Source organism: Ferrimonas aestuarii (assembly GCF_005116665.1).
GTDB lineage: Bacteria > Pseudomonadota > Gammaproteobacteria > Enterobacterales > Shewanellaceae > Ferrimonas > Ferrimonas aestuarii.
On record NZ_SWCJ01000010.1, the window covers coordinates 57,672 to 115,342 of the forward strand.

Sequence of the window (57,671 nt, forward strand, 5' to 3'; positions counted from 1 at the left end):
GACAGGAGGATGACGTTTTTGCCAATCAGCTCTTGGGCACTGGCTACCGGCGTGCACCGGTAAGGCGCTGTCGGTCTGTGTCGATGAAGTAGGGCGTAATACCATTGGCTGAATTATCAAACGTCTCCCTGACGCACGTCAGGGCCCAGTGGCTTTTGTTGTTTAGCTTTAGGTTGCTGGATACCGGCCTTCGCCGGTAAGGCGCTGTTGAGCAGTGTTGATGAAGTAGGGCGTAATATCATTGGCTGAATCATCAAACGTCACCCTGACGCAAGTCAGGGCCTAGCGGCTTTCCAGTGCTCTGAAACCTAAGGTTCAGACAACAAAAAGCCCAGCATAATGCTGGGCTTTGAAGCGCTTATATAAGCGACTAATTAGCTTTTGATGCCTTCGTGGTCAGCGGTCACTGCCACTTCTTCCTCTAAGGCTTCTTCTTCGCTCTTGGTGTGGCCATCTTCAGCGCCGTGCATCCAATCAACCAGCTTGTCAGCCATGAAATACAGGATGATGCCCGACAGAACTGCAGTGATGAAGATACCGGAGAAGATGCCCATGGCGTTAGCCAGCTGCTCTTCGGCGTCGCCACCGTGGCCGATAAGGGAACCGATTACGCCGCCAACTTTATTCGCAATAGCAACGAACAGGAACCACGCACCCATCATCAATGAGGCGATACGCAGCGGAGCAAGCTTGGTTACCATCGACAGACCGATAGGAGATAAGCACAGTTCACCCATGGTGTGGAAGAAGTATGCACCTACCAACCACAGCATGGAGGATTTGTTAGTTGGGTCACCATCCATCTCGATAACGGCACCCATCATGAACAGGAAGCCGATCGCTAGAAGTACCAGACCCATCGCGAACTTCACAGGAGAGTTCGGCTCACGATCACCTAGGCGAACCCAGATGGAAGCGATAACAGGAGCAAAGATAACAATGAACATGGCGTTCAAAGACTGGAACCAAGTGGTAGGTACTTCCCAGTCGCCGATCATGCGGTCGGTGAAGTCATTGGTGAACAGGTTCATCAAACCACCAGCTTGCTCGAAGCCCGCCCAGAACACGATGGTGAACAGACCCATGACCATGATCACTTTGATGCGATCGCGTTCAACTTGAGTCAGGGGCTCTTTACGAACTTCCGTTTGCTGCTGCTTTTCAAGCTTAGCTGCAGGAACGGTACCGATGTCGCCCAGTAGTTTCTGTGCAAACAGGAACTGGATGATCAGAGACATCACCATACCGATACCGGCACAGATAAAGCCAGCCTGGAAGTTGCCATCGTAAGCTTCAACAACAGAACCTACGATGATGCCGGATAGGAATGCACCAACGTTAATACCCATGTAGAAGATGGTAAAGGCACCATCACGGCGATGATCGCCTTCTTCATACAGGTCACCTACCATGGTAGAGATGTTTGGCTTAAATAGACCGTTACCTAGGATAAGGGTACCCAGACCAAGGTAGAACATCTCGGTTTCCATGCCTGGCACCCAAGCGTGTGGGGTGCCCAGCATGAACTGACCGGCAGCCATTAGGAAACCACCAAGATAGATCGCTTTGCGCTGTCCTAAATAGTTATCGGCTAGCCAGCCACCGATGAGAGGTGTCAGGTAAACAAGACCGGTAAAGGTACCGTAGAGGGAAAGGGCGTCGGCTTGGGTCCAACCCAGACCGTGGCCGCCTTGATTGCTGACTTGGTCAACAAGATAAAGTACCAAGATGGCACGCATAGCGTAGTAGCTAAAGCGTTCCCAAAGCTCGGTGGTAAACAGCAGGAACAGTCCTTTAGGATGTCCCAGCATAGTACCTGCTTGCGGTTTTGCTGCGCTCATTTGAGTTATAACCTTCTTTGCGTTTTTTACAATTATGTGTCGAAGCAATGGGCGAAACTGCTTCAACTCCCCACCAATATAATGGTTTTTCAGAGGCGGAGGGATGCACTTGTATACCTTTTTCAGCGGGTGAAAGTCAATGGCAGCGGGCGATCTAGGAGGGGGAGGTGTTACTAATTCGTACTATTCAAACGCCTAGCCACATATTTCCAATAAAATGAACAAAATGATTCAAATATAAGGATTAAGGCACATTTATCTCTGTAGATTGCTACTGAGGCCAGTGTGAAAACGTTGCTGTAAAAAAGAATTAGATTGCTTACTCTAGGCCCGTGGATTCCTATTGGCGAAAGTGTCACAATGGTGGCAATCGCTATGGATGGCGTGCACAAGAAAAATAGTAGGGACGTTAATCATGCTTGAGTGGTTTCTTTTCAAGGTAAATGCTCGTTCAGAGTACCGCATCACAGCCTTATGCCGACAATTGGATCTTCGTACGTTCCTTCCTGTCGTAACCAAGGCCCAATCGGCCTCAGCGCCTACGCTTTTGTTTCCTGGCTATCTGTTTATTCGAGTTGACCCGTATTCGCCTCGTTGGCGTCAAGTTCAGCACCTTGACGGCGTGCAGGCTTTGGTCAGGACAGCGGGAGAGATCCGGCCGGTCGAGTTGTCGCTTATTTTGTCGTTAAAGCGTCGATTAAAGCCAAAAGCGACGAAAGTGCTTCAAATACCTGAGCCCGGCCAATCGATTCAGTTGAATTATTTTGGATTTGAACAAATAGATGCCATTTTTGAGGAACCCTGTGCCAACGAACGATGTCGGATATTAATCAACATCTTGGGCGGTGAACGCAGTTTAACTGTGCCAATTCAAGCTGTTGTTTAAAACGATTAGCATGATAATCGCTCATGAGTTGCAATAATCAGAGATAACTGCGGCATAAGAGTTTGCGAGGCGTACTAAAACACAAGTACAATGGCCCACTTGATTGTGGGGCCTCGTTGATTGTTATTTAAGCGTTTTGGCGAGCTTGCGGTAGATGCTGCTTTTGCACTCAACGACCTTTATTGTGACAGTTTTTTTACTGTCCTCGTGCATGATGCACGTCAGATCACTAAAAAGTTGAAACATCGATAATGAAACACAACCTGACCAGTTACCTTTCTCGATTATGGGCCTTTGTTGTATTAGCGGTAGCAATTCCGGCTGCGGCTGTGAATGTTACTCCGCAGATGATGGAGCAGTTTCAGAACCTTCCTCCGTCGCAGCAACAGGCATTAGCGCAGCAATATGGCATTGACCCTTCAATGCTGCAGCAGATGCAGACTCAATCAACTGGTCAGATACAGCAGCCAAACCAACCGTTGGTTAATCCTGTTTGGAATCAGCAAAATGAGCAGTTTGAAGCTGAAAAAGCTGAGGACGAGCTGACCGAAGAACTTAAGCCTTTCGGCTATGAGTTATTTGAAGGGGTGCCCACCACATTTGCTCCTGTCACCGATGTTCCTGTGCCACAAGATTATCGGCTGGGTCCTGGGGACACCTTGGTTGTTCAACTTTTTGGCAAAGATAACCGTGATTATCGCCTACAAGTGGATCGCCAAGGCGTCATTCAATTTCCTGAACTAGGCCCAATTAACCTGTCCGGACTGAGCTTTGAAGACGCCAAGGCGTTACTGGTTGAACGGGTTAGCCGCCAGATGATTGGCCAGAGTGTTTACGTCAGCATGGGCGAACTTCGCTCTATCCGCATCTTTGTTGCTGGTGATGCCAATAATCCGGGGTCTTATACCGTGAGCAGCCTTTCCAGTGCCTCTCAGGCGCTGTTTGTGGCCGGCGGCATCAAAGAGATCGGCTCCCTGCGTAACATCCAGGTCAAGCGAGCAGGCAAATTGGTTGGTCATTTCGATGTTTATGATCTTCTGATGCGCGGAGATGCCTCAGGAGACGTGCCGCTGCAATCTGGCGATGTGGTGTTTATCCCACCTGTGGGGGCCACTGTGGCCGTTGAGGGGGATGTGCGCCGCCCGGCAATCTATGAGCTGGTCGGGAATGAGACCATGAGCGACTTGGTGTCGATGGCTGGTGGTTTAAAACCTGGTGCTTATCCAAAAGCGTCTGTGGTTGAGCGTTTCAATTCAGCGTATCGAAAGCAAGCAGTCAATGTTGATCTAACCTCCCAGTCTGGTCTGAAAGCTCAAGCCAAAGATGGTGACCGTTTGTTGGTTCGCTCTACTAATGAACGTTTTGATGAGACCATTACTATTATGGGCGCGGTATCCCGCCCTGGTGTTTATCAGTGGCAGCAAGGGCAACGAGTTAGTGACCTACTGCCGTCGCTGCGCTCAGATCTTCGCTCTCAGGCTTTTGTTGATTACGCCCTAATCATTCGTGAAGTTAATTTCCGCGGAGATATCGAAGTTCTCGGCTTTAATCTCGCCGAAGCGATAGGACAGCCAAATTCTAAAGAGAACTTGACCTTACAAGGCGATGACGTTCTGATGGTGTTCAACCAGCGCGATGATGTAGTTGATCGCCGTGAGTTGGCCAAGTTTTTCAACAAGGTTCAAGAGGATCAGGAACTGCTGAATAAGTCGAAACAGCAGGAACTACCTTTGCTATCGCAGCAGCAATACCTACTTCAGAATCAAAGCAATAATGCCGTAGCGCGCACTGAGATCGCTGGTGTTGCTTTAAATGAGGAAGAGGTCCAAAAAGATCAAGAAGAGATCGAAGAACTGCGCTCCAAGTTGCTGCTGACGCTGTTTGATAATCCCGCTTTGATTAAGCTTTCTCCTCAACTTACCCGTGAGGAGCTACTGTTAGGGGTTATTGCAAAACTAGAAAACCAAGCCGACTACTCCAACAGTAGCCAAGTCGTTGGCGTCGTTGGAGAGGTGTACTTCCCTGGTGTGTATCCATTGGTGAAGAATGGCCATATTGATGATTTGATTGCCATGGCTGGTGGCCTCAAAGAGAGTGCCTTCTTGCTGCAAGCTGAGTTGACACGCTCCAGCAGCAACGCCTATGCACAAGGAGGTACTGAGCACATTCAAGTTGCACTGGAAGCGCTTCTTAAGGGACACAATGAATCCAACTATGCGCTGCAAAGCAAAGACCGGCTCAATATCTTCTCTCAGCCTGATTGGCAGGAAAATCCAACCATCGAGCTAAAAGGTGAAGTACGCTTCCCTGGAGTTTACTCAATTCAAAAGGGTGAAACTTTGTATGAAGTGTTGGCTCGAGCCGGAGGTTTCACCGATTATGCTTACCCATTTGGTGCGGTTTTCACCAGAGAGTCTATGCGTAAGCAGGAGCAGTTAGAGATGCGCCGCGTTACCGAACGCCTGCGCAAGGAGCTAGCTAACCGTCTTTTGTCCGAATCGGGCAATTTTGCCTCAGTCTCAGATACTCAGGTTATGCTGGCTGAGCTTGAAAAAGTAGAAGCGGTTGGTCGTTTGGTTATCGATGCCAAAAGTATCGAACAGAACAACAAGAAAGCCGATATCGTTGTTGAAAACGGCGATCTTCTTTATATCCCGCCCAAGCGTGAGATTGTTGCGGTAATGGGTGAGGTGCAGCACCCAACGTCTCATCGCTTTGATGCCAGTATGTCATTGGATGACTATTTAAGAATGTCTGGTGGCCAGACTGAACGTGCCGATAGTGGCCGAATGTACATTGTGCGAGCAGACGGTTCGGTGGTTCTGCCAGAGCGCTCCTACTGGTTCGACTCTGAGCAGCAACTCAAGCCTGGAGACACCATTATTGTGCCGCTTGAGACGAACTACAAAGATGGTCTGACGTTGTGGTCTCAGGTAACGTCAATTATTTACAACACTGCTGTAGCACTTTCAGCGCTGAATATTTTGTGATTTAACGGAGATATTTTGATTACGGCTAAATCACGGTTTCAAGATGCCTTTCCTGAGGTGAAGGGCATTAAAGGAGCCAAACTCAGCTTTAAGTTACAACTCGAGATGACGTGGTAAAGGCTCGATGACTATTGAATTAAAGAGCTCTGTAGATGAGCAGGATATCGATTACTCTCCGAGCGTGAACAAACACGTTTGGAGAAGCAGTAATGCGATTGATTCGAGCAAAAAGGCGTTGAAGCAGTCGGTTGTTTATCTTTACTGCCCAGATTCTCGAGAAGATGAACTGCGCTCCATCGTTGCTGATTACCCATTTAAATTGGTGATAAATCAATACGACATTGACGAGCCTATCGGAAAGGTCATTTGTCATTTTGACAGTTTTAATCTGAATGATAAGCAGAAGGCGTTTCTAGTTCACATGACGGAGGTTGGCGCATGGGTAGAGCCATTCGTCAGTTATTTAGATCGCCGATTTGGCTATACCGAAGTGTCCTTGCTGAAAAGTAACTACTTTTTGCATCAAAAAGCGTTTTCCATACTCTCCAATAAACGTACTCGTAGAGCAAAGCGTGTCATTGACTTATGTGCGGCGATTACGTTGCTGGTGTTGACCTTTCCCATCTGTCTGATAACCATTTTTGCCATCAAGTTAGAGAGTCGCGGTCCGATCATCTACAAACAAAAGCGTGTCGGTGAGTACAACAACGAATTTGATGTGATCAAGTTTCGCTCAATGACCACGGATGCTGAGGCCAATGGGGCCAAATGGGCCACTCAAAATGATTCTAGAGTCACTCGAGTGGGTCGATTTATCCGTAAAACGCGAATTGATGAAATACCTCAAGTAATCAACATCTTGAAAGGGGAGATGTCGATCGTAGGTCCTCGCCCAGAGCGAGAAGTGTTCATTAACAAACTTGAACAAGAGATCCCATATTACCGTTTTCGCCATGCTGTAAAGCCTGGTGTGACTGGGCTAGCTCAGGTTAGCTACCCTTACGGAGCCTCAATAGAGGATGCGATCTGGAAGCACAAGTTTGATATTTATTACATCAAACATCACAGCACTCTATTGGATTTAAAAATTCTACTAAAAACCGTCAAAGTTGTGCTTTTTGGGATGGGGCGATAGCGTACAGATTGTTATGAATCAACATTTTACATTGAATATCAACGAATTGATTAAGTTACTCTGGCAACGAAAATTGCTGATTATTGTAGTGACAGGCATTTTTGCCATCGGTTCGGTCGTGTTTGCTCTAAGTCTGCCTAATATCTACAAAGCTGAGGTGTTGTTGTCTCCACAAACGGCAGACAATGATATGCGTAATATTGGCGCCGAACTGGGAGGCTTGGCGGCTCTTGCTGGAATCTCCGCAACTGGGGGGAACTCTGAAGAGGTAAATCTTGCGCTTCAAACCATCACCTCCCGTATCTTTGTCGATCACTTCATTACCAAGCATGAACTGTTAGTGCCGTTGATGGCCCTCGAAGGCTGGTCGGATAAAACCGGCGATTTGACTTACAACGATCAGATTTATGATGTTGCCTCCGGCCAATGGACACGGGAGGTTGAAGCTCCTAAAGCTCCTGAGCCTTCTGCTTGGGAGGCCTATAAGGTGTTTATTGAACAGATTGAATATGAGCGCCTTAAAGACAGCGGCTTTGTTCGTGTTAGCTTGACCTCATTATCGCCAGTATTGGCGCAAGAGTGGGTAACCTGGATGGTAACTGACCTGAATAACTGGGTTAAGACTCGCGATATTGAAGAGATCAATAAAAACATCTTGTACCTGACGGCTCAGATGAAAAAGACCGAGCTGTCTTCGATGCAGCAGATTTTCAATAACCTGATCGAAGAACAGGTAAAACGCTTAATGCTGGCAGAAGCTCAAGATGAGTACGTGTTCAAAGTTATCGACCCAGCGGTAGTGCCTGAAGAGAAGGTTTCACCAAAGCGTGCTGTCATCTGCATTTTGGGGACGTTCTTGGGCGGCATTGTTTCCGTCTTGCTGGTGTTATTTTTGGCATACCGAAAAGCATAATCCGTGTTTTATTACCTTCTCGTTGGATTGGTTACAGGTGGTTTTGCCCTCGCAGCAATGCAGCTGAGAGAGTATCGCTACTTGTTTATGTTTCCGTTGTTTGTCCTAACGGCCTATTTTGTTGGCTTTCGAGACATTAGCATCGGCACCGATACCCTCAGATACAGCGAGATCTATTTCGATATCCAACCGTTATCGAACGCGTTAGCAATAGGTAACTTTGGGTTTGAAGCACAGCGTATTGAGGCCGGTTTCGTATTACTGGCCTCAGTTTTTAGAGAATTCGATGCTGGGTTTCAGCATTTCCTGTTTTTTCTAAACTTCCTTACTGTAAGTGTGATTTTTTATTCTTACCAGCGGATTGATAAGAATATTGCACCTATCTTAGTGTTTCTCTATACCTGTACGTTCACCTACTTCACATTGCAGTACAACATCGTTAGACAAGGGGTTGCGGTGGCGTTTTGCACCCTTGCATTCTGCTATTTGTTGCAAAATAGGCGATGGCCATTTTTGGTGTTAACCCTATTAGGTGCTTCATTCCATTCGATATCCATATTGTTTTTGGTCGTATGGCCAGTTCGAAAGTTTCGCTGGCACCCCGGATATGCGCTGGTATTTATCCCGCTGTCTATTGGTGTTGCCAGTGTCGACTTTTTGCAAGAGTTGACCTCTCTGTTGTCTCCATACAGCGTTACAGTGTATCGAGTAGCGAACTACATGTTGACGCAGGCGGGGGAGATCAACTTATTGAGTCTCTCGGTGGTGTTGGATTTTTTGCTGATTGTCTACTGCATTGTGGACTCGAAATTTCTAACCAAACAGTCTGATTACTTTAACCCGGTGCTGACGGCTTTTGTCATCGGTTTCTTAGGCATGTTAGCTCTGCATGAGCTTAAGTTGTTGTCACTTCGGTATTACTACTTGTTTTGCCCATTTGAAGTGATCACTTTTTATATGGCTTTGCATCGATTCACAGGGCGATATCTGGTTAAAGAGGTGATTGTTGTTAGCCTCGGCTTTTTATGGCTATTGAAAAACGTCTACGTGACCGCACAATTTATTACAAGCTATTAGTATGAAAAAAGTTACTGTCTATTTAATCACCCAGAATCGAAAGCAACTGCTGGTTCGCGCAATAGAATCTGTACTGCAGCAGGATTACGACAATCTCGAGTTGATTGTGGTCGATGATTGTTCGACAGACGGAACTGCGGACGTGCTTGCTGATTATGAGAATGAGCCTAGATTACGTTATTTTATTAATGAGCGTATTCAAGGCGCTTGTTATTCCCGTAATCGCGCAATTAAACACGCCTCGGGGGAGTTGATCACCGGTTTAGATGATGATGACTACTTTGAACCCAATCGCGTTAGTGAGTTGGTTGAAGCTTACAGCGATGACTACGCATTTGTTTGTAGCTGCTGTAATGAGCTGTCGCAGGATGGCACTAAGATCTATCGTCCAAATGGCTTTCCTGAGGGGGAATTTGGCCTAGATGCGCTGCTCCATAACAATTTAGTGGGGAATCAAGTATTAACTAGCAAGGCGAAATTTGAATCGGTGGGTGGTTTTGACGTTGAAATGCCTGCGTTTCAAGATTTCGATACTTGGGTTCGCCTGTTGGCGAAGTACCCTAAGGCAGCCAAAATTTCATCACCAAGCTATGTGCTTCAGACGGATCATGGTAGCCAGAGAATATCGAGCAGCTCCAACCGTAAACTGGACGGTTTGACGCGCTTTATTGCTAAGCATAAACGTCATATGACTTCCGCGCATTTGAAGTCTATGAAAATACTGAAGTTTAAGGTGTCTGGCTCCAAATATGGCTTGGGAGACTTGATAAGTTCGATTAGCGTGCATAACTACCGTTCTGCTCTGAGTTTATACCTTGCTCAGAACTGCAGCGGTTTAAAGCAAAAGCTAGATGGTAGAAAAGCAAATTGAACACCATGTCTAAGCCTTTAGTTGAAGTGTTGATAGCGACCTATGAAGAGAGAATCTCATGTGTGAAATCGGTTGTCGCTCAACAACACGCTAATTTACGTTATCGTGTTGTTCATCAGACGCCCTCGGGAAACCAGTACGCAGAAGAGGTCAGTCAGCTCATCACCGGACGAGATGATATTAACTACCATCGATTGCAGAGTCGCGGAGTTACCAAAAGTCGCAACTGGGCGCTGAAGCATGCTGAAGGAGACATCATTGTGTTTATGGACGATGATGTGTTGCTGGAGAAAAACTTCTATGAGGTGATCGTTAAGGCTTTTCAAGCGATGCCTCAAGCCGACCTATTGACGTTTAGCATTAAAGAAACTGGAACGGATGCCTTACTTAAACCTTATCCAGCATCTAGTATTCGTCACCATAAAGGAAGCATATTGAAGGTTGGTACTATTGAGGTGGCTGGACGCTTAAGTCGTCTGCGAGAAACTGCTCAAGCGTTTCCTGAGTACCTGGGGGCCGGTACCTCACTATCTGCTTGTGATGAACCGGTTTATCTGTCGAGGCTAATGAAAGCAGGCTTGAGACTATTTTCATACCCACAAGTGATTGCATGCCACCCAAGGCTTTCATCAGGTAAAGTGTTTGAAAATGAATCACAATTTGTCTGCCGAGGCGTAGCATTTCGTGAGATTTTTGGCATGTGGTTGGCTCCCTTCGCAATCGTATATTTTTATTTGAAAAATAGGTCAAAGTTTTCTTGGGCTGAAGGCAGCCCATTGAGTGCTTTTTTTAAAGGCTATTTTTTGTACTCAACGTTAAAGAAGTAGATGATGAAGCAAGAACTGGTCTCTATTATTACGCCCAGCTACAACAGCTTGGATACTATTGAGCGAACCATAGAGTCTGTCATTGCGCAGACTTACACCAATTGGGAGATGATAATCGTTGACGACTGCTCCATCGATGACTCCAGAGAGCTAATTCAATCATGGTGTGAAAGAGATCGCCGGATCCAGTTGGTTGCAAGAGGGTGGAACGCAGGTCCTGCGGTGACTCGAAATCGAGGCATCAGTGTTGCGAAAGGACGTTACATTGCCTTTCTTGATGCCGATGATACTTGGTTCCCACACAAGTTAGAGACTCAGATCGCGTTCATGCAACAAAATGGTGTCGCATTTAGCTTTAGCAGCTATCAAAGAACCAATGAAGCCGGGGATAAACTGGGAGTTATCGCTGCGCCAGAGAGCATCACTTATGATCAACTGTTGGATTGTTGCAAAATTGGGTGTTTGACCGCGTGTTACGATCGCGAACAGTTGGGTACCGTTTACATGCCTAATATTGCAAAGCGCCAAGATTTCGGATTGTGGCTGCGACTGTTGTCTTTGACACCAAAGGCCTATGGCATTCAGGAAACCCTTGCGGACTACCGCGTGGCTAGAAATAGCGTATCTTCAAATAAACTAGTGGCGGCAAAATACCAGTGGCGCGTCTACCGCGAAGTGGAGAAGCTGAGCCTGATGAAGTCGTTAAAGCATTTCACTTGTTACGCCGTCGCTGGCGTGGCCAATCGAATTTAATTTCCGGTAACACTTTATTTAAGCTTTTCAAATGGATTTGGATAGGATTGAACTCCGTGTCGTTACGGCGCTCTTAATTTGTTTAGAGGACAATTTGAGCTGCCTCACTTCTTAAACGCTTTGGTGCCCCAGGCCGTATGGATTCTGGGGTGGTTTCGAGGCTACAATAGCGATTTTATCGCACATAGTATCACTAACAGGCTGGTACCTTTTCGAGCCAGCATGAGTGAATTTTAGGGTATAGAGATGCAACAAATTAAAAATAGAACTCGAGGCTTCACCTTGATGGAGCTTCTCATCGTGATGGTAATCTTGGGCCTGTTGATGTCTTTGGTTGCCCCGCAAATGTTCTCAAAAGTGAGCTCAACTAAGAAAAAGACAGCCGCTGCTCAGATGCAGATGCTGCAGACCTCTATCGATACCTACCTGCTGGACATCGGCGATTACCCAGCAAATTTAGGTGAATTGCGTCAATCTAGCCAAGATGGTTGGGATGGTCCATATCTTCCTAAGGACGTTCCTATGGATCCATGGGGTAACCCTTACGTTTACCAAGTCCCAGGAAATGACGGTAAGCCTTATCTTTTGATGTCCTATGGTAAAGACGGTCAAGTTGGCGGCTCTGATGAGAACGAGGACATTGTCGCCGAATGAGTGATTTAGTAACGATCTTGAGGCATTTTGATGTCACGTCTAGTGATCTCGAAAAGGCCAAGTTGTATCAAGCCAAGTACGGTGGTCATCTTGAACAGTTGCTGGTTAACATGGGGGCTCTGCCCGAAGACCAATTGATCAATGTTTACCATCAATTGTTCGACTATCCGTTTTTTAATGGCGTAACCGGTAATGCGTCGGCGGAATTGGCTGACAAGTTCGACTTGAATCTTGAATTCCTACAACAGCGAAAATGGTACCCGGTTTCGTTTGAGGAACAGCGAGTTCAGTTTGCTACGGCTACCCCTCTGGATCGTGAAGTTCGGCAATACCTCACTCTTATTGAGCTGCCATTTGATATCTTGCTTGCTGAAGAGAGCGATCTGCAAGGATTGTCTCAGCAAAGCGCTGATATGGGGGACGCCATTGATGATGTCGTGCTGTCAGACCTTGAAGAGGACAAACTTCGAGAGTTGGCCACCGAAGCCCCTACGGTAAACCTACTAAATGGTTTAATCGCTCGTGCGCTGAAGCAAGGCGCATCAGACATGCATATCGAACCACAAAACGGCCGCTATCGAGTTCGCTATCGAGTTGATGGCGTGCTGCATGAAGTGGAGCAACTGCCTCGACGTCTGCAACTGGCGGTGCTTTCACGGTTGAAAATTCTGTCCGGAATGGACATCGCTGAGCGTCGTCGACCTCAGGATGGCAAGATCGAGATGAAGATCGCCAATATCGAGTTGGACATTCGTGTTTCAGCTTTGCCCCTGAATGATGGCGAGAGTATGGTGATGCGATTCCTGCGAAAGGATTCGGTGACCTACGATATGGATGTGCTGGGTTTATCTGCAGATACCTTCAGCTCCATTAAAGAGGATCTTCAGCATACCGCTGGGGTAATTTTGCTCACTGGTCCAACGGGTTCAGGTAAAACCACTACCCTTTATACCTTCTTGAATGAACTCAATGGCGATGACGTTAAGATCATTACTCTGGAAGATCCGGTGGAATATCAACTTGATGGTGTTAATCAGGTTCAGGTTCAAAGCGACATCGGCTTCGATTTTTCTGCAGGTCTTCGTTCCATCGTTCGTCAGGATCCCGATGTGATCATGGTGGGTGAGATTCGAGATCAGGAGACCGCTCGCATTGCCATGCAGTCTGCACTGACGGGTCACCTTGTTTTCAGTACCGTGCACACCAATGATGCGCCATCGGCTTACACTCGTCTTATCGACTTAGGGGCGGAAGAGTATCTGCTTAACGCGGCCATCGTCTCCATTATTGCCCAGCGTTTGGCTCGTAAAATCTGTCCTCATTGCTCAGTCCCTCATCCTGACGCGCAAGAGTTGATTGAAAAGTACAAGTTGGTTGAACTTGCCCAGCGAATGGGTGTGGAGACGATTGATTTACGTCAATCAAAAGGGTGTGACCACTGTAATCACAACGGCTATCGGGGCCGGATGGCACTGATTGAATACCTTCGTTGTGATGACACTATTCGAGCGATCCCGAAAGACGCCCACTTCATCGGCAAGGCGCGTGAACACAATCGTCAGCAGGGGCGTAGAACCTTGATGGAAGATGGTTTGTACCGCGCTATGTTGGGGCAAACTACCATCGATGAAGCAATTCGAGTATCTGGATAATGGCGCTATTTTCCTATCGCGGTTATGACCTAAGTGGCAATGAAGTCAAAGGCGAGATTGATGCCAAAGACAAAGCGCTGGCGTCAACATTGCTGTTAGAACAGCAGATCACCGCCGTTGAGATCAAGCCGGTTGCCGGCGAAGGAATCTCCTTTGGTAGTAAGAAAGTCAATATCGAAGACATTGAGTTTCTTACTTCCGAGTTGGCCATGTTGTTGGCTAATGGGGTGCGTATTGACCGTGGCTTGGGCATTCTTGCCAAGAAAAAGGGGCATCCGAAACTTACTGCCCTTACTCAATCTTTGCTCGAGAGTGTGAAGCGAGGAGAACCTCTGGCCGATGCGCTGGGGCAGTTTCCCGAGCACTTTGATGAGCTCTATCTCAACCTGGTTCGTGTCGGCGAGGCCAGTGGCACATTGCCTACGGTGTTTGACCAGTTGGCAGCGGATCTTAAGTTTCGCAGACAGTTGAATCAAAAGGTAAAGGGAGCGCTCACTTACCCTATGGTGATTCTGTTTGTTTGCGTTGCCTCAGTGATGTTTATCTTTAACTTTGTGGTTCCGCAACTTAGTGGCATGTTTGATGGTAACGCGGAGTTGCCTTCCTACACGGTTGCGCTGCTGAGCACCAGTGAGTGGATGCAGCAGTACCAAGGGTTCCTATTTGCTGGTTTGGCTGCCATCGCCATTGCCATCAAAATGAGTGGTCAAAATAAGCCCCAGTGGCGTCTTAAACTTGAACAACGGATCGCTAATCTACCGGGGCTGCGCGCGTTGGTCGTGCTCACCGAGCGCATCCGCTTTAATACGGCGGCGCAGATGATGCTGCGAGCCGGGATATCCATCGATCAAGCCATTGGTCTGGCGGCTGGTAACGTCAAAAATCGCGAAATTCGTCAGGTGTTGCTGTCGGCCAATGACGCCATCAAAAAAGGTCATCCACTTACAGAAAGTCTCAGCAAGAGTGTGTTGTATCCTGACCTTTATGTATCGCTTCTTGAAGTTGGCGCAGAAAGTGGCGATCTTGAGCCGGTATTTAAGGAGATCGCCAGTCGTTCTCGAGAAGAGTTTGATACCGCCACCACTCGATTTACGGCGTTGTTGGAACCGCTGCTGATCCTCTTTATGAGTGTGATTGTTGGTGGTGTAGTGATCGTAATGATGCTGAGCATCATGTCGGTGAACGACGTTGGTTTCTAGAGCTCGCTCTCACCACCCACTTGGCTTCACCTTAGTTGAGATGCTGGTGGTGATGGTTCTGATGGGAATCATGATGTCGCTGGTTGGGCCTCTGGCAAATAACGTGGTTGCCAAAGCACAAGCGCAAACGGAGCGTTTGCAACTGGAGTCATTGATCAAACGCTCTAGTTTTCGGGCGTTTGCCTCTGGGCGTGGCGGAGTCATTGACTTTTTTGACAATCAGGTTGTTGGCGAGTTCGTTCCGAAGAAACAGGAGGTGGTGACGTTCGAGACACTTCACTTCCCAAACCAAAGGGTGACATTTTCGAAATCGGGGTTTCCTCAATCCCAACAACTTATTGTTGAGTTGCCAAATCGCACCATTAGATTAAATCTGCTTAACATCATCGATGGTGAAGGTCAGGTGATTGATGCGAAAGGCTAGTTCTCGAGGGTTTACGCTTATCGAAGTGCTGTTGGCGTCGGTGATTTTGTTCACTGTTCTGTCCGTTATGACCGTGGTGTATCGACAGGCGACCCTTTCAAGTTTAAAAGCCGAATCGACGGTTCAAGCCAGCAGCCAACTTATGTTTATCGTCGATAACATCGCTGAGCGTTTACATACGCAAACTTCGGCTTCAAGTACCCAAGGTCAAGGCAGCTTCCTTGGGGTGCAATACCAATGGAGCGCAGAGCCCGCAATGCGGCGCCAACCGACTAAGCGTTTGGACCCAGTAACGGGTATTGAGATCACACCGCAGCGTTGGTTTACGTTGTGGCGGGTCGATTTAACGGTCAAGGTGCAGCAGCAAACACGTAAATATCAGTATCAGGAGTTGACATGGACTCCAAACTAAAGGGGTTTACCCTAGTTGAAATGCTGATCACTCTGGTGATCTTAACCTCAGTGCTGTTGTTGGCAACTCAAGGCTATGCCAGTTTCTCCAGTCGTTGGGATGGCCAACTAGGACGCTTTCAGAAAGTTGCCAATGATGCGCGTTCGCTGTTGCTAGTGAAGCAGTCTCTCAATGGTATTCGAGCTTACGTTACCGTTGATAATGCCAATAAGCCGCGGCTCTATTTTGAAGGCAACATCAATGGTTTTGTGGCTGTGACCAACTCTGGAGCTTTCCGGCCGGGGGCGCCAGCTGTGATTCGATTGCAATTGGTGGCTGAGGGTAATTCAGGCTATCGCCTTGAATATCAAGAGTGGCCTATGGTCGATAACTACCTGCTTAAGGTAGACCAACAGGTACCGTTTTCCGAACCGATTGTGCTAATGACCGACTTAGTTAATCCAAGGTTTGACTATTTCGGGGTTGAGTCTCTGTCTCGTTATAATGGCATCTCGACGCCAAAGCCCCAATGGTTTGAGGGTTACAGCAGCGTAAGGCGCCAATTGATGCCACAAAAAATCCGTTTGTCTTTGTCGGAGTCAGAGATGGTGCTGTTGAAGATCACGGAAGATAGGAACTTGTTGTCAAAATACAATGGGGAGTTCCGCGGTGCATAAAGGCCAGCAACAAGGTATTGCCCTGATTCAGGTGCTATTGATCAGCATGGTGGTTAGTTTGCTGGCTCTCTATTTTGTTGGTTCGAGCCGTGATCAGGTGACCATGGCCTCATTGCTTCAACAGAGGGCTAAGGCCCAGTTAGAGGTTCACAGCGCTAGAAATCGCATGCTATTTTCGTTGATGACCCATCAGACTTTTGAGACATCGTCTTCTAGCGATGCAGTGGTTAATCATTGGCGATTCGATGGTAAACCGTTTGAGTTTGGTGGCGTAGAGTACCGCTTACAAGACCAGTCTGGATTGGTTGGGGCAAGATTCCCCAATAAAGAGTATTTGAACCCCTTAATCGAGTCTCAGCTTGGAGGCGTGAATGCTGAGCGGATGCGGCAGTCGTTAATTGACTGGCAAAATCCTAAGGTTGAATCACAGCTTAATGCAGTAAACCAAGGGCTCAATGGGGCAGAAGTGCGAAAGGGTGGTATGTTATCCTTGAACGAGCTGAGGTTTATCCCTAACTGGGGGCCAAAATCAGCAGGGGTGATGACTCCGTATCTGACGCTGTATTTTGCCAACTTTTTTAGTATAAGTAGCGCGCCGGATGCGGTGATTCGAGCGCTGTTTCCCGATGTTGCAGATAGTTTAATTTCGTTGAAAAACGAACGTAGGCTGACTCGACAAACATTCAGCCAAGCAACCGGTGAATATCCGGATGCCAGTTTTGTATTTTACCCAGGACCATACATCGAAGTATCCGTGACCGCCTCGTCTGGCGAGTCAATTGTGACTGAGTCTTGGGTAATAAAATCTCAAGCGACAGAGAAAGAACCTTATTTGGTACTAGAAAATCGATAATGAACCAAGCTGATAAATCAAATGCGTTGGCCACTAGGGTTTTTGCGCTTTTACAACGGAAAGTCTCCTTTGAGCTGTCTAAGCGGCTCTGTTTAGAAGACTCAACATGGCAAGCCGAACAGAGTATTGGTTTAGCATCAGTCATTGGCCGTGAACACTATTTTGAGAGAAGCCAGGACTTTCCCATCGCGAATCGAGGGGACTTGGTGAAGTCACTGCGCCTGATGCCTTCTCAGTCTCCTATCTCGGATACGGAGTACTTTTTTATTGAGCGTCGCTCGGAAAGCAGCCATAGGGTGACTTTCTATAGTTTCCGAAATAGAGACCTATTGGATCGCCGCTGGTTGATACCAGAAAGCCTGTTGATCAAGTTAGCCATGAAGAAGTTGCAATTGTCTGCAATCGATGTGGTTAGACCCGATGGAAAACGGCTGTTCGCTTTATCTGATGCCTCTGGTCAATACACTAGTCTAAGTAGCGACAACACCCCGACTATCGAAAAATACGCCGCGGCACAAGGGGTCGCGTTAGGTGAGGTGGCCAATGAACAAGCGTATTCTGACTTGGTATTCAAATGTTGGTTTGATGCGCTAATTGGTGGGTATCCAGGACTCTTTGGACAACAAAAGCGTCGTGAACTGCCCGCAGCTCAAGCGCTGATGGTGGCTACCGGTTTGTTGGCTGGTTATTTGGCTTTGAGCTCTGGAGTCATTTCAGCGCAACACTGGTTGGCCCAATCAAATTTGGATGGAATTAAAGGTGAGACCGTATCGGCCTTAGCTTTGCAAAGAGAGTGGCGAAAGCAGCAAGGCAGTTATCAAGCATTATCTGGTTCAATAAGCCAAGTGACTGATACTTCTGTTGTTTGGGAGATTATTGCTGCCATGATGGCAAAAGACGACGATCTGGAGCTTAGCCGCATTGAGCTGAATCAGGGGCAATACGTTATTCGTGGTACGGCAACGAAAGCCTCAGACATCTTGTCTGAGATTAATGAGTTTCCCGGCACCACAGCGGTTGCATTTACTCGCCCTGTGCGTAAAGAGCGCCGTGGTTTTGATGACTTTGAGATCGAGTTTGAGATGGGAGGGCAGGGCTGATGAGCCTACTTGAGAATAAACCCCTTCTTTACACCTTGATTGGCAGCCTGGCATTTTGTCGATTCGTGGCGGTTCCCGTATTCGAATGGCAGCAACAACAGCTTAATGACATCTCATCACTGCAGAGTCGCCTTCAGAAGTCAGCCGTATTGGCGGAAAATGCGACCTCTTATGAAACCTCTGTTACTGAGCTCAAGGCTGCTAATGAACAGATGGCCTCGTCGTTTGTTGCTGCTGGAGAAGCACTGCCTTCACAGTTGTCGGTTCAGAAACAATTAGAGTCCATCGCCAAACGCAACGGCGTCGACCTTCGCAGTATTAACTGGCTTCCAGTAAGAAGCGAAAATGGGGTCAATCTATTGACCGCGAAGCTGGTTATCCGGGGTAAAAGTAGTGATGTGATCGGCATGCACTTGGACTTAAGCCGTTTCTCGAAAGTCAGTGAAATCGTCAAATTTGAGCTTCAGATGCGCAGTTGGTCCGGTGGCTCTGGCACCAAAATGAATGCTGAAATTGATATGGTTATTTATCAGCTTCAGGAGGCCGCATAATGGCATCATTTGCACTTAATCGCAGTAGCCAATGGTTGGGAGAGCACCGTTGGTGGCTGTTGCCTCTGTGCGGTATCTCACTGCTTGTGGCGTTGATTGACTTGGGGCAGCGGGTAATCGTTTCTGGTGAGCCGGTTGAGTCAGAGCTCAGTGATGTTGCCCCTAAAGCCGTGGTATGGGCACCACTAGACGAACAAACTCAGGCAAAACGGTGGCAACCATTTAAAGCTCAGCAACAGGCGCTTGAAGGCTCGGACTCTACAACTGAAAATGCTGAAGATAAGCTGATGTCCAAAGAGGAGCAATTGAGTCAACAGGGAAATTTGAATCAACTATGGGTTGATGATAAGACCTATCGTTTGATGGGAGTGTTTACTCAGGACAGCAGTGCGTTTGCTGTTTTGCTTGAGCGTGATGAGCGAAATAACACCACCAAGCGCCGGCAAGTATCGAAGGGGCAATCCTTAGAAGAGTATTTAATTTCCGGAATTGGAAAACAGTCGGTAGAGATTCAAGCCGGTGAACGTTCAATCCAGTTGCAGATTTTTGCACAACAATAACAATGCGAAATTTAAACATGAAACACACAGTTATCACCATCACTCTGGCTGCCGCATTGTCAGGTTGCGCTGGCTCAGGTTTTGAAAGAACAAGCGACTTGGGGTACCCAACTTCCAATGATCCATCTTATCAGTTGGAAAAGTCCTACCTTCATGAGCCGGACGAGCAGCGTAATCAAGCTAAAGAGTCTGCAGCACAGGCGGAGCAAGCTCAAAGTAAAGCTGACGAACGAAGCCAAGGTGCCCAACAACTCCCAAGTTTGAAGCGTTCGCAGACGAAAATTAGCAACCGCAGCGCCATCAATCTGCGCCTAGATAGCAATGACCAGTTGAAAGTGGCAGCAGAACAGATGCCGGTATCTCAATTTGTGCACTACGCGCTAGGAGAGCTACTGGGGCTTAACTATGTGTTTGGCCCTGGTGTTGAAAAGTCTGGTAAGACGGTTACCTTAAACCTGCAGCAGCCGATCAGCTCTCAGCGTTTGTTTGAGTTGACTCAAGAGTTGTTGACCCAAAATCAATTCAGCATTAAGCAAGATGGTGAACTGCTGCTTATCCATCAAGCTGAGGCCAACGGGCGTGCAAGTGTGCAGTTTGCTATCGGCAATGAATTTAACCAAGTGCCTAATGTTACTGGTCAGATTATGCAAGCGGTGCCGACCAAATTCGGCATTACTCTGTCCATTGAAACCACTTTGCGCTCACTCGCCAGTGCCAAAATCACCATGGATCGTGACCAGAGCATCATTTTTGTCCAGGGTAAGCGGGAAGAGGTGATTCAGGCGATGGAGCTCATCGCCATGTTGGATAAGCCTGCAAACCGAGGCAAGCACATCGGACTCATCGAGCTGAAGTTTGCCAAGTCGGCTGATTTTATTAAAGAGTTGGTGCCGCTGATGCAGAACGAAGGCATCAGTACCTCGTCAACCAGCTATTTGAACAACTCGTTGGTATTGGTTGGGCTTGACTCTGTAAATAGCGTGGTGGCTTTTGCCAGTGATGAGTCTATCGTCAAACGCGTTGGGTTTTGGACCAAGCTTTTGGACAAGCCTGCCAAGGGCAATGCGAAGTCCTACTTTACCTACCACCCACGCTATGCTCGAGCTTCGGATATTGGTCAGTCATTAGGGCCGCTACTCGGCATCAGTATCACCGGTGGCGACAGCAGTAATTTTGATAGTGAAACTGGGAAAGCCCCTTCGACCAGTCGAAATACCATGGGGGGGCAGAGTGAAGACCTGTCTATGGTGGTCGATGAGCGCTCGAACTCCATCATCTTTAAAGCAACTGGGGCGGATTATCAAGCCATGTTGCCCCTTATTGAAAGCTTAGACATTTTGCCGAAGCAGGTGATGCTAGACATCACCATTGTCGAAGTAAAACTGCAGGACCAATTTAATCTGGGGGTTCAGTGGGCGCTCCAGAAGGGGGATTTTAGCGTCGGCACCGGCTTTGAAGTAGGTAAAAGTGGATTCAGCCTGAGCTTAAAGGGCGACGATGGCTCTGCATTGGCCGAGGCCTTTGAGAGCAATAAGCTGTCTAACCTGCTGTCAAATCCTAGTATTTTGGTGAGGGATGGGGTAACTGCCAAGATTGCTGTTGGGGATCAGATCTCCATTGTTACCGGAACATCTCAATCCTCAGGGTCCGAAGATGCCCCTATTACGACTAATAGCGAATACCTTAAAACCGGTCTGGACGTTGAGGTAACGCCGACGGTGAATGCCCAAGGGGTGGTGATCATGGAGATCAGCCAGACCATTACCAATACGGTCGCCAGTAGCTCAGAAGGTGGTGGTAATCCGGATCTTTTCGAACGTAGCTTGAGCACTGAGGTGGTGGCGGAGAGTGGCCAAACTATCCTGCTGGCTGGTTTAGTCAGTGGCACTAGCTCTGACGAAGATATGTCAGTACCAGGTGTGAGTGACATTCCGTTGTTAGGAAGGTTGTTTAGTACGGAAGATCAAAACGGCGTAAAAACTGAGCTGGTCATGTTGATCACCCCCAAAGTGATTCACGACAGCAGTCAATGGGGCGATTTGATGAGTGACTTCCAGCGCGGCTTGACTCAGATTACCCTTCCCAGCCAAACACTTGCTACTGACGATGGAACAGTGCAGAATAATTGACGTGATGATCAGTAACCTTATCTAACCCCGCTCTGCGGGGTTTTTTTTTGCGTTTTTTAGGCTTTAGCGCGAAGTTTTAAGGTCGACAGTGGCAATAAAAGCAAGGCGTGCCCTTGGCGGGCTGAGTCGTACTCAGCGTTAGTCTGCTTTCGGTGTTAGTGGAAGGGTGGTTGAAAATTAACCGTTTGGCATTATTGGTATATACCTTTTAGTTATGACTTTTCTGTTTTTTATTCAGCTGGGACATCCCTCTTAATGCCTCTTGTATTCTTTCGCCTAAATTTTGGTCGAATTCTTCGGCAAGGGAATTAGGAAAGCGATTAGATAAAGGCATATTTATGGAACTATTCGCTGGAATCGTAGAACGTCTTTAAATATGTTTGACTATGTCGTTAAGCCATAGTTGATTGAAATCGAGTTGTTCAATAGCTGTGCCTGCTCTTTTAGTAGGCAAACTTAAACTGGGATGGACTCACTGCGGGGCCTAGGTGACTGTAATTCTGGAGGAAGGTCCAGTGCTCTTTCTCTTTTGATTTGGTTTGTCAATACGCTGATAAAAGCGCTCTTAATGGTCATCGAGCCTTTTGAAATAATGAATTGGACTTAAATAAGTCCGGTTTGTGATCCCCCCGACAGTTACCGTTTTTTTCAATTTTGACATCCATTAAAGATGGTGTACTTTAACGCCCAGCAGATGGTGGGAAAACTCTCACCACTGATAGATTCAAGAAGATTGATGATGGTTTGATGCTTTTATCGGCTATCGTTTGATTTGGGTCATGATTAACCCTTTAAGAACGTTGACAAAAGTTCAGGTCTGCAATTAACATTCTTGCTGGTTGCGTCAACTGCTTTGGCTCCTTTCCTGCCTTGGCAATACCAATTTTAATGACGCGAAGTAAAACCTTACGTTTCATGAAACTATGATAAGGAAACATCACATGAAGAAGTCGCTTATTGCTCTGGCAATTGCTTCTATCGCTACTACCGCTTCTGCTGCTAACCTGGCAGACAACACCACTGCAGGTATCGTTTCTGTAGAAGGTAACGCACTGCACACTCAAATCACTGCTCCTACTGTTTCTGTAGTTCTGGGTGCTGAGTACACTGTAGGCGATCTGATCACTTTCACCATCTCTGGTGCTGAGCTGGATACCACTACCGTTCCTGCTACCATCTCTGTAGCTCAGAACGACACTCCTACTCCTGACCTGATCGGTATCACTCTGGGTCTGCTGAACAAGACTGCAACTACTGCTACCTACCGTGTAACCGAGCTGGACAGCTCTGGTCTGACTGAAGCTCCTACCACCATCGGTCAGCAAATTGACCTGACTGGTCTGGTTGTTAAAGCTGATACTCTGGGCTCTAAAGCTACCATCGCGTACACTGCTGAAACCGCTAATGGTCAAGAGCTGGACAGCTCTGCTAAGAACTCTGGCGACCTACTGGTTGCTAAGACTCAGTTTGTAGCTGCAGTTGCCGATGACTTCGATGCTATCATCGATGTAAACGAGCAGCGTCTGAAGTTCTCCACTACTTCTGGTGGTGCTATCGATGCGGTATCTGACGACCTAGATGCAACTGTTACTGACAACAACTCTTCTTGGTTGAACGCTGGTACTCCAGGTAAGACTACTTTCACCGTATCTGGTGATTTTGCTTTCCTAGACAGCGACAAAGATACTGACGGTATCCAGCCTGCTGCTGACGTTGTAAAGCCTTCTGGTTCTCCTGCGTCTGTTAAAGTAACTGAAAATGCAATCACTGTTGAGTACACTGCGTTCACCAGTGCATTCACTCTGACTCTGGATCTAAACGGTGCTACTGCTAACACTGAAGCTCTGACTAGCCCTATTGGCACTCAAGAGTTCGGTCTGGACGTAGACGTTGAGTTCGCAGCTAACTCTAAGACTGCTACTGCTGATGTTGCTGAGCTGGAAGCTGGTGCTTGGGAACTGAACGGTGCTGTGGTACACGTACCATTCATGCCTTTCCGTGATGGCTTCAGCCCAATCGTTAACATCTCTAACGTGTCTACCCAAGAAGGTGACATCGAAGTGATGGTTTACTACTCTTCTACCGAAGATAAGAAGCCTGAGTCCTTCATGCTGGGTGTTGCTGCAGCTCCAGAAGCTCAAACCAACATCACTTCTGCTCTGCAGAAAGCTGGTATCGAAGGTGACGTAGCGCTGGACATCATCGTTAACGCTCCTAAGGATGACATCGAAGTTAACGCTCTGTACTTCCAGGGTGGCGACCGCGCTGTTATCAACACCGTTAAGCAGTAATCATTACGCTTAAATTGTGTTAAGAAGCGGGCTTTAGCCCGCTTTTTTGTTTTTTAGTTTTGTATGAAGGGAGTTCCTGTGCCTTTGCGTCCATTTTTTTTAGCGATTCTATTTTTTTCTTTCGTAAATATGCCCATTCAGGCAGCGCATCTGCAGGTTCCTAAATATTTAGTGTCTAAACAAGGCTTGGATACTGAACAATACGTAGACCTTACCCTACAGCTGGTCCCAGAAACACAGTATGGTGTCGGGGACGTATTGACCTTTGAAGTTAATGATGGCGAGATTCTTGGGGCTGGCGCCCTTAGTAGTGCTGATGGCTCTATTACCGCTGGCTTAATGAACAGTACCGGCAGTAGTGTTAGTTACCGCATTACTTCTACTAACGGACTGAATGTAGGCAAGCCTTTAACATTGAACGATCTCCGGCTCAGTTTGAAACCGCTTCAATTGACTGAGCGCCAGACTATTAGTTTTTACAACTATGGATATGGTGGCCACTTAGTAGAGTCTGTGATGGGGGAGCCCTTGCTGGTCTTGGCTGAACAGTTTACTGCCGAGGTCTCTCACCCATTAGACCGTCATATTAACGTTACTGAAGGGATGCGTGAGTTTGTTGGCTCTGGGACAGATAAGCACCAAGATCAGTTACAGTTTGTGTTAAGAAAACAACCGAAACAAACTTTTGATCAACTGCTTCATCCGGCCGAGGGCCGTCGCGTTCAGGTTCTGTTGCAAGGTAACTTTGCCTTCCTAGGGAAGGCGGATCAATATGGCGAAATTGTTGGTGCCGAGTCGCACTTTAGTTTGTCGCCAACAACGGCCAGCGAGCGGCTTCAGGTTTTCCGAGACCACCTTTTAATCGAGTTAGATAGTCGAGAGTTGGCTCCTGAGCAGACTATGACTCTAACGGTTGATATTGCCAAATCTGGAGAGGAGCAGGCTGAAGCTCCTCTTTCGAGTCAAGAATTTTCTGCCAAAGTGATTCAAGATTATATCGAGTTCGACGGTTTTAGCTTGGAGAAGACCGAAAACCTAGCAATGGGACAAAATTGGGGAGCCTGGCAAAGCAGTGGTGCTCATTTTATCGTACCTTTTTTGCCGTATAGAGAAGGCATGAGTGTTTCAGTTGTTGTTAGCAGTTTGTCTTCTAGGCAACTCCCCATTATGGCTAAGATCTACTTTTCTGACGGCCGTGCCCCTCTTGTCATCGACTCATTGGCAGAGATACAGCCGAATACGATTTTAGACCTGGAGCCTGCGTTAAGTGAGTTAGCATTAAGCGATGACGTTGCCATTGAGCTACTTATTGATGAAGAGCCCCACTTAATCAGTGTCCACAGCCAATATCGATTACCCGATGACATTACTGTGATTCGTGCACACAAACGCAATCATTAGAGATGTAGCAATTGTTGTCGTTTTTTTGCTCTCTATCACTATTGTTAGCTGCTTTTCGTTGTAACCTTGGCGAGACTACTCTGTAGCCTTACCATTGCTACTTGTCTGATTTTTCGAATAATGTCTTTGTTTGATGTTTGTGAAATTAATGGTGGCTATGATGTTTTTGCTTTGTTATGCTCAGGGAAAGTGGTCGGATTACGCTGTTCTAGTTTAGTCCTCATCAATTCCACTTTTGTATTGAGTTTTAAATGTAAAAATTAATGCAAAATTCATTTTGCTCAATTTGGTGGGATACACGAATAGTTACCACTTTTAATGTTTCATGAAACTAAGATTAAGGAAAGTCACATGAAGAAGTCGCTTATTGCTCTGGCAATTGCTTCTATCGCAACCACTGCTTCTGCAGCTAACCTAGCAGACAACACCACTGCGGCAACCGTTTCTGCAGAAGGTAATGCTTTGCACACCCAGATCTCTGCTCCTACCGTTTCCGTAGTATTGGGTGCCGAGTACACAGTAGGCGATCTGATCACCTTCACTATCTCGGGTGCTGAGCTGGATACTACTTCTGTTCCTGCTACCATCTCTGTAGCTCAGGATGCAACTCCAACTCCTGACCTGATCGGTATTACTCTAGGTCTGCTGAATAAGACTGCTACTACTGCTACTTATCGTGTAACTGAGCTGGATAGCTCTGGTCTGACTGAAGCTCCTACCACCATTGGTCAACAAATTGATCTGACTGGTCTGGTTGTTAAAGCTGATACTCTGGGCTCCAAAGCTACCATCGCTTACGCTGCTGAAACCGCAAATGGTCAAGAGCTTGACAGCGCTGCTAAGAACTCTGGCGACCTACTGGTTACCAAAACTCAGTTTGTTGCCGCTGTTGCCGATGACTTCGATGCCATCATCGATGTAAACGAGCAGCGTCTGAAGTTCTCAACTACCAGTGGCGGTGCTATCAGCGCGGTATCCGACGATATGGATGCTACTGTAACTAACAATAACAGTTCTTGGTTGAATGCCGGTACCCCTGGTAAAACCACTTTCACTGTATCCGGTGACTTCGCTTTCCTAGACAGCGATAAAGATACCGATGGTGTACAGCCTGCTGCAGGCGTAGTGACTGCATCTGGTTCTCCAGCATCAGTTAAGTACACTGAAGAAGCCATTACCGTTGAGTACACTGCGTTTACCGGTGCATTCACTCTGACTCTGGACTTGAACGGCTCTGCTGGTGCAAATACCGATCCACTGACTAGCCCTATCGGTACTCAGGAATTTGGTCTGGATGTCGATGTTGAGTTTACTGCCAACGCCAAGACTGCTACTGCAGACGTTGCCGAGTTGGATGCTGGTGCTTGGGAACTGAACGGTGCTGTGGTACACGTACCATTTATGCCATTCCGTGATGGTTTCAGCCCAATCGTGAACATCTCTAACGTGTCTAACCAAGAAGGTGACATTGAAGTGATGGTTTATTATGCTTCTACTGAAGATAAGAAGCCTGAATCCTTCATGTTGGATGTGGCTGCTGCTCCAGAAGCGCAGACCAACATCACCTCTGCACTGCAGAAAGCTGGTATTGAGGGTGACGTAGCGATGGACATCATCGTTAACGCTCCTAAAGATGACATCGAAGTTAACGCTCTGTACTTCCAGGGTGGCGACCGCGCTGTTATCAACACCGTTAAGCAGTAATGACACAGCTTAAGTGATGTAAAAGGCGGGCATAATGCCCGCTTTTTTGATCGCATGTGGTGACAATATGGATGCCATCGGTTGTAGATCGTCCTATTGTCGCTGCTGGGACGGTGTTGCAATTCAAATTGAGACCCATTCAGAGCTGAATCTGTTCTGTATCTGAACGCCTAACTCCCGTTGCCTTCTTCCCCTAGCGCTAGCCCTTGATGCCGCGGTAGATGAGCACTTATACTAGCCACTCTCGCAGACTAGAGCATGTTAGCAGCGGATGCCTCTGTTCTACGCCTATCTTCAAGCAACGTGACAACGACAGATACCCGTTCTTTTAAATCGTGACACGGTTGGTTCGTTGTTAAGAGATGAATCGAAATTTGAAATCTAATATGAGTGTAGACTGATGGCCTGTTACTCCTCTCAGCAACTTGTAGAAATGGGATTTGCCCGCGTTGGTCAAAATCCTCGGATCAGTACTAAAGCCAGCTTTTATGGAGTGGAACGCATAGAGCTTGGTGATAATGTCCGAATTGATGATTTCTGCACTCTATCTGCAGGTGCTGGAGGGATTAAACTCGGTAACTGCATTCACATCGCTTTGTATAGCTCAATTGTGGGTGCTGGGCGGGTAGAGCTAGGTGATTACGCTAACATTTCTGGTCGCGTGTCAATCTACTCCAGTAGCGACGATTACTCTGGGGAGTGGATGACCAACCCAATGGTGCCTGATGAGTTCACTAATGTGACCCACGCTCCGATCAATATTGGCAAGCACTGTATCATTGGTGCCGGAGCGGTAGTCCTTCCCGGTGTGGATCTGGGAGACGGCGCAGCTGTAGGCGCGCTTAGCTTAGTAAACAAGAGCTTAGCTGAGTGGCAGATATACGCTGGCCAACCTGCAAAGCGAATAAAATCCAGAAGTAAGAACGCCATTAAATTACAAGAGAAGCTTGAGCTTCATGTAGAAAATAGTTAATTCAGAAATGAGCAGTTAATGAGAACTCTTTTTATTACTGGAGGTGCTGGTTTTATCGGCAGTGCCTTAGTACGTTATTTGATTAACGACACTAATAACCGTGTTGTTAACGTCGATAAGCTCACCTATGCAGGCAATCTTGAATCTTTGGCTAGCGTTTCCGGTAGCGATCGTTACCACTTCGAGCAAGCGGATATCTGTAACGGTGAGAAGATGGTGGAGTTGATGCAGAAGTATCAGCCCGATGCCATTATGCACTTAGCTGCAGAATCTCACGTAGATCGCTCTATTGATGGTCCAGCGGTTTTTATTGAAACCAATGTGATTGGAACTTATCAGCTTCTGGAAGCCGCTAGAGGCTATTACAAGAGCCTAGAGGGCAAAAAGCGCGATGGATTCCGGTTCCACCATATCTCTACTGATGAAGTGTATGGCGACCTTGAGCCCAGTGACCCGGCCTTCACAGAAACCAACTCCTACGAACCAAGCTCGCCATACTCTGCCAGTAAAGCCAGCTCTGATCACTTGGTTCGTGCATGGCATCGCACCTACGGTTTGCCGGTGTTGGTGACCAACTGTTCGAACAATTACGGCCCCTACCACTTCCCTGAGAAGCTAATTCCTCGAATGATCTTAAATGCGCTTAGTGGCGAAGCGTTGCCAGTATACGGAGATGGTCTGCAGGTGCGTGACTGGTTGTATGTGGAAGATCATGCTCGAGCTTTGTATCGAGTCGTGTGTGATGGCGAAGTAGGTGAAACCTACAACATTGGCGGTCATAACGAGCACACTAACCTGGATGTGGTTAATCGACTGTGTGAATTGCTGAATGAGCTTGCTCCTAAGCCTCTGGGTATTTCAGATTTTTCCGAGCTAATTACGTTTGTTACTGACCGCCCAGGCCACGATCGACGCTATGCCATTGATGCAGCAAAGATGACTAAAGAATTGAACTGGAATCCGCAAGAAACCTTTGATACCGGCTTAAGAAAAACGGTGCAATGGTACCTGAATAACGGTGAATGGTGCCAGCGAGTACAAGATGGCAGCTACCAAGGTGAACGTTTAGGAGTCGATGCGTAGATGAAAGGCATTATTTTGGCGGGGGGCAGTGGCACCCGTTTATACCCAATCACCCAAGGCGTATCGAAACAGTTACTGCCGGTTTATGACAAACCGATGATCTTTTATCCCTTGTCAGTGCTCATGCTTGCGGGTATTCGCGAGGTTTTGATCATTACTACTGAAGAAGATCAGGCTGGCTTTAAAGGCCTTTTGGGAGATGGTAGCGATTTTGGCATTGAGCTTAGCTATGTGGTGCAACCCTCTCCGGATGGTTTGGCGCAAGCCTTTATTTTGGGCGAGGAGTTTATCGGTGATGATTCAGTGTGCCTGATTCTTGGGGACAACATCTTCTATGGTGGCAACTTCTCTCCCAAGCTAAAGCAGGCCGCGCAGATTACCGATGGTGCCCGAGTATTTGCTTATCAGGTCAAAGACCCAGAGCGGTTTGGTGTGGTGGAAGTTGATCAAGATATGCGAGCGCTTTCTATAGAAGAGAAGCCCGCCAAGCCGAAGTCCAATTATGCGGTAACTGGGCTTTACTTCTATGATAATCAAGTTGTTGAACTGGCTAAGACCATCAAGCCTTCTTCAAGAGGTGAGCTTGAGATTTCCTGCATCAACCAAGCTTATTTGGAACAAGGTAAGTTGGATGTGGAGATCTTAGGTCGAGGCTTTGCTTGGTTGGATACCGGAACTCATGACAGTTTGATGGAGGCCAGCAACTACATTCAAACCATCGAACATCGTCAAGGCTTCAAGGTTGGCTGTCTCGAAGAGATTGCTTATAACCAAGGTTGGTTAGACAAAGCGAAGCTGGTTGAACGCGCAAAACTGTTTAAGAAAACTCAGTATGGTCGTTATTTAGAAGGGTTAATCTAGTTTGATGTTGGTTCATGTGTTTGAGAATGATCCCCATCATTATAATCAGATGGTGCCTTTCTTTAAGAAAACCGTTACGGAGGCTGCCGAACAGTTAGTCTGGTGCAGAGCACCGAGAGGTAATGAGGCGGGTGCTGAATTAGACGATTCAGATTACCGTTATTATCGAGATTACAAAGAGTTGAGTCGTTGGTTAAAGGCACTACCAGCTTCGGCACGCGTTGTATTCCACAGTTTAACTGATCGCCATTTAACGCTGGCTTTGCTTAATTGGAAAGGCATTCGCAATGCTATGTGGGTCAGTTGGGGCGCCGATACTTATCGCTACTGCGATCGCCGTAGTGATTGGCGGGTTTCTCTGGGCTTTATTCTTCATCGATATTTAGTAAAACGAATGAAGAAAGTCATCGCTTTGAACCCGGGGGATGCGAAGCTCATTACGTCGACGTTTGGCTGCGAGCGGGTTGAAGTGGTGCCATATCCGTTGTTGGGTGTGGATAGTAATTTGAAACGCAGCCGGAATGATGAACAACGTCACGTTCTGTTGGGCACATCGGCGGATAAGAGCAATGAGCATTTTGAGCTTATCGATCGTGCATCAGAGATAAAAAGTCCATCAACTCAGTGGATCATGCCGTTGAATTATGGCGGTAATGAAGACTACATCAATGAAGTCATTCAATACGGTGAGGCGAAGCTGGCTGGGCAGTTCCAACCAATAACTGAGATGCTAGCTAAGACAAAGTACGATGAGCTGCTTATCAATATCGACGGCGCCGTATTGGCCCATAAAAGGCAGAAAGGGCTATATGTCGCTTATTTCATGCTGATGTCTGGTAAACCGCTGTTTGTTAGAGACTCAACTACTACATTTAAGAACTTTACCGATATGGAGTTCGTGGTTAGTGGCCTTGAGCAGTTATCGTCGATTTCGCAATGCGATGGTGATGCCCGTTTTGCACAAAACTCACAACGATTCTGGTCGACGTTTAGCGAACAAGCGTTGATGCCTCGTTGGAAGCAGGTGTTGGTCGCTTGAGTATAGGTAACATCGCTTTACGAGGCGTGTCTTGGACTGCACTGGGAACCGTGGTTCGAGGTGTGGTTCAGTTTACTCGTTTGATTATCGCGGCCAGAATTCTAGAAGCGGCAGAGCTTGGTGCATTAGCCTTAGTCAACTTGGTGATTGGCTTAGCTTTCATTATTGGTGATGGTGGTTTCGCTAGCGCGTTCATCTACTACAGGGATTTAAGCCAATCACGAAAAAACCAGCTGTATACGCTATCTATTCTTATCGCGGCGGTGTTGTCTCTGGTTTTATTCTCAACGTCGAGCATTATTGAATCATTCTTTAACATACCAGGCAGTGGTCTGCTATTGGCCTGGATTGCCCCTATTTTCATATTTCGAAGCCTTTCCCAACTGCCTATCGCATCTCTTCAAAAAGAGCTGAAGTTTAAAGATATTGCCAAGATTGAGATCGTAAGCTCATGTTCGGGCCTGGCGCTCATGTTTGTGTTGCTGCATTTTGACTATCGAGCGCTGGCGATTGTTTGGAGCCAGTTGTTCGCGGTTCTAATGCTCTTTATCACTATGCTTTTTGTGGGTCGAAAGCATCTGTTTTCGCTGTCATTGATTCATTTTGAGCAGATCCTTGAGCCACTTAAGTATGGCCTATATCAAACCGGTGATGCTTTAGTTAACTATCTTAGCTCTCAGTTTGACCAACTCTTGATTGGTAAGGTGCTGGGTGCTGAGGTTCTTGGGTTTTATGCGTATATCAAAGATCTGGTTTTCCGACCCGCGTTGCAACTGATTAATCCTATTGTTAATCGAGTGACCTTCCCATTGATGGCGTCCATTGGAAAGTCTCAAGAGAAGGCAAAAGTTTACGCTGGCGTTTTAGAGATTCTGTCTCTCATCAATATTCCCCTCTACCTGTTTATGGCCTTTTACTCTGAACTAATCCTGACGATTGTTTATGGCCAGGAATGGGCTCAACATGGGACACTGATGTCGTTAATGTCCATCTACATGATGCTGATTTCGTTGGTGAACCCCTCTGGAGCATTGATGAGGGCGACCGGGGAGGTTAAGAGAGCATTCTGGTGGAACATTTTTGTTACCGTTGTTCGCCCAGGGGTTATTATCGCCTCTATCTCTGGCGGCATCGAAGCTGTGGTTGCTTCCCTAGTTGCACTGCAAACGCTGTTGTTCGTTTTACATGTGAAATACTTGATTAAGCCAGTTGTGAACTTAAGGTATATCAGCGTATTCGCGCCTATTTTACTCCCTGTTTTCGCAGCTATTTCCAGTATTGCAATGACTCATTATGGCTTGAATTACGGCGGTAATATAGGTGATGAAATTTTAGCGCTGGTGACTGCTCTGGCTTACATCATTATTGTTGCCCCATTCTCTGTTAAAAAACTAAAGACCATTTTAAGGAAATAACTGTGCCAGGCTTTGTCGGTTTAATTGAAAACAATTTACGTCAAGAGACATTAGGTAACGCTCTCGGCAATCTGTCGGGTGAGCAATTGTACAGTGTTTTTTCAAAGGGCTTTGGCTTTGGATTTAAGAGCATTCGAGCTGGTGTTGGCGATGACAAGTACGAAGATGAGCGAATTCTTGTTCAAGTTTTCGGCTATTTGACCGTTGGCGATCTGCCAGCCAAGACCATAAGCCAGCATTTGGCAGAGCGCTATGCTGACGATGAATTGTTTGAATGCTTGGAGCAGCTAAATGGCTATTTTAGCTTGCTGATTTTTGATAAGTTACTGAATAAAATTCATTTAATCAGTGACCGTTATGCCACTATGCCGCTCTATCTTTGGATGGATGGCGATCGTTTATTGGGGTTCAGTTCAGAGTTGAAGGGCGTGTCTCTCAATCCGAGCTTTGAGTTGGACTTTGATAAAGAGGCGATTCAAACATACCTAAATGTTGGCCACTTCTTAGCGAATCGCACTTGGTTTAAATCCATAGTCAGAATGGAGCCTTCGACGCATATATCGGTGGATCTGACCACTGATAAAATGGAGAAGTCCCGTTATTGGACTTGGAGTACGCTATCTAAAAGGAATGATATCTCCTTTGATGAGGCCGTAGAGACCACGGGTAGGTTGTTTAAGGCTAGCATCGGTAGGTGTTTGTCTGCAGTAACACAGGACAATTTGTCCATCACATTGAGTGGTGGTCTGGATTCTCGAGCACTGTTGGCTGCAGCCGTTGATGATTATCACGGGGAGATCCAGAGCTTCACTTTTGGTAAAAATGGTTGTGATGATGCGGTGATTGCCGCCAAGGTCAGTGATGTCGCTAAGGTAAACAATCACTTCCGAGAAATCGAGTCGGACAATTGGTTTGAAGGGCGAGAGCATGGTGCCTGGTTGACCGATGGCATGCAGAATGTACTGCACATGCATACATTAAACTCTGTCCCCGCGATCCAAGCGCACTCTAACTTTTTGCTTAATGGCTATATTGGCGACTTAGTTTTAGGTGGCAGTTACCTTCTTGAGGGTAAGAACGACGTAAAGGTAAGCATGGCGGATCTAGAGGCGGCGTATGGCGATTCGGCGTCTGATGCTGACTTAGATAATGAGTTTTTCGACTTCTCATCCACGGACCCAATTTTTATTCAAAATAGGTGCTCTCGATTTGTGTCATTGGGCTCAGATTTGTTGTCCCATGATTTACTGAGCTTAAAACCATTTTGTGACGTCGAACTGTTGGATTATGTTTATGCTTTGCCTGATGAGTATCGCCGTAATGGCAAGCTTTATCACTCAATGTTATTGAAGTTCTACCCTAATTTCTTTGCTGAAATCCCGTGGCAGGATACCGGTAAGCCTATTACCGGTAAGGATCCTGTTGTCGAGCAGAGCGATCAATTAAGTTGGAAAGCTCGTCTTCGCCGCCATTTGGTTCGTGTTATCAAAGGCAGCGTTTTTGAAACCGGCGCCAGGTGGCTACATCGACGCTTTGGAAGCGGTAACAAGTCTTATGTGGACTACAACTTTTGGTTAAGAGATGCCAAATTTGAGAGCTGGACTAAGTCGCTGTTGACCGATAAAAATGCTGTTTTACAGAGCGTTATCGGCAAGGAAAACATCGATACATTGCTTTCCGGTTTCTATCAAAAACGCACCGTTCATGCGGAGAGCATTGGAAGCTTGATCTCAGCAGAACTTTACTTCAGAAAGCTGATGGATAGAAAGCAAAACGCTCCACACTGATCATAAACTCAGCTGCCAACTCCACTGTGCCCAGAAAGTGGAGTTGGTTTCATTACTCTTTTCTTTAAACTGGGAGTAACTTACCTCTGCGCTAAGTTCTAGCTTGCCTTTTAGCAGTGGAAACTGGTATCGAGCTTCAACTTGACTCACTTGTTCAGCTTGATCGGTAACCGTATTGGGGCCATTCACCGAATTGCTGTTGTCGTGGTTGAGATCGAGATAGCGTAGATTTACCTGCCACTGGTGGCCATTGCGGTGATTGGCGATGGTACCAAAGGTATAGGTATAAGCATCGTTATCATAGGTACTGCCGATATTTCGTTTCTGATAGCGGTAGCCGGTTTTGTAGATAAAATGCTCATAGGCACAGTTGTACTCACCGTTACATTTCGGCGAGGTATCACTGAACTCTAGGAAATGACGAATCTGTGAGTTACCCAGCGCGTAGCTGATGTCCGCACCAAATAGGTAGCTTTTCGCTTGAAATGGAGGGAAGCGGTCGAGACGGAAGCTGTCTTCACCCATGCTTTCCGCGTACAAGCCCACAGGCAGTTCGAATAACGTGCCACTAAAGCGCATGTCCACTGCGGCAAGTTGGTTACCAGGCTCGTTGAGTGAGCCCGTGTTGTCATCTCCTGTGAGCATCGACTTCCAAGTATCAAAGCCGCAATCTCGGCCGTCACCACAAAGCTGCGCACTGCGAGAGATACCAATCTCCAATTGCGGGATCGGCTTGGCGCTGGCTCGGAAAGTCCAAAGTAGGGTGTCTTCGACGGTGCGGTCGTCATTGAGCCAGCCAATACCAGTGTTGAGTGTCCAAGGGCCAATCCAAGACAACCACTTAGTTTCAAAAGCGTGGGCGTGATTGCGGCTCAAGTTAACACTGGGTAACGGACGAGCATTGGTACTCATGGTAAGCGCGGTATCCCAGCCCGGTCCCCACCACATGGCTTGTTGACCTGCTGAGAACACCCAGTTTCCCCATACCATAGCCAAGTAGGAGTCATCAAAACGAAGGCTCTCGTCATCTTGGGCATCGGCAGCATAGGTGACGGAGAGTTTTCCTGAAAAACGGCTCCCAAGGTACTCCGCAGAGACTGTGGCTTCTCCGGTTTCTCTAACGGTGCTGTCAAAGTGCTGGAAGCGCGGCGTGTCGCTGGCGCCACCAAACTCCGCTGCAGCAGTCAGTCCGCCATCCGTTTCCCACTGAGCTCGGCGGCGGACGCGATATAGAGCGTCTTGGCTTTCGTCGGATAAAGTGAGGCCATTGGCATTTTTAAGATCCGTTAATATTCCAGACCACATCAATGGAAAGGTGTTTACCGGTACGGTAATGACACCTTCGTCTGCGAGGCGCTGAATATCTGCACGTAGGTATACGTCGTCAGGATTAACCCATGGGGCAGCTTGAACCGTGCAGGTGAGCAAAGAGAGTACGGTAAAGAGGGGTCTTAAGGCGTGCGACATGGATTAGTATCATTAACGGTAAGGGAATTGCAGCTATTATATGGTGAACGCGGTAGAATTCCTATCTACACGATTTTTAGGTGAAATTCGCCAAAACAGTTACAGATAAGAGGCAGTGTAGCCAATGGCTAAACAGATTTTGGTAACCGGCGGCGCGGGTTATATCGGCAGTCATACCTTGGTGGAGTTACTGCAGGCCGGTGATGAGGTGGTGGTGTTAGATAATCTGTCTAACAGCAGCCGAGAATCTTTGTATCGTGTTGAGCAGATTACGGGAAAGGCCGCCACTTTCTACGAAGGCGACATTCTTGATGCTGAGCTGTTAAGTCAGATATTTCGACGTCACAACATTGAGGCGGTGATTCACTTTGCTGGTCTGAAAGCGGTAGGTGAATCCGTGGCTAACCCTGCAATGTATTATCACAATAATGTGGTAGGCAGTTTGACTCTGTGTGAGCAGATGGCTAAAGCCGGTGTGTTTAACCTAGTGTTCTCCTCCTCTGCGACGGTCTATGGAGATCCCGCGAGCTTACCCATTCGAGAAGAATTTCCCGTTGGCGGTACCACTAACCCATACGGTACCAGTAAGTATATGATTGAACGTATTTTGCAGGATTTCTATATTGCTGATAGCCGTTGGAATATCGCGTTGCTCAGGTACTTCAACCCCGTTGGTGCTCACCCGAGCGGCTTGATTGGGGAAGATCCTAATGACATTCCTAATAATTTAATGCCGTACATCAGCCAAGTCGCTATCGGCAAGCGCCAACAGTTGTCCGTATTTGGTGGTGATTACGATACGCCTGATGGTACTGGCGTTCGCGATTACATCCATGTGGTGGATCTGGCCAAGGGCCATTTGAGGGCGCTTGAGAAATTGCGCGGTGAGCCCGGTGTGGTGACTTATAATCTTGGCACTGGGGTTGGCTACAGCGTTTTGGATATGGTTAAAGCTTTTGAAAAAGCCTGTGGGCACTCGATTGCATACCAGATCGTTGAGCGCCGAGCTGGTGACATCGCAGCGTGTTATGCGGATCCTTCAAAGGCCGCTACCGAGCTTGGTTGGCGTGCGGAACTTGACGTTGATGCGATGGCGGCTGACAGTTGGCGCTGGCAATCACAAAATCCGAACGGTTATCAGGGATAAAACCTGCTTAAGTCCTGATTTTTACTGAATATCACTGATATACTCGAGGGAATGATGCGCCGATATCCTGAAGCGCACCCCTCGGGAAACAGATTCTTTGTTTTACGGAAATCTACGATGAAAATTGCAATTGCCGGAACCGGCTATGTGGGCCTATCCAACGCCGTGCTATTGGCCCAGCACAATGAAGTTGTCGCACTAGACATCATTGAAGAGAAAGTTGACCTGCTGAATCAGGGGAAATCTCCTATCGTCGATGCGGAGATTGAGGACTACCTTGCTAATAAAACCTTGAATTTCACTGCGACCTTAGACAAGCAAGCCGCCTATCAAGACGCTAAGTTTGTTGTGATTGCAACGCCCACAGACTATGACCCGCAGACGAACTATTTCAATACCAAATCTGTTGAGGCGGTGATTGAAGATGTGATGGCGATTAACCCTGAAGCGGTCATGATCATCAAGTCCACCGTCCCGGTGGGTTATACCAAGTCGGTGAAAGAGAAGTTCGGCTGTGAAAACATCGTCTTTTCTCCAGAATTTCTTCGTGAAGGTAAGGCGCTGTACGACAACCTCTATCCTTCTCGAATCATCGTAGGCGAGCAGAGCGAGCGCGCCGAAGTGTTCGCCAACCTGCTAGTTCAAGGGGCGGAAAAAGACGATATTGCTGTGCTGTTTACCGACTCTACTGAAGCGGAAGCGGTTAAGCTGTTCTCCAACACTTATTTGGCGCTGCGTGTGGCTTACTTCAATGAGCTGGATTCCTACGCAGAGACTCACGGGCTGGACAGCCGTCAGATCATCGAGGGGGTAGGCCTAGACCCTCGTATCGGCAATCACTATAACAACCCAAGCTTTGGCTACGGTGGCTACTGTTTGCCTAAAGATACCAAGCAACTTCGTGCAAACTATCAGGAGGTGCCAAATAACATCATCTCCGCCATCGTGGATGCCAACCGTACTCGCAAGGATTTTGTTGCCGATGCCATCATCGCTAAGCAGCCAAAGGTGGTAGGTGTTCACCGCTTGATTATGAAGTCAGGTTCCGATAACTTCCGTGCTTCTTCGATCCAAGGCGTTATGAAACGTATTAAAGCTAAGGGCATCGAGGTTGTCGTTTACGAGCCAGTGCTGAAAGAGGACGACTTCTTTAACTCACGTGTTGTTCGCGATCTGAACGAGTTTAAGCAGATCTCTGATGTGATTGTAGCCAACCGTCTTACTGACGACATCAAAGACGTGGCAGACAAGGTTTATACTCGCGACCTGTTTGGCAGCGACTGATTCTCCGATAGCATTGAACAAGATACCTAGAGGCAGTAGGCTCTAGGTATCTTTTTTATATTAACTAAAACTAATTAATACTGTGGCACCGGGAGTTGTTATGCCGAAAAACTACCAACAGTCCTTTGATATTTTTCGGGATAAAATCTCTGAATTTGTGTCGGAAGACACCTATCCGCACGCTGTTGAAGCTTTTTTTGAGACCACTCGAGATTGGAATCAGTTTCACGATATCGAGTTTGTGAAGAAATGGTTTACTGACAAAAAGAGCAGTTCAACTTTGGAAGTCGTTGATATTCCTATGAACGATGTAAAGGGTTGGCACGTGGACCCAGAAACGGGAAATATTCATCACGAATCTAAGGACTTCTTTGTTATTCATGGTGTTAGAGTGAAATCTAATAATCGTGAAGTGGAGCTGACTTGGGATCAACCAATCCTAGAACAGGTTGGTTATGACGGTGGAATTCTTGGACTAGTTAGAAAACGTTTCGATGGCGTTCCTCACTATTTGTGTGAAGCAAAAGAGGAGCCGGGTAACTACGGAAAAGTTCAGATTAGTCCAACTTTGCAGGCAACGTTTGCCAATATCAATCAATCTCATGGTGGCCGAAAACCGAGATTCTCAGAACTATTCTTGAATAAGGAATCGAATCCCGATGTGACGGTACTCTTTGATAGTTGGTTAGCAGAGGATGGTGGTAGGCTTCATTTGAAGAGAAATAGAGGTATTTTGGTCGAAGTGACTGAAGATTATGATATTTCTCTGCCAAATGATAATTTTATCTGGCTAAGTCTGTATCAAATCAAGCAACTACTGAAGGAAGATGCTTGGATAAATCCACACGTAAGAGGAATTTTAGCGCATGTCTAGTGGAGTGATTAGAGTTGGTGTGCTTGGATGCGCAAATATCTCTGATAGGTTTGTAATTCCAGCCATAAAGGCGTTAACTGAACTTTATGAACTAGTTGCAGTTGCGAGCAGAACAAAAACTAAAGCAGATCAGTTTGCCGATAAGTATGATTGTTTGGCTATCGATGATTATCAGGAATTAGTCTCCCGAGATGATATCGACTTGGTTTATATTCCTTTGCCGAATTCACTGCATTACGAGTGGGTTAAAAAATCATTATTATCAGGAAAGCATGTTCTTGTTGAAAAGTCATTGGCTTGCAATCAAAGTGATGTTCAAGAGCTTAGTGAGTTATCTCGAAGCAAAAACTTGATCTTAATGGAGAATTTTCAATTTCGATTCCATTCTCAGTTGAAAAAAATCAAAGAGCTTATTGATAGTGGGGTTGTGGGAGAGCTTCGCCTCGTTAAGAGTTGCTTTGGTTTTCCGCCATTTCCTGACGCAAACAACATTCGATATTCGCCTACGCTAGGTGGAGGGGCCCTGTTAGATGCGGGAGCCTATCCGATTAAGGTTTCTCAAGAAATTCTTGGTGTTGATCTGACGGTTGCGGCGGCTCGCTTAGAGCATAATTCTGAGCTAGAAGTTGATCTTTGGGGCAGTGGGCAACTGATTCAGAAGAACAGCAGTGTTGTTTCTCAAATCTCGTTTGGCTTTGATAATTTTTATCAATGCAACTTAGAAATTTGGGGAAGTAAAGGCATGATTAAAGCTAATCGTATCTTTACTTCACCACCTGGAACAGAGGCAATTATTAATGTCGTTACCAATGATGGTAATCAAGACATAGTTATTCCTCAAGAAAATCACTTCGAAAACTTGTTGACGCACTTACATGAATGTATATCGGAAGGGCTCAATGAGGAAGTGGGTTTGAATATTAATCAAGCTAGATTGATTGAAGAGTTTAAAAGGAAAAGTTGTGAGTAAAAATATATATGTTACTCAACCAAGCTTACCGCCTTTAGATGAGTATGTAGCTCTTCTGGAGGAGATTTGGGATACCGGAATCCTAACCCACAATGGCCCAATGGTAAGAAACCTAGAAAGCCAACTGTGCGAAAAATTGGCTTTGAGTAACTTGTCTCTGGTTACAAATGGTACTATCGCTTTACAGATGGCTATGAAAGCCCTTGATCTTAAAGGTGAAGTGATAACCACGCCATTTAGTTGGATTGCAACGGTCAGTGCCATCAAGTGGGAACATTGTACTCCGGTATTCTGTGATATTGATGAAGATACATTTAATATCGATGTTGATAAGATTGAGGATCTTATTAACGAAAATACCGTTGCCATTATGCCTGTACACGTGTTTGGTGCTGCTTGTGATATTGAGCGTATTGAAGCGATAGCAGCAAAGCATGGTTTAAAAGTTATCTATGATGCTGCCCATGCTTTAGGTTCTACCTATAAGGGTAAGAGTTTGCTCAGCTATGGTGATGTTTCTGCGACAAGTCTTCACGGAACTAAGCTGTTTAATACTGCTGAAGGTGGAGCCTGTATTGCGAAAACGGATAGTTTGCATGAGAGAATTAACCGTATTCGCTTCTTTGGTCATGATGAATCACGAGATATTGTTGAAGATGGCTTCAACGGCAAAATGACTGAGGTGCATGCTGCTCTAGGACTGGCTAACCTTAAATATTTCGATGACGTGTTGAAAGATCGGAAGTCTAAGTATCATCTCTATATGGATACGTTGTCTGGAGTTCAGGGATTAACATACCAAGCGATTAAGTTTGGTGAGTGCAACTACTCCTATTTCCCAATTGTTTTTGAAAATGAAGATGTCTTGTTGAATGTTATGGCAGCATTGAATAGTAATGACATCTATCCTAGACGGTATTTTTATCCATCGTTGAACACCTTTGAAAAAGTGGTTAGCAAGCAGGCTGCACCTGTCTCTGAATCGCTGTCTAAGAGAATTTTGTGCCTGCCTCTATACAAGGGGCTGCAGGTATCGGATATCCAGACCATCTGTCAGATAGTAAAAGCGGCGATGTAAAAACAAAAATGCCCCGACTTTAACGGGGCATTTCTCTATTCAGTACTCAATTACCCTAGGGCATCGACTCGTGCAACTTCGTCAGCAATTCGCTGTGCGAGAGCCTGAACTTGATCTTGATCTTCCCCTTCCACCATCACGCGAATCAGTGGTTCGGTACCGGATTTGCGCAGTAACACTCGACCTCGACCAGCGAGCTCCGCTTCTACTTCACCAGCGACATTGATAACCGATTCCGACTCGAGAGGCTGTGTGCGGCCAGAAAAGCGCACATTGACTAAAACCTGAGGCATCAGAGTCATGCCGCTGCGGGCCTGGCTTAGGGTCTGTTTGGTTTCCGCCAACACTTGCAGTACTTGCAAGGCGGCAACAATACCGTCGCCGGTGGTGGAGTGATCCAAAGAGAGGATGTGCCCTGAGTTTTCACCACCCAGCTTCCAGCCTTTCTCTTTTAGCATCTCAACCACATATCGGTCGCCAACCTTGGAGCGAGCAAACTCGATGCCCCGTGTTTTCAGAGCCAGTTCTAGGCCGATGTTGGCCATCTGGGTACCAACTACGCCTCCAAAAGAGATGCCTTTGTTCTTCCAGTGATTCGCTAGAATATAGAGGATGACGTCGCCATCGATCTTAGTGCCGTCGGAATCTACCATCATGACTCGGTCACCGTCACCATCAAAGGCGATACCAAAATCTGCTCGTACTTCAATAACCTTCTCTTGAAGTGCTGCGAGATCGGTGGCACCGCATCCCTGGTTGATGTTAGTGCCATTTGGGGCATTGAAGATGGTGATCACTTCGGCACCGAGTTCGGTAAATACCGGTGGTGCGACGTGATAGGTAGCACCATTGGCGCAATCGAGTACGATGCGCAATCCTCGAAGATTGAAGTCACGGCTAAAGGTGCCTTTGCAGCACTCAATGTAACGACCGGCAGCATCGGAGATTCGGGTGGCTTTTCCCAGTTGTTCCGATGGTACGCAATCCATCTCTTTGTCCATCCATGACTCAATCTCAAGCTCTATTTCGTCATTGAGCTTGGTGCCCTCTGAACTGAAGAACTTAATGCCGTTGTCGTGGTATGGGTTGTGAGATGCGCTGATCACGACGCCAGCTTCACCGCGGAAGGTGCGGGTCAGGTAAGCGACCGCAGGCGTTGGCATTGGACCAAGGAAGGCAACATCGATACCAGCAGATAGAAAGCCTGCTTCCATTGCGGATTCCAGCATGTAGCCGGAGATTCGGGGATCTTTGCCGATAAGTACACGACTGTTGCCTTGTTTGGCCAGTACCTTACCTGCAGCCCATGCCAATTTCATGGCGAAGGCTGGAGTAATGGGGTATTGACCCACTAGGCCACGAACCCCATCGGTTCCAAAATACTTTCGAGACATAAACTAAATTCTGCGTTTGAGATAAAGATAATTTTTGGATGAGTTAGTCTGCAGCCAATTCGTTAGCCAACTCTTCGGCGCTCATCACATCGCCTTCGCCGCCGCGCGTTGGAACAACGGCGATATCAAAGCCGTCTTTTGTCATGCCTGGTGCCCATTTCTCGAGGAAATCACCTAGGCTGATGGCCATGGCTTTACAGCCTTGGTAATCCTCTACTGCCCAGCTCTGGGCTAACGCTTCATCGTGCCATAATACCAAACATTGCTCTTCGCCGGTGTCCACTAGCACACAGCCTTGTTCGTTAGCTAGAGTCCAAAGTTTTTGATTTTGTTTAACTTGTTCGATGAATTCGGCGAAACGTTGCTGGCTGGTTTGACGGTAAAACCCATCAATTTGCTCTTGGGTGAAGGGCATGTGAGGCTCTCTTAGAAATAAAAAACGTCGCGATTATACCAGTCTCTGGTAGGGATAACCAAAATCCCCTTAGCGCCGATGTGTTGTCAGCTTGATTCTAGATAAGGTTAACAGTTGATCACCATCTCTCGCTGGTCATCTAAATCTTGCAATTGAGCAATGATCGCTTCCAGTTGCTTCTGTATGTCACTGATCTCGGTCTGCCACTGTTTTATCTCTGTTGGGCACAGGGGTAAGTAGTTAGCAGCAAGGTTGATGTAAGCGGATAACTCAAACAGCTGGCCGTATGCGATGGTGGCGCTGCGTTTGCATGGTGGGGAGACGTCATAACTTTTGGCAAGATTGCAGCTGATGGCGATGACGCTACTGGAGAGGCGCTCCCCCATGTCACTGCGAATGTCATCGACGATATGGTTGTGAATGGCAATCACCAAGCGGCAACTGCGTTCCCAAACGGCTAATAAACCCTGTGAATGCATTGAAGCTCCATTTTCTGCACCGACGCTGAAAAGTTTAGTCAATGACATAAAAAAAGGGCCGTAACGGCCCTTTTTATTTATTCGCAGGTTCTATTTTCGGTCGCCCATTAACTCGGCACCGGCCAGTGGGTCGTTAAACACCTCTGGTTCAAACTCTTTTTCAGACTTTGCCACGATGCAGGTTACGGCGGCATCACCGGTCACGTTGACGGCGGTTCGTACCATATCCAGCAAGCGGTCAACACCCAGAATCAGGGCGATGCCTTCAACAGGCAGGCCAACTTGGTTAAGCACCATGGCCAACATGATAAGGCCCACACCAGGAACGCCGGCGGTGCCGATGGAGGCAAGGGTGGCTGTCACGATGACCATGACGTAGTCACTGATGGTCAAATCGATGGCAAACACCTGAGCGATGAACACCGTCGCTACACCTTGCATGATGGCGGTGCCATCCATGTTGATGGTGGCGCCCAGAGGCAGTGAAAATGAACTGATGTTGTTGTGCACACCCAAACGGTAATTGGCCGTCTCAATGGTTACCGGCAAGGTTGCGTTTGAGCTGGCGGTGGAGAAGGCAAACAGCTGCACGCTGCGCATCTTCTTCAAGAAGGTGATTGGGTTCAAACCACTAAGCAGTTTCAACAGCAGTGGGTAGGTCACCAGACCATGCACAAACAGCACCACCAGCACCAGCAGGAAGTACTTAATCACGCTGGCGAAGGTATCTAGGCCTAAGGTCATCGCCAGTTTGGCCATCAATGCGAAGACACCGTATGGCGCCAAAGACATCAAGATGGTTACCAGCTTCATTACCACTTCGTTGATATCTTCAAAGAAGTTACGGATGCGAGCACCGCGCTCACCACTTTGGGCGATGGCGATACCGAAGATGATGGCAAACACAATGATCTGCAGCATGCTGCCTTTGGCCATCGCGTCGATGGGGTTGCTCGGTACGATGTTAACCAGTACCTGGCTCAGTGGTGGTGCCGACTTGGCATCAAAGGCCAACCCTTCGGCGGCCATGGTGGCATCACCAGGCTGCACGATATTGGCAGCGGTAATAGCCAGTGTAATGGCAATGGCGGTGGTGGTGAGGTAGAGAATGAGAGTTTTCCCACCCAAGCGCCCCAGCTTGCTAGGGTCGGACAGTGATGCCGTACCGCAAACCAGAGACACAAATACCAGTGGCACTACCAACATCTTCAACGAGGAGACGAAGATATTACCCACAACACCAAATAGGCCATCGACTAGGTAGGTTTGTGCCAGCTCGCTCTCAGGGAACAGAACTCGCAGCAGCCCACCGATGAAGATACCCCCGACCATGCCGATGAGAATCTTGGCAGTCAGGCCCATTTTCTTTTGCACTTTTGCAGTCATGCAAACTTCCTTCATGTTTCTATTTTTTTATAAGCGGCCTAAGCCTAGCAATAATTGCTCATGAGAAAAAAGGGGGTTGAAGTAGATTTATGGGGTGACTTTCGCTTTTTGTGTTCGGATTGATGCGCTTTGGTGGCTGTTTTGTGTAATTGATGGCTCCATGGTGTGGGTTTTTGGTGCTTGAGGTGTGCATTAAGTGTTAAATTTCGAGGCCTCGATTTTGAGTCGATGACGAATCTAGGTTGCTAAGTTTAGAGAGAAATATCGCTTCTGTTAACACTTTTGGTGAATGGTGGTGGCCTTTTCCGGTTTTCTCTGGTATCCGCGTTGTTTTGAGCTGTGGAAAGGGCAATGAAAACCATAGGAGGGCGAGGGGCTTCGTAAGGAGCAATTGAGTTGGGGGCGCCGACCCCAAAGGCTTGGTGTCGGCTAAGTGACCAAGAGCTGCTTTGAAAGGCAGTAAATAGAAGTTTATGCCTGTTGAGCTTGTTCACTGCGGCGCTGAAGCAAAGAGACAATCTCATCGGACTGCTTCATGGTGCGAACCTCTTTAAACAGCAGTTGTGCCTCTGGGTATTGCAGCATGATGTAGCGTAACCACTGCTTGATGCGATTAGGGAAGTAGATCTCTTTGTCGCCCATCACCTCTAGCTGCGAATAGTCGGCGATTAATAGCATCAATTGGTGCCAAGGCAGTTTTTGATCAATGCCTTTAACCACATCGGCTAAATTGGGAACGGCGAGGGCACCTCGACCCAACATTATTTGTTCACAACCACTGGCTTTCATGCAGGCGAGGGCATCGTCGCGATTCCAAATTTCGCCATTGGCAATCACAGGAATGGAAAGGCGATCTTTGATCGGCTTGATGGCTGCCCAGTTGATGCGTTCGGCTCGGTAACCATCTTCTTTGGTGCGACCATGGACGGCCAACTCATCGGCACCGCCGCTGGCGGCGGCATCGGCGATCTCCAGCGCTCGAGCATCGCAGTCCCAACCGAGACGAATTTTTGCGGTTACCGGCAGATGCGATGGCACCGCTGCACGTACCGATTTTACAATCTGATGAAGCTGCTCTGGGTGATTTAGTAGTACTGCGCCGCCACGGGAGCGGTTGACGGTTTTCGCTGGGCAGCCGAAGTTCAGGTCGATGCCAGGAGAGCCAAGTTCAGCGGCTCGAGCAGCGTTTTCTGCCATCCAATCCGGGTCTTGTCCCAACAGTTGTACCCGTACAGGGGTTCCCGATAGGGTTTTTCCACCTTGATTGAGCTCTGGGCAGAGTCGATGAAAGACCTTGTCCGGTAAACATTGGTTAATTACTCGCACGAATTCGGTCACGCACAGATCGTACTGACTGATTTGAGTAAAGATTTGCCGCATCAGGGGATCCATCACCCCTTCCATCGGCGCGAGCACCACTTTCATCAAGATATTTACCTACCTAAAAACAAGGGCGGCAATTTTACCAATCCACCGCAAATACGCCAGTCCCACCATGATTTAAGCCTCCGGAAAACAGCAAGATCAAAAAAAGTTGTTATATTTTGAAATAGATCTCATTTCGGTTGGGTCTATTACCGTAAGCCAGCGAGCACAACGCTGGAAAGCCAATGGTTTATGTAATCCGTTTATGGAAGGAAGGTAAGATTATGAATACTGTTAAAAAAACCACTGTAGCTGCGGCGTTGGGTCTGTGTGTTGCTGGTACTGCGATGGCTGCAAATGCCGCAATGGACAACCCATTTGAAACGCAAACTCTGACTGCTGGTTATCAATTGGATGGTGACAAACATAAAGAGGGTAAATGTGGTGAAGGCAAATGCGGCGAAGGTAAGTGCGGCGGCGAAAAGAAAGGCCATAGCGAAGGTAAGTGTGGCGAAGGAAAATGCGGCGGTGAAAAGAAAGGCCACGCCGAAGGTAAGTGCGGTGAAGGCAAATGCGGCGGTGAAAAGAAAGGCCACGCCGAAGGTAAGTGCGGTGAAGGTAAGTGCGGCGGAGAGAAGAAATCCGGCGAAGGTAAGTGTGGTGAAGGCAAGTGCGGTGGCGCTGCTTAATCACAACCGATAATACGGTGTGGGGCAGGCTCGATTCTGCCCCTACTTTTTATACCGATGCCATTGAGGATATGGTTGGTTCAAAGCATGAAAGAGAACGGTTCAATTAAGGCGTTCAATTTCGGTGCTAGTGGCCTTAATAACAAATTGAGCAATGGCGTTAGAAACCATTCCAGTGATCTCATCGAGTGTGATCAGTGGAATGGGCGTTTACAGGGGGATGTGATGTTAACTGGTGCTGGGCTAGGTCTAAAAAGAGAGATGGTGGCGGAGTTTTGCGACTCAGGTGTGCCTTCTGCGGTTCAATTTTTGGAGGTGGCTCCGGAAAACTGGTTAAAAGTATCTCCAAGGCTAGCCAGACAGTTTCGCGAGCTCACTGAAAAGGTTCCCTTTGTCTGTCATGGGTTATCGCTTTCTATTGGTGCCCCAGCGCCTTTGGACATCGACTTTGTTCGTCAGGTCAAAACCTTTCTCGACACCCACAATATTGATCTTTACTCCGAGCACCTTAGTTATTGCTCCGGTAATGCACACATGTATGACTTGATGCCGATCCCCTTTACTCAAGAAGCGGTCACCCACGTCGCTGAGCGCATTCGCACCGTACAGGATATCTTGGAGCGGCCGCTGGTTATCGAAAACGTTTCTTATTATGTAGAGGCTGGTGCCGAGATGGATGAGCTTAGCTTTATCAATGGCGTGCTGGCGGAGTCTGACTGTCAACTGCTGCTGGACGTAAATAACATCTATGTAAATAGCGTTAACCACAACTACGATCCCAAGGCATTTTTGTTGGGACTCGATGGGAAACGCACCGCTTATTATCATATCGCTGGTCATTACGAGCAGGCCCCAGATCTGTTAGTTGATACTCACGGTGCCCCAGTTCGAGAAGACGTATGGCAGCTGCTGCAGCTTGCTTATGAAACCCATGGCATTCACCCCACGTTGTTGGAGCGGGATTTCAATATTCCGTCGACAGCGGAGTTGATGGTGGAGATTGATAAGATTCACCACACTCAGTCTGAGGTTCGCCAGTTAGGGAAGAGTGCATGAGTGATTTTAAGCAGCTACAACAGGATTTTATGGGGTACGTGCGGGATCCCAAACGCCCCATACCTGCCGGCGCTTCAGAGGAGCGCATGGGGATCTATCGCGAGCTGATGCTCAATAACGTCAGCAGTTTTGTGGACAGTGGTTTCCCAGTGCTGAAATCTCTGTTGACTGAGGATCGCTGGCAGCAGTTAAAGCGGGATTTTTTCAAAGAACACGATTGCACCTCACCGCTGTTTGTTGAGATAGCCAAAGAATTTTTGTGTTATTTGCAGCAAGGTTTCCAGCCTCAAGCTGGTGAGCCGCCTTATGTGGTGGAGCTCGCACACTATGAGTACTTGGAGCTCAAGTTGGATATTGAGCCGGAAGACCTAAGCCGTCGGACGTTAGGAGCCAACGACGATTTGGCAATGACGCCACTCTATCTTAATCGCGTAGCGGAGTTGGCTCAGTATCGCTACCCACTGCACCAAGTGTCCGCCAACAACGTTGAGGTGGAGCAGCAGCAGACGTTACTGTTGGTGTATCGTGACCCAGAATTAGACATTCGCTTTATGGCGGTGAACGGCATGACTGCAACGCTGTTAAGTCTGCTGAACACTGAACAACCCACTGAGCTGGATAAGATTATTTCTTCGCTTCAACAACAGTTTACTCAGTTTCCAGAACAGGTTATTGCCCAAGGGGCTCTGCAAACCCTTGCCACCTTGGCCCGTGCTGGTGTTGTGGTAAAGGATGGGGTAGGGCAGAAAACCTAGCCCTTACTGTAAGATCAGGCATCTGAAGTTTCAAGTCGGAAATGTTAGCTTCGTCGGTTGCAACCTGAATCAAAGGTGCTTAAGCTATAGCCGAAAAAGGTAGTAGTCATAAAGGCCCTTCTGCTGAACCTTATTTCAGCAAATGGGCTTTTTTTGTGTGTGTTTGCCGCCGCATCTGCGGCGAAATGGTAAAGCCCTAAACATGAACCAAGATAAACTGACGCTGATCAAAGACAGCATCAAAACCGTTCCAGATTACCCGAAGCCAGGCATCATGTTCCGTGATGTCACCTCGATGATGGAAAACGCCGAAGCGTTCACTGCATCCATTGAGCTGCTAACTGAGGAGTTTTCTGGCCTAGGCATCACTAAGATCGTGGGCACCGAAGCTCGCGGCTTCCTATTTGGTGCACCACTAGCCATCGCTTTGGGCGTAGGTTTTGTGCCTGTACGTAAGCCTGGAAAGTTGCCACGTAAAACCATCGGCCAGTCTTACGACTTGGAATATGGTCAGGACACTCTAGAGCTGCACGTTGACGCCATCGAAGCTGGCGATAAGGTACTGGTTGTTGATGACCTGCTGGCCACCGGCGGTACCATCGAAGCTACTGTTTCTCTGATTCGCTCTCTGGGTGGTGAAGTTGAACACGCAGCATTCGTTATTTCTCTGCCTGACTTGGGTGGCGAAGCGAAGCTGAAAGATCTGGGTCTGAAAATCACCACTCTGTGTGAATTTGAAGGCGACTGATCGATAGCCCGTTGCTCTTGTGGCGATAACTCACTGCGTCTTAGTAAGCGGAGTGATTTCTCGCCATAACTGGACAACAGGTAAAAAGCCGGGCAATGCCCGGCTTTTTTGTGCCCAGAGATTGTGGGGCAGCTTTAACCCAAAACTGCCTCCCTGACGAAGGTCAGGGCCCAGTGACTTGGTTTTGAAAAGGTAACCTATCCGTTGCCGCTTAAGACTCAGATACCTGCATTCACTTGTTATCATGAGTTTTATCACGTTAGTCGATTTCGCCTCCCTGACGAACGTCAGCGGCCAGTGACTTAAGTGTGCTTAAGTGGCTATCTCCCTTTCTTTATTTGGCTTTATTACCTCAATCCTCACTCTACCCTCAACAAAACGCTGAACTTCCGCCCACTCTGATGCCCTAGGCTTTTTGTGGTTGGTCTGCCATGTTACTCTGCAATAACTTGGCGTTTCGCCACCTCAGATTTTTTGGAATACACCATGGCTTATCAGGTTCTGGCGCGAAAATGGCGCCCGGCCAATTTTGAACAAGTGGTAGGGCAACAGCACGTATTGCGAGCCCTCACTAACGCGCTAGAGCATGACCGTCTGCATCACGCCTACCTGTTTACCGGCACTCGAGGTGTGGGGAAAACCAGTATTGCGCGTCTTTTTGCGAAGGGTCTCAACTGCGAACAGGGCATTACTGCGACCCCTTGCGGTCAATGCAGTGCCTGCCAGGAGATCAGCGAAGGCCGCTTTGTTGATCTCATGGAGATCGACGCCGCGTCTCGAACTAAAGTCGATGATACCCGTGAGATTCTGGATAACGTTCAGTATCAACCGGTTCGTGGCCGCTTCAAGGTGTACCTGATTGACGAAGTGCACATGCTTTCCCGCCACAGCTTTAACGCGCTGCTAAAAACCCTAGAAGAGCCGCCACCGCACGTGAAGTTTCTGCTGGCCACCACCGATCCGCAGAAATTGCCCGTAACGGTGTTGTCTCGCTGCTTGCAGTTTAATCTGAAAGCGCTGTCGGCCGAGAAGATCGCGACCCATCTAGACAAGGTTCTTACGGCGGAAGGCGTCAGCCATGAGCCGCAAGCGCTGCAACTGCTTGCCAAAGCGGCTGATGGCAGTGTGCGTGATGCCATGAGCCTGACGGATCAAGCCATCGCCCACGGCGATGGCGGCGTGCTGGCGGAGCAGGTCCAAGCGATGCTTGGCACCTTAGATTCCAGTTATGCCTTTAAACTGCTGCAGGCGTTGGTTGAGGGGCAGATGGATCCTATGATGGCCACCTTGCAGGAGATTGAGCAGTTTGCCCCAGATTATGATGAGCTGTTAAAACAGCTGATGGAGCTGCTTCATGGCATCGCCATGACGCAGTTCTCGGTCACTGCTGCTAAGCTGGCTCATCAGCCACAACAACTGTTGCCCTTTGCTCGCAGTTTAAGTCGCGAGCAGGTACAGCTGTGGTATCAGATGCTGGCTCAAGGTCGTAAAGATCTGGATGTGGCGCCGGATGCTAGAACCGGTTTGGAGATGACGCTTTTGCGAACGCTGGCATTCTCTCCTGTGACCGAGGTGGCCCCTCTGCAAGCCGGGCAACCTGTAATTAGCCCCCCTCAAGTGATTGCGGCTGCGTCATCGTCAGTCGTGCCAGCTTTGGAGCAACCGCAGTTAGCGACTTCGGCATCGGCACAACACACTCAGCCAATGTCGCCTCCGACGACCGTCTCTGCAGCGCAAGAAGCCTCCGTTGGGGCTCAAGATGAGCACACCTTGGCGGCCGAACAGCAGATGTTGATGGCGCAAGCGGAGCAGTTGATGGCTGCGCCTGAAGACGTCACGGATACGGTGTCTGCTGCGAGTGAGGCTGTGCCAGAGCCCGCCGTGGCCACTGACCCTGAGTCTGAATCCGTCAATCAAGCGCCTGAAGCCAAGCAGCCGCCAATGACGATAGACGCTCCAGCTCAGGCCGAAGCGAGTGAGCCGTCGAGCCCTGCTGAGCCGACTTCAAGCCCAACTGAGCCAGCTCCAGAGCCGGAGACCTCTAAACCCATGAGCCTGATGGAGCGCGCGCTGGCAAACCGGCAGCGCCTGAGCTCTCGCAATCAGGACTCAGATGCAAAAAAGACGAGCCCCCAACAGGGGGCGGATGATTCAGCCAGTGCGGTTGCACAGCGACTGAAAAAACGCACGCCGCCACCTCGGCCAGAGCCGGTAGCTGAACCTGTTGGTGACTCAGTGCAGCCAGAGCCCGACTCCGGTCAGCCAGCGAATGCACCAAGCGTAACGACAGCTTCGCCACCTGAGCCGGTCAATGAGATGCCGGCGCACCTGAATGACGCCCCGCCGATGGAACAGGACATTCCGCCCTGGTTGCCACAAGGGGAGGCCCAGTATGAGCCTCAAGGTCAACCTGAGGTCTCAGTACCGGCTGAGGCTGAGCCTCAAGTGGCGGCAGCGCCGGAGCGCCCGTCACCTCAACCTGCGGCATCAGCGGCTGTTGCAACTCAACCACCGGCGATACCAGAGGTCGTTGAGACTAAGCAGGCTCAGCCGCAAGACATGGCGTGGTTCCAAGCCATTTTTGATCTTGGTGTTCAGGCTCGAGCTCGCCAACTGGCGATCAACTCCTTGATGGATCGCGATGGCGACAGCGTCAAGCTGCTGTTGCGACCTGAGCAGCGCCATTTGATGCACGACTCGGTGGTCACCCAAATCACTCAACGTATGCATGAGCTATGGGGAGAGGGCATCGAATTGCAGATTGAGGTCGGGCAAGACGATGGGCGGGAAACGCCGCTGCAGATTCGTCGCCGTCTCCATCAAGAGCGTTTGGCCGAGGCCAAACAAACCTTGCTGAATGATGAGCATGTGAACTGGCTCATTCAGGAATTTGATGCACAGTTAATCGATGAATCGATTAACTACAAATAAACTTAATGATTGACGGATGATCCGTTAACATAGCCGCTTTAATGGCTCAAACAGTAAAAGAGAGACCGAGATATGTTTGGTAAAGGTGGAATGGGCAACCTGATGAAGCAGGCCCAGCAGATGCAAGAAAAGATGCAAGAGATGCAGGCTGAAATTGCCAACATGGAAGTCATCGGTGAATCTGGTGCGGGTATGGTTAAGGTAACCATGACCGGCAGCCACAGCGTTCGCCGTGTTGAGATCGATCCATCTCTGATGGAAGACGACAAAGAGATGTTGGAAGATCTGATCGCAGCCGCATGTAATGATGCCGCTCGCCGCGTCGAAGAGACCTCAAAAGAGAAGATGGGCGCTCTGACCGGTGGCATGGGTTTGCCTCCTGGTTTTAAAATGCCATTCTAATGAAATTCAGTCCTCTGGTTGATGAGCTGATCAAAACTCTGCAGTGTTTGCCAGGGGTTGGTCCGCGGTCTGCCCAGCGCATGACGTTTCAATTGTTGGAGCGCGATCGTGTGGCAGGGCAGAAGTTAGGGCAGGCGCTCTCCAATGCGATGAGCGATGTTGGCCACTGCAGTCGCTGCCGTACATTTACAGAGCAGGAGCTTTGCCCTATCTGTGCCAGCAGTCGCCGTGGTGAATCAGGCCAGATCTGCGTTGTGGAGTCACCCGCTGACGTACTGGCCATTGAAACCAGTGGCCAGTTCTCCGGTCGTTATTTCGTCCTGATGGGGCACCTGTCACCTCTTGATGGCCTTGGGCCCGATGAGATTGGTTTAGACAAGCTGGCGGCGCTGATTCGTGAAGAGCAGCCGCAAGAGCTGATCTTAGCGACCAATCCGACGGTCGAAGGTGATGCCACCGCACAGTACATTGCAGAGATGTGCAGAGATGACAACATTCGAGTGAGCCGAATTGCCCATGGCGTACCTGTGGGCGGCGAGCTGGAATACGTTGATGGCACTACCTTAGCGCTGTCTCTGACCGGTCGACGCGAACTCTAACTCGCCACCGATTTGGATAAAAAATCCCGCTCCTGAGTAGCGGGATTTTTTTTGTCTACTACACTGTGGTGGAGATTTTATGAATCTTTGTTTGAATTATTAATAAAACAAAAGCTTAGAAAACTTCGCATAGAAGACGAAGAGTTAGGGGTAGAAGTTATGGATGACGATAAGCTGTTTGATCTGATTGAACAAGCCTACGACTGCGCCGTTGACGGTCAGTGGTATGCCCTCCTTGAAAATGTGTCCTCTGCATTTTCCGATTCCAAAGCCTTTGTTGGTGCCTCCCGAAAATCCAGTTCTGGTCAGCAGCTGCTGTGCGGCACTCATGACCTAGACTCGCTATTGCCCGGGTATATGAAAGAGATCCACCTCGATCCGTGCGCCGCCCATGCCTTGAAGGTTCCTCATAAGCCGCTGCTGCTGAACAATGAGCTTAAAGCCGAGGTGGAGCAGTCTCCGGTGCACAAATGGTATCGACAGATGGAGGTGGACTTCGCCATGGGGCGAGTTTTACCCCAGCCTAAGACTTCTGCCGTATTTGGCGTTAATCGCAGTGCTCGCCAATGTCAGTTTACCCAAGCTGAATATGAGGCGTTTGACCTGCTATCAGGGCATATGGGGATGGTCTTGAAATCGGCTCACACTCTAGGGGATCTGGTTCGAGAGCGGGTGAGTCAATGGCAAGCCGAGCACGTAAAAGGAAATCCAGCCATTGCCATTGTTCGAAAAAATGGCAGCCCGGTTTACATCAGTGCGAAAATGGAACGTTTGGTGGACGGCACCGGTCCCTTTAAATGGCAACAGGGGGCGATGACCCTTGAGAACGCCTTAGAGGCTAAAAGACTGCAACAGGCCCATGACAATGCCATATCCGGTGCGGTGCGAACTCGACTGGGCAGTTCTATTCCCGTTGCCGACCAGCGATTGCAGGTGATTCCTCTCTCTGCGGCCGTGTATGAAAATGCCAGTTTGTGGCTGATCTCGTAGGGCGACTGCTGTTTCTCGTGGGCAACTAACCATGTTGGTTGTTAATTCCTCCATTAGCGAATAGCAGAGTCTGAGTGAGTTTTAGCCTGTCGCTCAGCGCTCTCGCACGACATTTTCTGTTTTAGCCGACTTTTTTCTAAAGATTGCTTGAAAAGCCATTGGATGTCCCCATCTTTTTGAAAGATGACATTGATAGGTAATTCTTAGGAGAAAATAGGATGTCCGTGCAACAGGAAACCCATGGCTTTCAAACAGAAGTGTCTCAGCTACTCAAGCTGATGACCCACTCACTGTACTCCAACAAAGAGATCTTTTTACGTGAGCTGGTCTCCAATGCTGCCGACGCTGCGGACAAACTGCGTTATCGTGCCCTATCAGATGCGGAGCTTTATGCCGGTGACGGTGAGCTGAAAGTTCGCCTAAGTGTGGACAAAGACGCCGGTACTCTGACCATCAGCGACAACGGCATCGGCATGAGCCGTGATGAGGTGATTGAGCACCTGGGCACCATCGCCAAATCCGGTACTGCGGATTTCTTTTCAAAGCTTTCCGGTGATGCTGCCAAAGACTCCCAGTTGATTGGTCAATTTGGTGTGGGCTTCTATTCGGCGTTTATTGTGGCTGACAAAGTGACCGTGCGTTCACTGGCGGCTGGCTTATCCAGCGAGGCTGGTGTGGAGTGGACCTCTGCCGGTGAGGGTGATTTCACCGTTGCGACCATCAATAAAGCGCGCCGTGGTACCGACATCATTTTGCACCTGCGTGATGACGAGAAAGAGTTCCTCGAAGAGTTCCGCCTTAAGTCGGTAATTGGCAAATATTCCGATCACATCTCCATTCCCGTTGAGATGTGGCAAGAGGGCGAGCCTGAGCGTGAGCAAGACGGCGAAACCATCCCAGCAACAGAAGGCCAGTGGCAAGCGATCAACAAGGCTACTGCGCTGTGGACTCGTGGCAAATCTGAGATCTCCGATGAGGAGTATCAGGAGTTTTATAAGCACATCGCCCACGATTTCGAAGATCCACTGAGCTGGGTGCATAACAAGGTGGAAGGTAAGCAGGAGTACACCTCGCTGCTGTACATTCCAGCTCGCGCTCCGTTTGATCTTTATAACCGTGACAACAAGCATGGCCTGAAGCTCTACGTGCAACGTGTGTTTATCATGGACGACGCCGAGCAGTTCATGCCGTCCTACCTGCGCTTTGTTCGTGGTTTACTTGATTCCAATGACCTGCCTCTGAACGTCTCCCGTGAGATTCTTCAGGACAACCGCACCACTCAGAGCCTGCGCACCGCATTAACTAAGCGCGTTTTGACTATGCTGGAGCGCATGGCTAAGAACGATGCTGACAAATACCAAAAGTTTTGGAATGAGTTTGGTAACGTTCTGAAAGAGGGCCCTGCGGAAGATTTCAGCAATAAAGAGAACATCGCTAAGTTGCTGCGTTTTGCCTCGACTCACACCGACAGCAGCGCCGAAACCGTGTCGTTGGCCGATTACTTAGAGCGTGCTGGCGAAGAGCAAGACAAGATCTACTACATCGTGGCTGATAGCTATCAAGCGGCCAAGAACAGCCCACACCTTGAACTGCTGCGTAAGAAGGGCATCGAAGTGCTGCTGATGTCTGAGCGCATCGACGAGTGGCTGATGAGCCACCTGACTGAGTTCGATGGTAAGCAGTTTGTTTCTGTTACCCAAGGTGACCTCAAGCTTGAAGAGACCGACGAGGAGAAGGCGGAGCAGGAGAAACAGGCCAAAGAGCACGAAGGCTTGTTGACCCGAGTTAAAGAGGCTCTGGGTGACAAGGTGAAAGAGGTGAAAGTCTCTCAGCGCCTGACCGACTCGCCTTCCTGCATCGTGACCTCTGAGCAAGACATGTCTAGCCAGATGGTGAAGATGATGAAGGCCATGGGCCAGCCGGTACCTGAGGTGAAGCCGGTATTCGAGTTAAACTTAGAGCACCCTCTGGTCGCTAAGTTAGATCAGGAGCAGGATGAAACTCGCTTTGCCAAGTGGAGTGAACTGCTGTTGTCTCAAGCGATGCTGGCAGAACGTGGCAGCCTAGAGGATCCATCTCAGTTTGTGGCGCAGTTAAACAGCCTGTGGCTGGAACTTTCTAAGTAAACGAATAGAGCAAAGCCGGAGCCAGTCTCCGGCTTTTTTAAAGGACACAAGATGCAAGCTTCCATTATTGATGCCAATGCGCAAAACATTCAGCAGTTGGTAGAGACGTCGGCCACTCAGCCGGTGGTGTTGAATTTTCATTCAGCCCAAGCCCCTGAATGTCAGCCGATTACCCAGAAGTTGATGGCAATGGCCAGTGAGCGAGCCGGCCAATTTGTGCTGGCAAACGTGGATTGCGATACCCAGATGGAGCTGGCGGGCTATTTTCGAATTCAGGCTCTACCGACGGTGTTGGTGCTAAATCAAGGGCAAACCGTTGACGGCTTTGCGGGTCCTCAACCTGAGGCCATGGTGGAGCAACTGCTCGAAAAGTATCTACCTAAGCTATGGCAGTTAAAATTAAATAACGCCAAAGAATTGTTGGATCAAGGTGAAACTAGTGAGGCGGTATCTCTGTTGAGGGAAGCGCTTCAGTTGCAGCAAGATGCCAGTGTTTATAAAGCTTTGGCAAAAGCTTATCTAGCGATGAAACGCAGTGATGACGCTGAAGAGGCATTAGGTCACATCAAGCTTGAAGATCAAGATGGTGAATATGCCTCACTGATGGCGGAGTTAGAACTGGCGCAGCAAGCGGCGGATACGCCGGAAATACGCGATCTACAGACCGCAATAAAGTCGCAACCTAATAATACAAATTTGGTGGTTGAGCTCGCCGTGGCCCTCAATCAGGCGGGTAGACAACAGGAAGCGCTTGAGGCATTGTTCGCCTTATTGCGGTCAGATTTGACCGCCGCCGATGGCGAAGCAAGACGGGTATTTTTGGATATCGTCAATGCACTGGGGCAGACAGATCCCACGGCGAATAACTTTCGAAGAAAGTTATACAGTCTGTTGTATTAAGACCGCTAGGGGCTAAGGCCGTTAGCGGCGAAGTTGTTGATTGGTAAAATAAAGTTACCAATATTGAGGCACCCTGCCACTCTACGACTGGTGGGTAAAGGGCGATTCGTCTGTAATTTTTACGTCTTGGCAAGATAGATGGACAAGAAAAGGTCAAAACTCAGAGTTGGCCGTTCTTCAAATCGACTCATGCCTATGACAAGATTTGTGCCCGTTGAAACGATAAAAGCAAATTAGAGGAGAGTCGAATGCGCATTATCCTGTTGGGAGCGCCGGGCGCCGGTAAAGGTACTCAAGCACAGTTCATGATGGAGAAATATGGGATCCCACAGATCTCCACCGGAGACATGCTGCGCGCTGCAATCAAAGCGGGCACGCCACTGGGTTTGGAAGCCAAGAAGGTGATGGACGCTGGCCAACTGGTTTCTGATGAGATCATCATTGGTCTTGTTAAAGAGCGCATCGCTCAAGACGATTGTGCCAAGGGTTTCCTGTTGGATGGCTTCCCTCGCACACTGCCTCAAGCTGACGCCATGAAAGACAACGGCATCGCCATCGACCACGTAGTGGAGATTGATG

The 57,671-nt window shown here is 48.1% G+C and carries 51 protein-coding genes (1 of these 51 only partly in view); 44 read left to right on the forward strand and 7 right to left on the reverse strand.

What is annotated here, in order from left to right:
* Positions 1 to 374 precede the first annotated feature (374 nt).
* Positions 375 to 1,841, reverse strand: coding sequence for a peptide MFS transporter (locus FCL42_RS13330; RefSeq protein ID WP_136863915.1), 1,467 nt, complete (start codon positions 1,839 to 1,841; stop codon positions 375 to 377).
* Between the two features lie 415 nt (positions 1,842 to 2,256).
* On the opposite strand from FCL42_RS13330, the gene FCL42_RS13335 reads away from it, so the two are divergent.
* From FCL42_RS13335 to FCL42_RS13470, 28 genes are all read left to right on the forward strand, one after another.
* On the forward strand, positions 2,257 to 2,727 hold the full coding sequence (locus FCL42_RS13335; RefSeq protein WP_169308390.1) for a transcription termination/antitermination NusG family protein: 471 nt from the start codon (positions 2,257 to 2,259) through the stop codon (positions 2,725 to 2,727).
* A 251-nt stretch (positions 2,728 to 2,978) separates the two neighbouring features.
* Positions 2,979 to 5,717 (forward strand): SLBB domain-containing protein, encoded by a 2,739-nt coding sequence (locus FCL42_RS13340; RefSeq protein ID WP_136863917.1) that lies wholly within the window; start codon positions 2,979 to 2,981, stop codon positions 5,715 to 5,717.
* Between the two features lie 124 nt (positions 5,718 to 5,841).
* On the forward strand, positions 5,842 to 6,852 hold the full coding sequence (locus FCL42_RS13345) for a sugar transferase (protein WP_136863918.1): 1,011 nt from the start codon (positions 5,842 to 5,844) through the stop codon (positions 6,850 to 6,852).
* Positions 6,853 to 6,865: 13 nt separating this feature from the next.
* A complete protein-coding gene (locus FCL42_RS13350) occupies positions 6,866 to 7,765 on the forward strand; it encodes a Wzz/FepE/Etk N-terminal domain-containing protein (RefSeq protein WP_136863919.1) in 900 nt (299 codons plus the stop codon).
* A gap of 3 nt (positions 7,766 to 7,768) precedes the next feature.
* Positions 7,769 to 8,842, forward strand: a complete 1,074-nt coding sequence (locus tag FCL42_RS13355; RefSeq protein WP_136863920.1) for an EpsG family protein — start codon at positions 7,769 to 7,771, stop codon at positions 8,840 to 8,842.
* 1 nt (position 8,843) lies between these two features.
* On the forward strand, positions 8,844 to 9,713 hold the full coding sequence (locus FCL42_RS13360) for a glycosyltransferase (protein ID WP_136863921.1): 870 nt from the start codon (positions 8,844 to 8,846) through the stop codon (positions 9,711 to 9,713).
* Positions 9,714 to 9,718: 5 nt separating this feature from the next.
* The gene (locus FCL42_RS13365; protein WP_136863922.1) at positions 9,719 to 10,540 is read left to right on the forward strand and encodes a glycosyltransferase family A protein; all 822 of its coding nucleotides are present in this window, start codon (positions 9,719 to 9,721) and stop codon (positions 10,538 to 10,540) included.
* Positions 10,541 to 11,293, forward strand: coding sequence for a glycosyltransferase family 2 protein (locus tag FCL42_RS13370; protein WP_136863923.1), 753 nt, complete (start codon positions 10,541 to 10,543; stop codon positions 11,291 to 11,293).
* Between the two features lie 246 nt (positions 11,294 to 11,539).
* The gene (gspG, locus tag FCL42_RS13375; RefSeq protein WP_205729269.1) at positions 11,540 to 11,947 is read left to right on the forward strand and encodes a type II secretion system major pseudopilin GspG; all 408 of its coding nucleotides are present in this window, start codon (positions 11,540 to 11,542) and stop codon (positions 11,945 to 11,947) included.
* Positions 11,944 to 13,599: a GspE/PulE family protein gene (locus FCL42_RS13380; protein WP_136863924.1), complete on the forward strand. Its 1,656-nt coding sequence runs from the start codon at positions 11,944 to 11,946 to the stop codon at positions 13,597 to 13,599. Before gspG ends, FCL42_RS13380 begins: the two co-directional genes overlap by 4 nt.
* Complete coding sequence (locus tag FCL42_RS13385; protein ID WP_136863925.1) at positions 13,599 to 14,798, forward strand: type II secretion system F family protein; 1,200 nt, start codon at positions 13,599 to 13,601, stop codon at positions 14,796 to 14,798. Before FCL42_RS13380 ends, FCL42_RS13385 begins: the two co-directional genes overlap by 1 nt.
* A complete protein-coding gene (locus FCL42_RS13390) occupies positions 14,788 to 15,222 on the forward strand; it encodes a prepilin-type N-terminal cleavage/methylation domain-containing protein (protein WP_136863926.1) in 435 nt (144 codons plus the stop codon). Before FCL42_RS13385 ends, FCL42_RS13390 begins: the two co-directional genes overlap by 11 nt.
* On the forward strand, positions 15,209 to 15,634 hold the full coding sequence (locus tag FCL42_RS13395) for a type IV pilus modification PilV family protein (RefSeq protein WP_136863927.1): 426 nt from the start codon (positions 15,209 to 15,211) through the stop codon (positions 15,632 to 15,634). The genes FCL42_RS13390 and FCL42_RS13395 overlap by 14 nt, the downstream gene beginning before the upstream one ends.
* Positions 15,619 to 16,290 (forward strand): PulJ/GspJ family protein, encoded by a 672-nt coding sequence (locus tag FCL42_RS13400; RefSeq protein WP_136863928.1) that lies wholly within the window; start codon positions 15,619 to 15,621, stop codon positions 16,288 to 16,290. The genes FCL42_RS13395 and FCL42_RS13400 overlap by 16 nt, the downstream gene beginning before the upstream one ends.
* Positions 16,283 to 17,143, forward strand: coding sequence for a type II secretion system protein GspK (locus tag FCL42_RS13405; RefSeq protein WP_169308391.1), 861 nt, complete (start codon positions 16,283 to 16,285; stop codon positions 17,141 to 17,143). The genes FCL42_RS13400 and FCL42_RS13405 overlap by 8 nt, the downstream gene beginning before the upstream one ends.
* A complete protein-coding gene (locus FCL42_RS13410; RefSeq protein ID WP_136863930.1) occupies positions 17,083 to 18,243 on the forward strand; it encodes a hypothetical protein in 1,161 nt (386 codons plus the stop codon). The genes FCL42_RS13405 and FCL42_RS13410 overlap by 61 nt, the downstream gene beginning before the upstream one ends.
* Positions 18,243 to 18,794 carry a type 4a pilus biogenesis protein PilO gene (gene pilO / locus FCL42_RS13415; RefSeq protein WP_136863931.1) on the forward strand — a complete coding sequence of 184 codons (552 nt, stop codon included), beginning with the start codon at positions 18,243 to 18,245 and terminating at the stop codon, positions 18,792 to 18,794. The genes FCL42_RS13410 and pilO overlap by 1 nt, the downstream gene beginning before the upstream one ends.
* Positions 18,794 to 19,354: a hypothetical protein gene (locus FCL42_RS13420; RefSeq protein WP_136863932.1), complete on the forward strand. Its 561-nt coding sequence runs from the start codon at positions 18,794 to 18,796 to the stop codon at positions 19,352 to 19,354. The genes pilO and FCL42_RS13420 overlap by 1 nt, the downstream gene beginning before the upstream one ends.
* Before the next feature lie 17 nt (positions 19,355 to 19,371).
* Positions 19,372 to 21,483 (forward strand): secretin N-terminal domain-containing protein, encoded by a 2,112-nt coding sequence (locus FCL42_RS13425; protein ID WP_169308393.1) that lies wholly within the window; start codon positions 19,372 to 19,374, stop codon positions 21,481 to 21,483.
* Positions 21,484 to 22,424: 941 nt separating this feature from the next.
* Positions 22,425 to 23,774, forward strand: a complete 1,350-nt coding sequence (locus FCL42_RS13430) for a hypothetical protein (RefSeq protein WP_136863934.1) — start codon at positions 22,425 to 22,427, stop codon at positions 23,772 to 23,774.
* Positions 23,775 to 23,852: 78 nt separating this feature from the next.
* Positions 23,853 to 25,175 carry a hypothetical protein gene (locus FCL42_RS13435; RefSeq protein WP_136863935.1) on the forward strand — a complete coding sequence of 441 codons (1,323 nt, stop codon included), beginning with the start codon at positions 23,853 to 23,855 and terminating at the stop codon, positions 25,173 to 25,175.
* Between the two features lie 351 nt (positions 25,176 to 25,526).
* Positions 25,527 to 26,879: a hypothetical protein gene (locus FCL42_RS13440; protein WP_136863936.1), complete on the forward strand. Its 1,353-nt coding sequence runs from the start codon at positions 25,527 to 25,529 to the stop codon at positions 26,877 to 26,879.
* 400 nt (positions 26,880 to 27,279) lie between these two features.
* Positions 27,280 to 27,852 carry an acyltransferase gene (locus FCL42_RS13445; protein WP_136863937.1) on the forward strand — a complete coding sequence of 191 codons (573 nt, stop codon included), beginning with the start codon at positions 27,280 to 27,282 and terminating at the stop codon, positions 27,850 to 27,852.
* Between the two features lie 18 nt (positions 27,853 to 27,870).
* Positions 27,871 to 28,935 (forward strand): dTDP-glucose 4,6-dehydratase, encoded by a 1,065-nt coding sequence (gene rfbB, locus FCL42_RS13450; RefSeq protein ID WP_136863938.1) that lies wholly within the window; start codon positions 27,871 to 27,873, stop codon positions 28,933 to 28,935.
* Positions 28,936 to 29,796 carry a glucose-1-phosphate thymidylyltransferase RfbA gene (gene rfbA, locus FCL42_RS13455; protein WP_136863939.1) on the forward strand — a complete coding sequence of 287 codons (861 nt, stop codon included), beginning with the start codon at positions 28,936 to 28,938 and terminating at the stop codon, positions 29,794 to 29,796.
* Positions 29,797 to 29,800: 4 nt separating this feature from the next.
* Positions 29,801 to 30,835 carry a TDP-N-acetylfucosamine:lipid II N-acetylfucosaminyltransferase gene (locus FCL42_RS13460; RefSeq protein WP_136863940.1) on the forward strand — a complete coding sequence of 345 codons (1,035 nt, stop codon included), beginning with the start codon at positions 29,801 to 29,803 and terminating at the stop codon, positions 30,833 to 30,835.
* Complete coding sequence (locus FCL42_RS13465) at positions 30,811 to 32,250, forward strand: oligosaccharide flippase family protein (RefSeq protein ID WP_136863941.1); 1,440 nt, start codon at positions 30,811 to 30,813, stop codon at positions 32,248 to 32,250. The genes FCL42_RS13460 and FCL42_RS13465 overlap by 25 nt, the downstream gene beginning before the upstream one ends.
* Positions 32,251 to 32,252: 2 nt before the next feature.
* Positions 32,253 to 34,037, forward strand: a complete 1,785-nt coding sequence (locus FCL42_RS13470; protein WP_136863942.1) for an asparagine synthase-related protein — start codon at positions 32,253 to 32,255, stop codon at positions 34,035 to 34,037.
* Here FCL42_RS13470 and FCL42_RS13475 read toward each other — a convergent pair whose 3' ends face one another.
* A complete protein-coding gene (locus FCL42_RS13475; RefSeq protein WP_136863943.1) occupies positions 34,038 to 35,504 on the reverse strand; it encodes a capsule assembly Wzi family protein in 1,467 nt (488 codons plus the stop codon).
* Positions 35,505 to 35,628: 124 nt separating this feature from the next.
* Here FCL42_RS13475 and galE point away from each other — a divergent pair, with 124 nt between their 5' ends.
* From galE to FCL42_RS13500, 5 genes are all read left to right on the forward strand, one after another.
* Positions 35,629 to 36,651, forward strand: coding sequence for a UDP-glucose 4-epimerase GalE (gene galE / locus FCL42_RS13480; RefSeq protein ID WP_136863944.1), 1,023 nt, complete (start codon positions 35,629 to 35,631; stop codon positions 36,649 to 36,651).
* Positions 36,652 to 36,768: 117 nt separating this feature from the next.
* Positions 36,769 to 37,935: a nucleotide sugar dehydrogenase gene (locus FCL42_RS13485; protein WP_136863945.1), complete on the forward strand. Its 1,167-nt coding sequence runs from the start codon at positions 36,769 to 36,771 to the stop codon at positions 37,933 to 37,935.
* A gap of 100 nt (positions 37,936 to 38,035) precedes the next feature.
* Positions 38,036 to 38,809: an NDP-hexose 2,3-dehydratase family protein gene (locus FCL42_RS13490; protein WP_136863946.1), complete on the forward strand. Its 774-nt coding sequence runs from the start codon at positions 38,036 to 38,038 to the stop codon at positions 38,807 to 38,809.
* The gene (locus FCL42_RS13495; protein ID WP_136863947.1) at positions 38,802 to 39,779 is read left to right on the forward strand and encodes a Gfo/Idh/MocA family protein; all 978 of its coding nucleotides are present in this window, start codon (positions 38,802 to 38,804) and stop codon (positions 39,777 to 39,779) included. The genes FCL42_RS13490 and FCL42_RS13495 overlap by 8 nt, the downstream gene beginning before the upstream one ends.
* Entirely contained in the window at positions 39,772 to 40,857 is a 1,086-nt protein-coding gene (locus tag FCL42_RS13500) for a DegT/DnrJ/EryC1/StrS family aminotransferase (RefSeq protein WP_136863948.1), read from the forward strand. Before FCL42_RS13495 ends, FCL42_RS13500 begins: the two co-directional genes overlap by 8 nt.
* A gap of 50 nt (positions 40,858 to 40,907) precedes the next feature.
* Here FCL42_RS13500 and glmM read toward each other — a convergent pair whose 3' ends face one another.
* The 5 genes from glmM to dusC form a co-directional block, all read right to left on the reverse strand.
* The gene (gene glmM / locus FCL42_RS13505) at positions 40,908 to 42,251 is read right to left on the reverse strand and encodes a phosphoglucosamine mutase (protein ID WP_136863949.1); all 1,344 of its coding nucleotides are present in this window, start codon (positions 42,249 to 42,251) and stop codon (positions 40,908 to 40,910) included.
* 43 nt (positions 42,252 to 42,294) lie between these two features.
* Positions 42,295 to 42,666 carry a DUF2750 domain-containing protein gene (locus tag FCL42_RS13510; protein WP_136863950.1) on the reverse strand — a complete coding sequence of 124 codons (372 nt, stop codon included), beginning with the start codon at positions 42,664 to 42,666 and terminating at the stop codon, positions 42,295 to 42,297.
* A gap of 107 nt (positions 42,667 to 42,773) precedes the next feature.
* Positions 42,774 to 43,145, reverse strand: coding sequence for a four helix bundle protein (locus FCL42_RS13515; RefSeq protein WP_169308394.1), 372 nt, complete (start codon positions 43,143 to 43,145; stop codon positions 42,774 to 42,776).
* A 90-nt stretch (positions 43,146 to 43,235) separates the two neighbouring features.
* Complete coding sequence (locus FCL42_RS13520) at positions 43,236 to 44,531, reverse strand: dicarboxylate/amino acid:cation symporter (protein WP_136863952.1); 1,296 nt, start codon at positions 44,529 to 44,531, stop codon at positions 43,236 to 43,238.
* A gap of 471 nt (positions 44,532 to 45,002) precedes the next feature.
* The gene (dusC, locus tag FCL42_RS13525; protein ID WP_136863953.1) at positions 45,003 to 45,956 is read right to left on the reverse strand and encodes a tRNA dihydrouridine(16) synthase DusC; all 954 of its coding nucleotides are present in this window, start codon (positions 45,954 to 45,956) and stop codon (positions 45,003 to 45,005) included.
* Between the two features lie 224 nt (positions 45,957 to 46,180).
* On the opposite strand from dusC, the gene FCL42_RS13530 reads away from it, so the two are divergent.
* From FCL42_RS13530 to adk, 11 genes are all read left to right on the forward strand, one after another.
* Complete coding sequence (locus FCL42_RS13530; protein ID WP_136863954.1) at positions 46,181 to 46,585, forward strand: HvfA family oxazolone/thioamide-modified RiPP metallophore; 405 nt, start codon at positions 46,181 to 46,183, stop codon at positions 46,583 to 46,585.
* Between the two features lie 225 nt (positions 46,586 to 46,810).
* Positions 46,811 to 47,641 (forward strand): HvfB family MNIO-type RiPP peptide maturase, encoded by an 831-nt coding sequence (locus FCL42_RS13535; protein WP_136863987.1) that lies wholly within the window; start codon positions 46,811 to 46,813, stop codon positions 47,639 to 47,641.
* The gene (locus FCL42_RS13540; RefSeq protein ID WP_136863955.1) at positions 47,638 to 48,396 is read left to right on the forward strand and encodes an HvfC family RiPP maturation protein; all 759 of its coding nucleotides are present in this window, start codon (positions 47,638 to 47,640) and stop codon (positions 48,394 to 48,396) included. The genes FCL42_RS13535 and FCL42_RS13540 overlap by 4 nt, the downstream gene beginning before the upstream one ends.
* Before the next feature lie 202 nt (positions 48,397 to 48,598).
* Positions 48,599 to 49,144: an adenine phosphoribosyltransferase gene (apt, locus tag FCL42_RS13545; RefSeq protein ID WP_136863956.1), complete on the forward strand. Its 546-nt coding sequence runs from the start codon at positions 48,599 to 48,601 to the stop codon at positions 49,142 to 49,144.
* Positions 49,145 to 49,630: 486 nt separating this feature from the next.
* On the forward strand, positions 49,631 to 52,075 hold the full coding sequence (dnaX, locus tag FCL42_RS13550; protein ID WP_136863957.1) for a DNA polymerase III subunit gamma/tau: 2,445 nt from the start codon (positions 49,631 to 49,633) through the stop codon (positions 52,073 to 52,075).
* 72 nt (positions 52,076 to 52,147) lie between these two features.
* On the forward strand, positions 52,148 to 52,477 hold the full coding sequence (locus tag FCL42_RS13555) for a YbaB/EbfC family nucleoid-associated protein (RefSeq protein WP_136863958.1): 330 nt from the start codon (positions 52,148 to 52,150) through the stop codon (positions 52,475 to 52,477).
* The gene (gene recR, locus FCL42_RS13560; RefSeq protein WP_136863959.1) at positions 52,477 to 53,076 is read left to right on the forward strand and encodes a recombination mediator RecR; all 600 of its coding nucleotides are present in this window, start codon (positions 52,477 to 52,479) and stop codon (positions 53,074 to 53,076) included. Before FCL42_RS13555 ends, recR begins: the two co-directional genes overlap by 1 nt.
* A gap of 159 nt (positions 53,077 to 53,235) precedes the next feature.
* The gene (locus FCL42_RS13565) at positions 53,236 to 54,066 is read left to right on the forward strand and encodes a hypothetical protein (RefSeq protein ID WP_136863960.1); all 831 of its coding nucleotides are present in this window, start codon (positions 53,236 to 53,238) and stop codon (positions 54,064 to 54,066) included.
* Positions 54,067 to 54,284: 218 nt separating this feature from the next.
* Positions 54,285 to 56,192, forward strand: coding sequence for a molecular chaperone HtpG (gene htpG, locus FCL42_RS13570; RefSeq protein WP_136863961.1), 1,908 nt, complete (start codon positions 54,285 to 54,287; stop codon positions 56,190 to 56,192).
* Between the two features lie 51 nt (positions 56,193 to 56,243).
* Complete coding sequence (locus FCL42_RS13575; RefSeq protein ID WP_136863962.1) at positions 56,244 to 57,092, forward strand: tetratricopeptide repeat protein; 849 nt, start codon at positions 56,244 to 56,246, stop codon at positions 57,090 to 57,092.
* Between the two features lie 248 nt (positions 57,093 to 57,340).
* Positions 57,341 to 57,671, forward strand: the 5' portion of a protein-coding gene (gene adk / locus FCL42_RS13580; RefSeq protein WP_136863963.1) for an adenylate kinase. Its footprint extends 314 nt past the window's final position; the window shows 331 of its 645 coding nt (coding positions 1-331); the start codon lies at positions 57,341 to 57,343; its stop codon lies off the right edge, out of view.

Excerpts from the sequence above, each read along its gene's own strand:
- FCL42_RS13365 (WP_136863922.1), top strand. The coding sequence starts at position 9,719 with ATGTCTAAGCCTTTAGTTGAAGTGTTGATAGCGACCTATGAAGAGAGA.
- FCL42_RS13330 (WP_136863915.1), bottom strand. The coding sequence starts at position 1,841 with ATGAGCGCAGCAAAACCGCAAGCAGGTACTATGCTGGGACATCCTAAA.
- FCL42_RS13440 (WP_136863936.1), top strand. The coding sequence starts at position 25,527 with ATGAAGAAGTCGCTTATTGCTCTGGCAATTGCTTCTATCGCAACCACT.
- FCL42_RS13485 (WP_136863945.1), top strand. The coding sequence starts at position 36,769 with ATGAAAATTGCAATTGCCGGAACCGGCTATGTGGGCCTATCCAACGCC.
- FCL42_RS13475 (WP_136863943.1), bottom strand. The coding sequence starts at position 35,504 with ATGTCGCACGCCTTAAGACCCCTCTTTACCGTACTCTCTTTGCTCACC.
- FCL42_RS13350 (WP_136863919.1), top strand. The coding sequence starts at position 6,866 with ATGAATCAACATTTTACATTGAATATCAACGAATTGATTAAGTTACTC.
- rfbB (WP_136863938.1), top strand. The coding sequence starts at position 27,871 with ATGAGAACTCTTTTTATTACTGGAGGTGCTGGTTTTATCGGCAGTGCC.
- FCL42_RS13360 (WP_136863921.1), top strand. The coding sequence starts at position 8,844 with ATGAAAAAAGTTACTGTCTATTTAATCACCCAGAATCGAAAGCAACTG.
- galE (WP_136863944.1), top strand. The coding sequence starts at position 35,629 with ATGGCTAAACAGATTTTGGTAACCGGCGGCGCGGGTTATATCGGCAGT.
- apt (WP_136863956.1), top strand. The coding sequence starts at position 48,599 with ATGAACCAAGATAAACTGACGCTGATCAAAGACAGCATCAAAACCGTT.
- FCL42_RS13380 (WP_136863924.1), top strand. The coding sequence starts at position 11,944 with ATGAGTGATTTAGTAACGATCTTGAGGCATTTTGATGTCACGTCTAGT.
- FCL42_RS13425 (WP_169308393.1), top strand. The coding sequence starts at position 19,372 with ATGAAACACACAGTTATCACCATCACTCTGGCTGCCGCATTGTCAGGT.
- dnaX (WP_136863957.1), top strand. The coding sequence starts at position 49,631 with ATGGCTTATCAGGTTCTGGCGCGAAAATGGCGCCCGGCCAATTTTGAA.
- recR (WP_136863959.1), top strand. The coding sequence starts at position 52,477 with ATGAAATTCAGTCCTCTGGTTGATGAGCTGATCAAAACTCTGCAGTGT.
- FCL42_RS13535 (WP_136863987.1), top strand. The coding sequence starts at position 46,811 with ATGTTAACTGGTGCTGGGCTAGGTCTAAAAAGAGAGATGGTGGCGGAG.
- gspG (WP_205729269.1), top strand. The coding sequence starts at position 11,540 with ATGCAACAAATTAAAAATAGAACTCGAGGCTTCACCTTGATGGAGCTT.
- FCL42_RS13575 (WP_136863962.1), top strand. The coding sequence starts at position 56,244 with ATGCAAGCTTCCATTATTGATGCCAATGCGCAAAACATTCAGCAGTTG.
- FCL42_RS13345 (WP_136863918.1), top strand. The coding sequence starts at position 5,842 with ATGACTATTGAATTAAAGAGCTCTGTAGATGAGCAGGATATCGATTAC.
- FCL42_RS13540 (WP_136863955.1), top strand. The coding sequence starts at position 47,638 with ATGAGTGATTTTAAGCAGCTACAACAGGATTTTATGGGGTACGTGCGG.
- FCL42_RS13460 (WP_136863940.1), top strand. The coding sequence starts at position 29,801 with ATGTTGGTTCATGTGTTTGAGAATGATCCCCATCATTATAATCAGATG.
- FCL42_RS13420 (WP_136863932.1), top strand. The coding sequence starts at position 18,794 with ATGGCATCATTTGCACTTAATCGCAGTAGCCAATGGTTGGGAGAGCAC.
- pilO (WP_136863931.1), top strand. The coding sequence starts at position 18,243 with ATGAGCCTACTTGAGAATAAACCCCTTCTTTACACCTTGATTGGCAGC.
- FCL42_RS13430 (WP_136863934.1), top strand. The coding sequence starts at position 22,425 with ATGAAGAAGTCGCTTATTGCTCTGGCAATTGCTTCTATCGCTACTACC.
- FCL42_RS13515 (WP_169308394.1), bottom strand. The coding sequence starts at position 43,145 with ATGCATTCACAGGGTTTATTAGCCGTTTGGGAACGCAGTTGCCGCTTG.
- glmM (WP_136863949.1), bottom strand. The coding sequence starts at position 42,251 with ATGTCTCGAAAGTATTTTGGAACCGATGGGGTTCGTGGCCTAGTGGGT.
- rfbA (WP_136863939.1), top strand. The coding sequence starts at position 28,936 with ATGAAAGGCATTATTTTGGCGGGGGGCAGTGGCACCCGTTTATACCCA.
- FCL42_RS13555 (WP_136863958.1), top strand. The coding sequence starts at position 52,148 with ATGTTTGGTAAAGGTGGAATGGGCAACCTGATGAAGCAGGCCCAGCAG.
- FCL42_RS13370 (WP_136863923.1), top strand. The coding sequence starts at position 10,541 with ATGATGAAGCAAGAACTGGTCTCTATTATTACGCCCAGCTACAACAGC.
- FCL42_RS13395 (WP_136863927.1), top strand. The coding sequence starts at position 15,209 with ATGCGAAAGGCTAGTTCTCGAGGGTTTACGCTTATCGAAGTGCTGTTG.
- FCL42_RS13335 (WP_169308390.1), top strand. The coding sequence starts at position 2,257 with ATGCTTGAGTGGTTTCTTTTCAAGGTAAATGCTCGTTCAGAGTACCGC.
- FCL42_RS13385 (WP_136863925.1), top strand. The coding sequence starts at position 13,599 with ATGGCGCTATTTTCCTATCGCGGTTATGACCTAAGTGGCAATGAAGTC.
- FCL42_RS13490 (WP_136863946.1), top strand. The coding sequence starts at position 38,036 with ATGCCGAAAAACTACCAACAGTCCTTTGATATTTTTCGGGATAAAATC.
- htpG (WP_136863961.1), top strand. The coding sequence starts at position 54,285 with ATGTCCGTGCAACAGGAAACCCATGGCTTTCAAACAGAAGTGTCTCAG.
- FCL42_RS13565 (WP_136863960.1), top strand. The coding sequence starts at position 53,236 with ATGGATGACGATAAGCTGTTTGATCTGATTGAACAAGCCTACGACTGC.
- FCL42_RS13520 (WP_136863952.1), bottom strand. The coding sequence starts at position 44,531 with ATGACTGCAAAAGTGCAAAAGAAAATGGGCCTGACTGCCAAGATTCTC.
- FCL42_RS13340 (WP_136863917.1), top strand. The coding sequence starts at position 2,979 with ATGAAACACAACCTGACCAGTTACCTTTCTCGATTATGGGCCTTTGTT.
- FCL42_RS13530 (WP_136863954.1), top strand. The coding sequence starts at position 46,181 with ATGAATACTGTTAAAAAAACCACTGTAGCTGCGGCGTTGGGTCTGTGT.
- FCL42_RS13400 (WP_136863928.1), top strand. The coding sequence starts at position 15,619 with ATGGACTCCAAACTAAAGGGGTTTACCCTAGTTGAAATGCTGATCACT.
- FCL42_RS13495 (WP_136863947.1), top strand. The coding sequence starts at position 38,802 with ATGTCTAGTGGAGTGATTAGAGTTGGTGTGCTTGGATGCGCAAATATC.
- dusC (WP_136863953.1), bottom strand. The coding sequence starts at position 45,956 with ATGAAAGTGGTGCTCGCGCCGATGGAAGGGGTGATGGATCCCCTGATG.
- FCL42_RS13445 (WP_136863937.1), top strand. The coding sequence starts at position 27,280 with ATGGCCTGTTACTCCTCTCAGCAACTTGTAGAAATGGGATTTGCCCGC.
- FCL42_RS13510 (WP_136863950.1), bottom strand. The coding sequence starts at position 42,666 with ATGCCCTTCACCCAAGAGCAAATTGATGGGTTTTACCGTCAAACCAGC.